At 72.6% G+C, this 56,072-nt stretch carries 52 protein-coding genes (1 of these 52 running past the window's edge); 31 read left to right on the forward strand and 21 right to left on the reverse strand.

Translation table 11 applies throughout. From position 1 onward, the window contains the following. Positions 1-95: 95 nt before the first annotated feature. Entirely contained in the window at positions 96-332 is a 237-nt protein-coding gene (locus tag ACFY2L_RS30660) for a hypothetical protein (RefSeq protein WP_390824008.1), read from the reverse strand. A gap of 153 nt (positions 333-485) precedes the next feature. On the opposite strand from ACFY2L_RS30660, the gene ACFY2L_RS30665 reads away from it, so the two are divergent. Then, positions 486-1,655, forward strand: coding sequence for a helix-turn-helix domain-containing protein (locus tag ACFY2L_RS30665; protein WP_390824009.1), 1,170 nt, complete (start codon positions 486-488; stop codon positions 1,653-1,655). A gap of 258 nt (positions 1,656-1,913) precedes the next feature. On the opposite strand, the gene ACFY2L_RS30670 is transcribed toward ACFY2L_RS30665, so the two are convergent. Continuing rightward, a complete protein-coding gene (locus ACFY2L_RS30670; RefSeq protein WP_390824010.1) occupies positions 1,914-2,975 on the reverse strand; it encodes a C4-dicarboxylate ABC transporter in 1,062 nt (353 codons plus the stop codon). Positions 2,976-3,046: 71 nt separating this feature from the next. Here ACFY2L_RS30670 and ACFY2L_RS30675 point away from each other — a divergent pair, with 71 nt between their 5' ends. Together ACFY2L_RS30675 and ACFY2L_RS30680 are read left to right on the forward strand one after the other, a co-directional pair. Beyond that, complete coding sequence (locus tag ACFY2L_RS30675) at positions 3,047-3,988, forward strand: LysR substrate-binding domain-containing protein (RefSeq protein ID WP_390660808.1); 942 nt, start codon at positions 3,047-3,049, stop codon at positions 3,986-3,988. A gap of 409 nt (positions 3,989-4,397) precedes the next feature. Then, positions 4,398-5,360 (forward strand): aminoglycoside phosphotransferase family protein, encoded by a 963-nt coding sequence (locus ACFY2L_RS30680; protein ID WP_390824011.1) that lies wholly within the window; start codon positions 4,398-4,400, stop codon positions 5,358-5,360. On the opposite strand, the gene ACFY2L_RS30685 is transcribed toward ACFY2L_RS30680, so the two are convergent. Together ACFY2L_RS30685 and ACFY2L_RS30690 are read right to left on the reverse strand one after the other, a co-directional pair. Continuing rightward, positions 5,335-6,054, reverse strand: coding sequence for a gamma-glutamyl-gamma-aminobutyrate hydrolase family protein (locus ACFY2L_RS30685; RefSeq protein WP_390660810.1), 720 nt, complete (start codon positions 6,052-6,054; stop codon positions 5,335-5,337). The genes ACFY2L_RS30680 and ACFY2L_RS30685 overlap by 26 nt on opposite strands. Positions 6,055-6,100: 46 nt before the next feature. Continuing rightward, a complete protein-coding gene (locus ACFY2L_RS30690) occupies positions 6,101-6,835 on the reverse strand; it encodes a FadR/GntR family transcriptional regulator (RefSeq protein ID WP_390660811.1) in 735 nt (244 codons plus the stop codon). A gap of 95 nt (positions 6,836-6,930) precedes the next feature. Between ACFY2L_RS30690 and ACFY2L_RS30695 the strand changes: the two genes are divergently transcribed. From ACFY2L_RS30695 to ACFY2L_RS30705, 3 genes are read left to right on the forward strand one after another with little or no spacing between them, the layout of a single operon-like run. After that, positions 6,931-8,292 (forward strand): glutamine synthetase family protein, encoded by a 1,362-nt coding sequence (locus tag ACFY2L_RS30695; protein WP_390660812.1) that lies wholly within the window; start codon positions 6,931-6,933, stop codon positions 8,290-8,292. 41 nt (positions 8,293-8,333) lie between these two features. Continuing rightward, complete coding sequence (locus tag ACFY2L_RS30700) at positions 8,334-9,713, forward strand: aldehyde dehydrogenase family protein (protein ID WP_390824012.1); 1,380 nt, start codon at positions 8,334-8,336, stop codon at positions 9,711-9,713. Beyond that, positions 9,710-10,492 carry a 3-oxoacyl-ACP reductase gene (locus tag ACFY2L_RS30705; RefSeq protein WP_390660814.1) on the forward strand — a complete coding sequence of 261 codons (783 nt, stop codon included), beginning with the start codon at positions 9,710-9,712 and terminating at the stop codon, positions 10,490-10,492. Before ACFY2L_RS30700 ends, ACFY2L_RS30705 begins: the two co-directional genes overlap by 4 nt. Positions 10,493-10,510: 18 nt before the next feature. Here ACFY2L_RS30705 and ACFY2L_RS30710 read toward each other — a convergent pair whose 3' ends face one another. Next, on the reverse strand, positions 10,511-11,713 hold the full coding sequence (locus ACFY2L_RS30710; RefSeq protein ID WP_390660815.1) for an amino acid deaminase/aldolase: 1,203 nt from the start codon (positions 11,711-11,713) through the stop codon (positions 10,511-10,513). A gap of 2,446 nt (positions 11,714-14,159) precedes the next feature. Between ACFY2L_RS30710 and ACFY2L_RS30715 the strand changes: the two genes are divergently transcribed. Both ACFY2L_RS30715 and mycP read left to right on the forward strand, forming a co-directional pair. After that, a complete protein-coding gene (locus ACFY2L_RS30715; protein WP_390660816.1) occupies positions 14,160-14,894 on the forward strand; it encodes a hypothetical protein in 735 nt (244 codons plus the stop codon). Then, entirely contained in the window at positions 14,891-16,087 is a 1,197-nt protein-coding gene (gene mycP, locus ACFY2L_RS30720) for a type VII secretion-associated serine protease mycosin (RefSeq protein WP_390660817.1), read from the forward strand. Before ACFY2L_RS30715 ends, mycP begins: the two co-directional genes overlap by 4 nt. 7 nt (positions 16,088-16,094) lie before the next feature. Here mycP and ACFY2L_RS30725 read toward each other — a convergent pair whose 3' ends face one another. Further along, positions 16,095-17,144: a serine hydrolase gene (locus tag ACFY2L_RS30725; RefSeq protein ID WP_390824013.1), complete on the reverse strand. Its 1,050-nt coding sequence runs from the start codon at positions 17,142-17,144 to the stop codon at positions 16,095-16,097. Positions 17,145-17,294: 150 nt separating this feature from the next. On the opposite strand from ACFY2L_RS30725, the gene ACFY2L_RS30730 reads away from it, so the two are divergent. Beyond that, the gene (locus tag ACFY2L_RS30730; RefSeq protein WP_390660819.1) at positions 17,295-18,026 is read left to right on the forward strand and encodes an SseB family protein; all 732 of its coding nucleotides are present in this window, start codon (positions 17,295-17,297) and stop codon (positions 18,024-18,026) included. A gap of 73 nt (positions 18,027-18,099) precedes the next feature. On the opposite strand, the gene ACFY2L_RS30735 is transcribed toward ACFY2L_RS30730, so the two are convergent. Beyond that, positions 18,100-18,477, reverse strand: a complete 378-nt coding sequence (locus ACFY2L_RS30735; RefSeq protein ID WP_390660820.1) for a DUF1844 domain-containing protein — start codon at positions 18,475-18,477, stop codon at positions 18,100-18,102. A 407-nt stretch (positions 18,478-18,884) separates the two neighbouring features. Between ACFY2L_RS30735 and infC the strand changes: the two genes are divergently transcribed. The 9 genes from infC (at position 18,885) to ACFY2L_RS30780 (ending at position 28,656) form a co-directional block, all read left to right on the forward strand. Beyond that, positions 18,885-19,550 (forward strand): translation initiation factor IF-3, encoded by a 666-nt coding sequence (infC, locus tag ACFY2L_RS30740; RefSeq protein WP_390660939.1) that lies wholly within the window; start codon positions 18,885-18,887, stop codon positions 19,548-19,550. Positions 19,551-19,659: 109 nt separating this feature from the next. Then, complete coding sequence (gene rpmI, locus ACFY2L_RS30745) at positions 19,660-19,854, forward strand: 50S ribosomal protein L35 (protein WP_004933563.1); 195 nt, start codon at positions 19,660-19,662, stop codon at positions 19,852-19,854. Between the two features lie 98 nt (positions 19,855-19,952). Then, on the forward strand, positions 19,953-20,336 hold the full coding sequence (gene rplT / locus ACFY2L_RS30750; protein WP_006141703.1) for a 50S ribosomal protein L20: 384 nt from the start codon (positions 19,953-19,955) through the stop codon (positions 20,334-20,336). A 251-nt stretch (positions 20,337-20,587) separates the two neighbouring features. After that, positions 20,588-21,439, forward strand: a complete 852-nt coding sequence (locus ACFY2L_RS30755; protein ID WP_390660821.1) for a TrmH family RNA methyltransferase — start codon at positions 20,588-20,590, stop codon at positions 21,437-21,439. Positions 21,440-21,493: 54 nt separating this feature from the next. Then, the gene (locus tag ACFY2L_RS30760) at positions 21,494-22,609 is read left to right on the forward strand and encodes an ATP-binding protein (protein ID WP_390660822.1); all 1,116 of its coding nucleotides are present in this window, start codon (positions 21,494-21,496) and stop codon (positions 22,607-22,609) included. 156 nt (positions 22,610-22,765) lie between these two features. Beyond that, on the forward strand, positions 22,766-23,887 hold the full coding sequence (gene pheS, locus ACFY2L_RS30765; protein ID WP_390660823.1) for a phenylalanine--tRNA ligase subunit alpha: 1,122 nt from the start codon (positions 22,766-22,768) through the stop codon (positions 23,885-23,887). Then, the gene (gene pheT / locus ACFY2L_RS30770; protein ID WP_390824014.1) at positions 23,887-26,400 is read left to right on the forward strand and encodes a phenylalanine--tRNA ligase subunit beta; all 2,514 of its coding nucleotides are present in this window, start codon (positions 23,887-23,889) and stop codon (positions 26,398-26,400) included. Before pheS ends, pheT begins: the two co-directional genes overlap by 1 nt. Positions 26,401-26,677: 277 nt before the next feature. Beyond that, on the forward strand, positions 26,678-28,018 hold the full coding sequence (locus tag ACFY2L_RS30775; RefSeq protein ID WP_390824015.1) for a transcriptional regulator: 1,341 nt from the start codon (positions 26,678-26,680) through the stop codon (positions 28,016-28,018). A gap of 110 nt (positions 28,019-28,128) precedes the next feature. Then, positions 28,129-28,656 (forward strand): NUDIX hydrolase, encoded by a 528-nt coding sequence (locus ACFY2L_RS30780; protein WP_390660826.1) that lies wholly within the window; start codon positions 28,129-28,131, stop codon positions 28,654-28,656. 30 nt (positions 28,657-28,686) lie between these two features. Here the strand turns inward: ACFY2L_RS30780 and ACFY2L_RS30785 are convergent, their stop codons facing one another. Beyond that, positions 28,687-28,944 carry a hypothetical protein gene (locus ACFY2L_RS30785; RefSeq protein WP_390660827.1) on the reverse strand — a complete coding sequence of 86 codons (258 nt, stop codon included), beginning with the start codon at positions 28,942-28,944 and terminating at the stop codon, positions 28,687-28,689. A gap of 192 nt (positions 28,945-29,136) precedes the next feature. Continuing rightward, entirely contained in the window at positions 29,137-29,994 is an 858-nt protein-coding gene (locus tag ACFY2L_RS30790; RefSeq protein WP_390660828.1) for a 3-hydroxybutyryl-CoA dehydrogenase, read from the reverse strand. Positions 29,995-30,179: 185 nt separating this feature from the next. Between ACFY2L_RS30790 and ACFY2L_RS30795 the strand changes: the two genes are divergently transcribed. Beyond that, positions 30,180-31,496 (forward strand): glycoside hydrolase family 10 protein, encoded by a 1,317-nt coding sequence (locus ACFY2L_RS30795; RefSeq protein ID WP_390824016.1) that lies wholly within the window; start codon positions 30,180-30,182, stop codon positions 31,494-31,496. Here ACFY2L_RS30795 and ACFY2L_RS30800 read toward each other — a convergent pair whose 3' ends face one another. Both ACFY2L_RS30800 and ACFY2L_RS30805 read right to left on the reverse strand, forming a co-directional pair. Beyond that, the gene (locus ACFY2L_RS30800) at positions 31,497-31,700 is read right to left on the reverse strand and encodes a DUF1918 domain-containing protein (protein WP_390660830.1); all 204 of its coding nucleotides are present in this window, start codon (positions 31,698-31,700) and stop codon (positions 31,497-31,499) included. Between the two features lie 62 nt (positions 31,701-31,762). Continuing rightward, a complete protein-coding gene (locus ACFY2L_RS30805; RefSeq protein ID WP_390824017.1) occupies positions 31,763-32,677 on the reverse strand; it encodes a DMT family transporter in 915 nt (304 codons plus the stop codon). Between ACFY2L_RS30805 and ACFY2L_RS30810 the strand changes: the two genes are divergently transcribed. The 3 genes from ACFY2L_RS30810 to ACFY2L_RS30820 all read left to right on the forward strand — a co-directional run bounded on the left by ACFY2L_RS30810 (position 32,676) and on the right by ACFY2L_RS30820 (position 35,351). Then, on the forward strand, positions 32,676-34,157 hold the full coding sequence (locus tag ACFY2L_RS30810; protein WP_390824018.1) for a PLP-dependent aminotransferase family protein: 1,482 nt from the start codon (positions 32,676-32,678) through the stop codon (positions 34,155-34,157). The genes ACFY2L_RS30805 and ACFY2L_RS30810 overlap by 2 nt on opposite strands. 28 nt (positions 34,158-34,185) lie before the next feature. Then, positions 34,186-34,638: a GNAT family N-acetyltransferase gene (locus ACFY2L_RS30815; protein ID WP_390824019.1), complete on the forward strand. Its 453-nt coding sequence runs from the start codon at positions 34,186-34,188 to the stop codon at positions 34,636-34,638. Between the two features lie 119 nt (positions 34,639-34,757). Then, on the forward strand, positions 34,758-35,351 hold the full coding sequence (locus ACFY2L_RS30820; protein WP_390660834.1) for a histidine phosphatase family protein: 594 nt from the start codon (positions 34,758-34,760) through the stop codon (positions 35,349-35,351). Here ACFY2L_RS30820 and ACFY2L_RS30825 read toward each other — a convergent pair. Then, positions 35,333-35,779, reverse strand: a complete 447-nt coding sequence (locus tag ACFY2L_RS30825) for a DUF6314 family protein (protein WP_390824088.1) — start codon at positions 35,777-35,779, stop codon at positions 35,333-35,335. The two genes, ACFY2L_RS30820 and ACFY2L_RS30825, sit on opposite strands and share 19 nt — an antisense overlap. A 185-nt stretch (positions 35,780-35,964) precedes the next feature. Here ACFY2L_RS30825 and ACFY2L_RS30830 point away from each other — a divergent pair, with 185 nt between their 5' ends. Beyond that, positions 35,965-38,451 carry an alpha-L-arabinofuranosidase C-terminal domain-containing protein gene (locus ACFY2L_RS30830; RefSeq protein ID WP_390824020.1) on the forward strand — a complete coding sequence of 829 codons (2,487 nt, stop codon included), beginning with the start codon at positions 35,965-35,967 and terminating at the stop codon, positions 38,449-38,451. A 39-nt stretch (positions 38,452-38,490) separates the two neighbouring features. On the opposite strand, the gene ACFY2L_RS30835 is transcribed toward ACFY2L_RS30830, so the two are convergent. After that, the gene (locus tag ACFY2L_RS30835) at positions 38,491-39,156 is read right to left on the reverse strand and encodes a hypothetical protein (protein WP_390824021.1); all 666 of its coding nucleotides are present in this window, start codon (positions 39,154-39,156) and stop codon (positions 38,491-38,493) included. Positions 39,157-39,292: 136 nt separating this feature from the next. Between ACFY2L_RS30835 and argC the strand changes: the two genes are divergently transcribed. From argC to ACFY2L_RS30860, 5 genes are read left to right on the forward strand one after another with little or no spacing between them, the layout of a single operon-like run. Then, complete coding sequence (gene argC / locus ACFY2L_RS30840; protein ID WP_390824022.1) at positions 39,293-40,321, forward strand: N-acetyl-gamma-glutamyl-phosphate reductase; 1,029 nt, start codon at positions 39,293-39,295, stop codon at positions 40,319-40,321. Further along, positions 40,318-41,469: a bifunctional glutamate N-acetyltransferase/amino-acid acetyltransferase ArgJ gene (gene argJ / locus ACFY2L_RS30845; RefSeq protein WP_390660838.1), complete on the forward strand. Its 1,152-nt coding sequence runs from the start codon at positions 40,318-40,320 to the stop codon at positions 41,467-41,469. The genes argC and argJ overlap by 4 nt, the downstream gene beginning before the upstream one ends. Next, the gene (gene argB / locus ACFY2L_RS30850; RefSeq protein WP_390660839.1) at positions 41,466-42,380 is read left to right on the forward strand and encodes an acetylglutamate kinase; all 915 of its coding nucleotides are present in this window, start codon (positions 41,466-41,468) and stop codon (positions 42,378-42,380) included. The genes argJ and argB overlap by 4 nt, the downstream gene beginning before the upstream one ends. Continuing rightward, positions 42,377-43,582, forward strand: a complete 1,206-nt coding sequence (locus tag ACFY2L_RS30855; RefSeq protein WP_390824023.1) for an acetylornithine transaminase — start codon at positions 42,377-42,379, stop codon at positions 43,580-43,582. Before argB ends, ACFY2L_RS30855 begins: the two co-directional genes overlap by 4 nt. 7 nt (positions 43,583-43,589) lie before the next feature. Next, positions 43,590-44,135 carry an arginine repressor gene (locus ACFY2L_RS30860; RefSeq protein ID WP_390660841.1) on the forward strand — a complete coding sequence of 182 codons (546 nt, stop codon included), beginning with the start codon at positions 43,590-43,592 and terminating at the stop codon, positions 44,133-44,135. 643 nt (positions 44,136-44,778) lie between these two features. On the opposite strand, the gene ACFY2L_RS30865 is transcribed toward ACFY2L_RS30860, so the two are convergent. The 5 genes from ACFY2L_RS30865 to ACFY2L_RS30885 all read right to left on the reverse strand — a co-directional run bounded on the left by ACFY2L_RS30865 (position 44,779) and on the right by ACFY2L_RS30885 (position 49,999). After that, positions 44,779-45,519 (reverse strand): FAD:protein FMN transferase, encoded by a 741-nt coding sequence (locus ACFY2L_RS30865; protein ID WP_390824089.1) that lies wholly within the window; start codon positions 45,517-45,519, stop codon positions 44,779-44,781. A gap of 55 nt (positions 45,520-45,574) precedes the next feature. Then, a complete protein-coding gene (locus ACFY2L_RS30870) occupies positions 45,575-46,678 on the reverse strand; it encodes an FMN-binding protein (RefSeq protein ID WP_390824024.1) in 1,104 nt (367 codons plus the stop codon). 58 nt (positions 46,679-46,736) lie between these two features. After that, the gene (locus ACFY2L_RS30875) at positions 46,737-48,119 is read right to left on the reverse strand and encodes a ferric reductase-like transmembrane domain-containing protein (RefSeq protein WP_390660843.1); all 1,383 of its coding nucleotides are present in this window, start codon (positions 48,117-48,119) and stop codon (positions 46,737-46,739) included. Positions 48,120-48,180: 61 nt separating this feature from the next. Then, positions 48,181-48,636 carry an FMN-binding protein gene (locus ACFY2L_RS30880; RefSeq protein ID WP_390660844.1) on the reverse strand — a complete coding sequence of 152 codons (456 nt, stop codon included), beginning with the start codon at positions 48,634-48,636 and terminating at the stop codon, positions 48,181-48,183. Positions 48,637-48,646: 10 nt separating this feature from the next. After that, positions 48,647-49,999, reverse strand: coding sequence for a ferric reductase-like transmembrane domain-containing protein (locus ACFY2L_RS30885; RefSeq protein ID WP_390824025.1), 1,353 nt, complete (start codon positions 49,997-49,999; stop codon positions 48,647-48,649). A gap of 158 nt (positions 50,000-50,157) precedes the next feature. Between ACFY2L_RS30885 and ACFY2L_RS30890 the strand changes: the two genes are divergently transcribed. Together ACFY2L_RS30890 and ACFY2L_RS30895 are read left to right on the forward strand one after the other, a co-directional pair. Then, positions 50,158-50,898 carry a response regulator transcription factor gene (locus ACFY2L_RS30890; RefSeq protein ID WP_390660846.1) on the forward strand — a complete coding sequence of 247 codons (741 nt, stop codon included), beginning with the start codon at positions 50,158-50,160 and terminating at the stop codon, positions 50,896-50,898. Then, complete coding sequence (locus ACFY2L_RS30895; protein WP_390824026.1) at positions 50,895-52,385, forward strand: sensor histidine kinase; 1,491 nt, start codon at positions 50,895-50,897, stop codon at positions 52,383-52,385. The genes ACFY2L_RS30890 and ACFY2L_RS30895 overlap by 4 nt, the downstream gene beginning before the upstream one ends. A 36-nt stretch (positions 52,386-52,421) precedes the next feature. Here the strand turns inward: ACFY2L_RS30895 and ACFY2L_RS30900 are convergent, their stop codons facing one another. Together ACFY2L_RS30900 and ACFY2L_RS30905 are read right to left on the reverse strand one after the other, a co-directional pair. Beyond that, positions 52,422-53,006 (reverse strand): pyridoxamine 5'-phosphate oxidase family protein, encoded by a 585-nt coding sequence (locus tag ACFY2L_RS30900; protein WP_390824027.1) that lies wholly within the window; start codon positions 53,004-53,006, stop codon positions 52,422-52,424. Between the two features lie 139 nt (positions 53,007-53,145). Continuing rightward, on the reverse strand, positions 53,146-54,012 hold the full coding sequence (locus tag ACFY2L_RS30905; RefSeq protein ID WP_390824028.1) for a hypothetical protein: 867 nt from the start codon (positions 54,010-54,012) through the stop codon (positions 53,146-53,148). 199 nt (positions 54,013-54,211) lie between these two features. On the opposite strand from ACFY2L_RS30905, the gene argH reads away from it, so the two are divergent. Further along, on the forward strand, positions 54,212-55,642 hold the full coding sequence (argH, locus tag ACFY2L_RS30910) for an argininosuccinate lyase (protein ID WP_390660850.1): 1,431 nt from the start codon (positions 54,212-54,214) through the stop codon (positions 55,640-55,642). 126 nt (positions 55,643-55,768) lie between these two features. Here argH and ACFY2L_RS30915 read toward each other — a convergent pair whose 3' ends face one another. Continuing rightward, on the reverse strand, positions 55,769-56,072 hold the 3' portion of the coding sequence (locus tag ACFY2L_RS30915) for a PP2C family protein-serine/threonine phosphatase (protein WP_390660851.1). 932 nt of this gene lie beyond the right edge of the window; 304 of the gene's 1,236 nt are visible here — the last part of the coding sequence; the start codon falls outside the window, past its right edge — the gene reads right to left on this strand; the stop codon is at positions 55,769-55,771.

A 56,072-nucleotide genomic window follows, 5' to 3' on the forward strand; every position in this document is an offset into this window, starting at 1 on the left:
TCCAACTCACCCGCCCAGTCAGCGACTTCAGTCATCCCCTCCATGACCGGGACAACGACAACCACCAGCTCAGGACACGAACCGCTGCTGGAGTACTAATCGGTCTCGACGCGCCGGACGTGGTCCAAAGGGGTGTCCCACTCGATGCCACCCCCTTGCGGGCGGATGTACGCGGTCTGGCTGATGACCCGGCCGGAGTCCTTCAGACGTTCCTCGATCACGTCCTGGAGTTCACCCGTGCGTCCCGAGACTCTGTCCTCGACGAGGGTGCCCTGCGGGTACGGCAGGGTGCCGTGATCGAGCATCGTCGCTGGCTTCTCAATCTGTGTCATGCGTCCTCGTCCCACCTGGGCATACGTGTGTCACCCAAGAGAACTGCCGCTGCGCGAAGCCAACTTGCACAGCTCTTGCACAACGGCCGGGTGCGGGAGGGACGGAGTGAGACGATGGGACGCAACGGACGTCGAGCGGGGAAGACGTACAGGATGAGCGCGATCAGGATTCCCGGACCCGGTACGAACGTGGCCGTCTGCCGCAAGGCACGCGGCCTCAGTCAGGTCGCCCTTGCCCGGCGGGCGGGTGTGTCGGTTTCCCTGCTCAGCAAGATCGAGATCGGCGACCGCGCCCTCACGCAGGGCATCGCCGCCTCCCTCGCGCAGGCCATGGGGCTCACGCTCGATGAGCTGCTGGGCACGGAGCCTGTAGCCAAGACGGACGAGGCGAGCCTAGCCGCGCTCAACCACGCCATCCGGCGCTTCGACATCCCGGACGCCCCGCCGCTGCACCCCGAGGACCTGCCACGCGAACTGGCGGCGTTGAACGGGCATCGCTACCGCACCGAGTTGGGGGCGGTCCTTCAGATGCTGCCCGCGGTGCTGGCGAAGTCGACCAACTACGCGCACGCCACGCAGTCGCCGGACGCATGGACGCGTGTCGCGGACACGTACTCGGTGGTGTACTGGCTGGCCGCCAGGTTCCGTTGGATGCACCTGGCCGAACTGGCCGTCATGAAGCAGAGGTTGGCTTCGGAGCGGGCTCATCCGATCGCCGCAACGGTGGCCGCCCGGGACGAGGCCGGGACCTTTCTCAACTCGGGGGACTTCGCGGGCGGGATGGCGATCGTGGACCGCGCGATCGTCGAGGCCGAGTCGACGCTAGAGGGGCGTGACCGCGCGTTCGGCCTGGGCATCCTGCACCTGCGGGGACTCACCCTGGCCGGTCGGCTCAAGGACGAGGCCGCCGCCCGGGAGCACATCCGGGCGGCATGGCGGACGGCCGAGGAGTACGGCGGGGACGCCGACGAGCACGGCATTCACTTCGGGCCGGACCAGACCGCTACTCACGTGATCTCGACGTACTCCGATATGGACCAGCACCGCCGAGCGCTGGACACGGCGGACGACCTCATTCGGGAAGGCACCTCGCTGCCCGCGACCCGCATCGGCCCGCTGCACATGAACCTGGGACGGTCCCATCTGGCCCTGGGCGACCGTGACTCCGCTGTCGAAGCCCTCGAAGAAGCCTGGAACGTCGCACCCGAGATGGCCAGGGTCCACCCGACGAGCCAGGAGCTGATGCGCGTGCTGACCTCACTGCACCGCCGTAGCAATCCGAGGCTGACACGGCTGGCGAAGCGTGCCGGTGTGCCTTTCTGATCTACCAGCGAAGGCGTGCGTTCCGGCTAGGCTCAGGAGACCGCTGTTATTGAGGTCACTACGAGGGGCCATGGCTGTCACGTACTTGATGCTTGCGCGGCTGCCCGAAGGGGGCTTGGGCGCCTTCGACGCTTATGAAAGTGCCGTCCTGCCCCTTCTTGCCGAGCATGGAGGGTGTCTTGAACGCCGACTGCGCACGCCGGACGATCGTGTCGAGGCCCACCTTGTGACCTTTCCGGACAGTGAGGCCTTCGCTGCCTACCGGGCGGACCCCAGACGTTCCACTGCTGCACCACTGCTGGCCTCGTCCGGGGCAGTGATCGAGCTACTCGCGGTGCGCGACGTGGGGTGACTGTACGAACGACCATTGACGAAGGTGAACGCCCACCACGTCATCGAGAACCCCATCCCCTGCCGGCGGGCGCGCACCACATGGGCGGCGGCCAGGCACAACCACAGCAGCGCGAACCCCATGACCGGCACGCCGTACAGCACGGCGAGCACCGCGAGACCCCGGCCGTCCGGCCCCCGCACCACCCCCGGTGCGACGTCCGCGAACGTCCCGACGGCGGTGGTCGACTGACCGAGCGGGCCCAGGACGAGGAAGAGCGCCGGGGTGAGCGCGAGCGGCAGCGGACCGCCGGTCATCAGGCGGCCGAACACGACCGGCAGCATCAGGAGCGTGCCGAGCAGACTCAGCCCGAACAGCGCGAGACAGGCGAACAGCAGGGTCTGCCGGGGCTGACCGGGCGGCAGGTGCGGCACCAGCAGCGGGCCCGACGCGGCCGACACCATGGGCGCGACGAGCGGCAGCAGCCACACCGGCGACGCCTGCCCCGGCCGTACCGCGTGGCGTACGGCCATGAGGTACGGCACTCCCACGGCGGCCGCGAGCGCCACGACCGTACCGGTGGCGAACAATGCGGCGCCGAGGGCGACCGCGGCGTCCGTGCCGATCCAGTCCCGCCCGACGGTGAGGGCGCCGCCGCCGACGGCGAGCAGCGCCATCGCGAGGCAGCCGTAGAAGGGTGCCGTCGCCGGGTCGCGGAGGTGGGCGCGGGCCTGGTCGGGGTGGTGGCGCCAGTGCAGCGCGCGGGCGGCGATGAGGGCCAGCAGGAGGGCCAGGGAGAGCGCCCACAAGGCGGCGCAGGCCGGGCGCAGGCCCGGCGGGCGCACCGGGAGCGCGGCTCCCGCCGTGCCCACCATCGCCGTGCCCATGACGGTGGCGTACCAGTTCGGTCCGAGGTGCCGGACGGCGGTGCGCAGGGGCAGGGCCAGGGGCGGGGGCAGGGGCGGGGACGGCGGGGCGGCGGTGACCATGGACTCCACCGTCGTCCACCGGCACGTCCGCCACCAGGGACGATGTCTCTATGAGGGCATAAACTGGCCTTATGGGTGACGCGGACAGGGCGGACAGGACCGAGGAACAGCCCGGGACCGGCGGGCCCCTGGCACATCGCGTCCCCGATCTCGGGGCGCTGGAGCTGCTGCTGGCCGTGGCCCGGCTGGGGAGTCTCGGCGCGGCCGCGCGCGAGCTGGGCATCACCCAGCCCGCCGCGAGCAGCCGGATCCGGTCCATGGAACGGCAGCTCGGCGTGGCGCTCGTGGACCGTTCGCCGCGCGGATCCCGGCTCACCGACGCCGGGGCGCTGGTGACGGACTGGGCGCGGCGGATCGTGGAGGCGGCCCAGGCCTTCGACGCCGGCGCGCAGGCGCTGCGGGACCGGCGGGACTCGCGGCTGCGGGTGGCGGCGAGCATGACGATCGCGGAGTACCTGCTGCCGGGGTGGCTGGTCGCGCTGCGCGCGGGCCGGCCCGACACGGCGGTGTCGCTGCACGCCGGGAACTCGGCGGCGGTGGCGGAGCGGCTGCTGTCCGGGGAGGCCGATCTGGGGTTCGTGGAGGGGCTGACGGTGCCCACGGGGCTGGACTCCGCGGTCATCGCCCACGACCGGCTGATCGTCGTCGTCGCGCCGGGGCACGCGTGGGCCCGGCGGCGGCGCGCGCTGGCCGCGGCCGAGCTGGCGTCGACGCCGCTGATCCTCCGGGAGAAGGGCTCCGGCACCCGGCAGGTCCTGGACACGGCCCTGGGCGGCCTGGCCAGGCCCCTGATCGAACTGTCCTCCACGACGGCCGTGAAGGCGGCGGCGGTCGGCGGAGCCGGGCCGGCGGTGCTGAGCGAACTGGCGGTGGGGGAGGAGCTGGCACTGCGCCGGCTGGTCGGCATACCGGTGGAGGGCGTGTCCCTCGCACGCGACCTCCGAGCGGTCTGGCCGACGGGACACCGACCGACCGGCCCGGCAAGAGAACTGCTCTCCCTCACCAGAGGATGAACGCCGCGGCCGGCTGACGGAGGGGATCCGGGGGCGCGCCGCCCAGGGGGCGGGACGGGCAGGGGTGGCGGCGTACAGCCCTCGGGTGCGGGACGGCAGCGTCGGCGCGGGCGTGTGCCGCCAGGGACGGGAGGTGCACGAGGGGTGCGGCGCAGGGACGGGAGGTGCAAGGGGGGTGCGGCGCATTCCTGGGTGCGGGACGGCAGGGGCGGCGGGGCGCACCGCCCTCTGGCGCCGGCGCGGCAGGGGGTGACAGGGGCGTGCCCCTGGGGACGGGACGCGCAAGGGTGGCGGGGTGTGCCGCTCTCGGGTGCGGGGCCGCAGGGGCGCGCTGCGCGGGGCGGGAGGTGCAAGGGGGTGGGGGCGAAAATCGTTGGCCGGAGGGTGGGTGCGGCGGCCACGATGCTGCATGAGCACCCCCGCCCCGCCCGCCGAAGGCACCCGTACTCCCTGGGAAGCCCTGCCCGCCCCCGTCCGCACCGCCGTCGCCGACCTTCTGGGCGCGCCGGTCACCCACGCCGCCACCCAGCCCGGCGGCTTCTCCCCGGGCGTCGCCGCAAGGCTCCGCACCGCCGCGGGCCACCGTGCCTTCGTCAAGGCGGTCAGCGCGGACACCAACCCGCACAGCCCCGACCTGCACCGTGCGGAGGCCCGCAACGCCGCCGCCCTCCCAACCGGCGTGCCCGCGCCCCGCCTCCTCGGCACCTACGACGACGGCACCTGGGTCGCCCTCCTCTTCGAGGAGGTCCCCGGCCGCCAGCCCCACGTCCCCTGGCGCCCACAGGAGCTGCGGCGGGTCCTCGACGCGGTCGCCGAACTGAGCCGCGCCCTCACCCCGGCGCCCGTCCCGGCCCCGCCCGCGGCCGAGTCGCTCGGGGAGTCCTTCGCCGGCTGGGAGCGCCTGCCGGCACCGGACGCGCTGCCCCTCCGCTCCCGCCTCGACCCCTGGGCCCTCGCCCGGCTGCCGGCCCTCGCCGACCTCGCCGCGGGCTGGGCGGACGCCACCGCAGGCGACACCCTCGCCCACGGCGATCTGCGCGCCGACAACATGCTGCTCACCGCCGACGACCGGGTCGTCTTCGTCGACTGGCCGCACGCCGTGCGCGCCGCCCCCTGGTTCGACCTGCTGGTCATGCTGCCCTGTGTGCGGGCCCAGGGCGGACCGGACCCGGAGGAGCTGTTCACCGCGCATCCCTGCGGCCGCGACGCGGACCCGCACCGCGTGACCGTCGCCCTGGCCGCGCTGGCGGGCTACTTCGCCGAGAGCTCCCTGCGCCCGTCGCCGCCCGGTCTGCCCACCCTGCGCGCCTTCCAGCGCGCCCAGGGGGAGGCGGCGCTCGCCTGGCTCAGGAAGCGGTGGGAGTGGCCGTAGCGGCCAGGGCGGCCTCGACCAGGGCCCGCATCACCCGTACGTCCTCGCCCATCTCCGGATGCCACTGCACGCCCAGCACCCAGCCACGGGCGGAGGGCAGCTCCACGGCCTCCACCGTCCCGTCCGCCGCGTACGCGCTCGGGACCAGGCCCCTGCCGAGGCGGTCGACGGCCTGGTGGTGGTAGGTGGGGACGGAACTCTCCTCCGGGACGGCGGCGGCGTACCGCGTGCCCGGGACCGGCTTGACCGGATGGCGGCCGAAGACACCCGCCACCTCCGCGTGCCCGTCGAGGTGCTGGACCAGCGTCCCGCCGAGGGCCACGTTCAGCAGCTGCATGCCCCGGCAGATGCCCAGCAGCGGGACGCCCGCCGCCAACGCGGCGTCGATGAGCGCCAGTTCCCACGCGTCCCGCTCCCGCGCCGGCGGGCCGGTGCGGGGGTCGGGCTCGGCGCCGTAGCGGACCGGCTCGACGTCCGGGCCGCCGGCGACGACCAGCCCGTCGAGACGGGCGACCGTGGCCGCCGCGTGTTCCGGCGCGTCCGGCGGGAGCATCGCGGCCAGGCCGCCCGCCCGCTGCACCAGCCGCGGATAGCCGGCCGGCAGCAGCGCCGCCTCCAGCTCCCACACGCCCCAGCGCGCCCCGGCCTCCAGATACGTACTGACGCCGATCAGCGGCCGCCCGCCGTCCGTCATATGGCCTCCCGCCCCCGCAATGGACCGTCTCCAGACCAATAGCATGTCATGCGAGGAAGCCTCTGAGCAGGGCCGCCGTGCCCGCACAGTGCTCGCGCATCATCTCCCGCGCCCCGTCCGCGTCACCGTCCAGCACCGCCTCGACCAGCGCGGTGTGCTGGCGCTGCGAGTGCTCCAGGTTGCGCACCAGCAGCGGGATGCAGTCGAGCAGGTCGTTCACCTTCGCCCGTACGGCGGCGTACTGCGCCGTCAGCGAGGGCGAGCCGCACAGCTCGGCCAGGGTGAGGTGGAGCAGCGTGTCCCGGCGGCGGTAGTCGGCCAGCGGGGCGTCCGCGGTCCGGGCGAGCGCGTCGCGCAGCCGCTCCGCCTGCTCGCCGGTCAGCCCGTGCGCCGCGCACAGCCCCGCCGCGCCGACCTCGAGCACCTCCCGGAACCGCAGGACGTCCTCGATGTCGACCTCGGCGATCCGGCGCCGCAGCTCGTCCTCGCCGCCGGCGTCCGCGCGCGGCAGGACAAACGTTCCGCCGTACCGGCCCCGGCGGGACTCCACCAGACCCTGGTCCTGGAGCACCTTCAGCACCTCGCGCAGGGTCACGCGGCTGATCCCGAGCCGCTCCGCAAGGTCCCGCTCGGCCGGCAGCCGCTCGCCCCCCGGCACCAGACCCAGCCGCACGACCTGCAGGATCTGCTCCAGCGCCTCCTCGAAGCCGTTCCCCGCCCGCACCGGCCGCAGCACCGGCGTCAGCCGGTCGTCCAGTCCGCCGTCAGCGTCCACCGACATCTGGCCGTGCCCCCTTCCCAAGCAATGGTTCTCGGCAATACCTTATGGCTCCCGGCTGCCCGAATCAGCCGGGGAAGCCCGAAGGAGGCCCTCCCGTGGCAGACCGCACACCCCCGCTCGGCGTCGAGGAGCTGCACACCCTCGTCGCGGGCGGTGAGATCGACACTGTCGTCCTGGCCTTCCCCGACATGCAAGGGCGTCTGCAGGGAAAACGCTTCGCCGCCCGGTTCTTCCTCGACGAGGTCCTCCGGCACGGCACCGAGGGCTGCAACTACCTCCTCGCCGTCGACACCGAGATGAACACCGTCGACGGATACGCCATGTCCTCCTGGGACCGGGGCTACGGCGACTTCGCCATGCACCCCGACCTGTCCACCCTGCGCCGCGTGCCCTGGAACGCCGGCACGGCCATGCTGATCGCCGACCTCGCCTGGAACGACGGGTCGCCCGTCGTCGCCGCCCCCCGCCAGATCCTCCGCCGCCAGCTGGAGCGCCTCGCCGAGCACGGCTTCACCGCCCAGGTCGGCACCGAGCTGGAGTTCATCGTCTTCAAGGACAGCTACGAGCAGGCCTGGGACGCGGGCTACCGGGGACTCACGCCCGCCAACCAGTACAACATCGACTACTCGGTCCTCGGCACGGGCCGTATCGAGCCCCTGCTGCGCCGCATCCGCAACGAGATGGCCGGCGCCGGACTCACCGTCGAGTCCGCCAAGGGCGAGTGCAACCCCGGCCAGCACGAGATCGCCTTCCGCTACGACGAGGCCCTGGTCACCTGCGACCAGCACGCGATCTACAAGACCGGCGCCAAGGAGATCGCCGCCCAGGAGGGCGTCTCCCTCACCTTCATGGCCAAGTACAACGAGCGCGAGGGCAACTCCTGCCACATCCACCTCTCGCTGACGGACCCGGACGGCCGGAACGTGTTCGCCGCCGGGGACGGTGGCCTCTCCGACGTCATGCGGCACTTCCTCGCCGGACAGCTCGCCGCCCTGCGCGACTTCTCCCTGCTCTACGCCCCCAACATCAACTCCTACAAGCGGTTCCAGCCGGGCTCCTTCGCCCCGACCGCCGTCGCCTGGGGCCACGACAACCGCACCTGCGCGCTGCGGGTCGTCGGACACGGCCGCTCGACCCGCTTCGAGAACCGGCTGCCCGGCGGCGACGTCAACCCCCACCTCGCCGTCGCCGGCCTCGTCGCGGCCGGGCTGTACGGCATCGAACAGAAGCTGGAGCTGCCCGAGGCCTGCCCCGGCAACGCCTACACCGCCGAGTACGCGCACGTCCCCACCACCCTCCGCGAGGCCGCCGAACTCTGGGAGAACAGCCCGATCGCCCTGGCCGCCTTCGGCGAGGAGGTCGTCGCGCACTACCGCAACATGGCACGCGTCGAGCTGGCGGCCTTCGACGCCGCGGTGACCGACTGGGAGCTGCGCCGCTCCTTCGAACGTCTGTGACCCGTCCGCCCGTGCCGCACCCGCCCGTGAAAGGCCCTTCCGTGTCCGACCCGTACCCGCACGAGCTGACGGTCCTCAACCCCGCCACCGAGGAGGTCGTCGCCACCGTCCCCGCCGCCGACGCGGCCGACGTGGACCGCGCGGTCGCCCGCGCGAGCGCCGCCCATACCGCCTGGGCGGCCGCCGCCCCCGCCGACCGGGCCCGGCTGCTGCGCCGCTTCGCCGACGTCGTCGACGCCCACCTCGAAGAGCTCGCGCAGCTGGAGGTCCGCGAGGCCGGCCACCTCCTCGGCAACGCCCGCTGGGAAGCCGGCAACGCCCGTGACCTGCTGCTCTACGCGGCCGGTGGCGTCGAAAGGCTCCTCGGCAGGCAGATCCCCGTCCCCGGCGGCTGGGACGTCACCTTCCACGAGCCGCTCGGCGTGGTCGGCGTGATCGCCCCCTGGAACTTCCCCATGCCGATCGCCGCCTGGGGCTCCTTCCCGGCCCTCGCGGCGGGCAACGCGGTCGTCCTCAAGCCCGCCGAGACCACCCCGCTCACCGCCCTCGAACTGGCCCGGCTCGCGCTGGAGGCCGGCCTTCCCGAAGGGCTGTTCCAGGTCCTCCCCGGCCACGGCGCCGTCACCGGACGCGCCCTGGTCGACCACCCCGGCGTGGCGAAGATCGTGTTCACCGGCTCCACCCGCACCGGCCGCGAGGTCATGGAGCGCTGCGCCCGGCAGGTCAAGCCCGTCACCCTGGAACTCGGCGGCAAGAGCCCGAACCTCGTCTTCGCCGACGCCGACCTCAAGGCCGCCGTCGATCCCTTCTCCTTCCTCGACAACTCCGGCCAGGACTGCTGCGCCCGCACCCGGATCCTCGTCCAGGAGTCCGTGTACGACGAGGTCGCCGACCTGCTCGCGGCCGCCCTGTCCGCCGTCGTGGTCGGCGATCCGGCCGACGAGGCGACGCAGATGGGCCCGCTGATCTCCCGTCAGCAGGTGGACCGGGTGCGCTCGTTCGTGCCGGACGACGCCCGGGCACTGCGCGGGACCGCTCCCCGAGGGCCCGGCTTCTGGTTCCCGCCGACCGTCCTCACCGGTGCCGCGCCCGACTCCGACGCGGCCCGCGAGGAGATCTTCGGCCCCGTCGCCGTCCTGCTGCCCTTCACCGACGAGGCGGACGCCGTCCGGCTCGCCAACGACACCCCCTACGGCCTCTCCGGCTCCGTCTGGACCCGGGACCTCGGCCGCGCCCTGCGCGTCTCGCAGGCCGTGCGCGCGGGCAACCTGTCCGTGAACTCCCACTCCAGCGTCCGCTACTGGACCCCGTTCGGCGGCTTCAAGCAGTCCGGCGTCGGCCGTGAACTGGGCCCGGACGCCCTGACCGCCTTCACCGAAACCAAGAACGTCTTCATCAGCACGGAGGGCTCCGCACAGTGACCGAAGACATCGTTTGCCGCCGTCTCGTCGGCCGTACGGCCGTCATCACCGGAGCCGGCAGCGGCATCGGCCTCGCCACCGCGCGCCGGCTCGCCTCCGAGGGCGCGCACGTCGTCTGCGGCGACGTCGACGAGGCCCGCGGCAAGGCGGTCGCCGAGGAGATCGGCGGCATCTTCGTGAAGGTCGACGTCACCGACCCCGAGCAGGTCGAGGCGCTGTTCAGGACGGCCTACGACACCTACGGAAGCGTCGACGTCGCCTTCAACAACGCGGGCATCTCCCCGCCCGACGACGACTCAATCCTGGAGACCGGCCTGGAGGCCTGGAAGCGCGTCCAGGAGGTCAACCTGACCTCCGTCTACCTGTGCTGCAAGGCCGCCATCCCGTACATGCGGCGGCAGGGCAGGGGCTCCATCATCAACACGGCGTCGTTCGTGGCGAGGATGGGCGCGGCCACGTCCCAGATCTCGTACACGGCCTCCAAGGGCGGTGTGCTGGCCATGTCCCGTGAACTGGGCGTGCAGTTCGCGCGGGAGGGCATCCGTGTGAACGCCCTGTGCCCGGGGCCGGTCAACACCCCGCTGCTGCAGGAGCTGTTCGCGAAGGACCCGGAGCGGGCGGCCCGCCGTCTGGTGCACATCCCGGTCGGCCGGTTCGCCGAGGCCGAGGAGATCGCCGCCGCCGTCGCCTTCCTGGCCAGCGACGACTCCTCGTTCGTCAACGCCACCGACTTCCTGGTCGACGGCGGGATCGCCGGGGCGTACGTCACTCCGTTGTAGGACTCCGCCTTCCTCCGCCTAGAGGAACGTGTGGCCCTCGCCGCGATAGGTGGGCACGGTCGCCGTGACCGTGTCCCCCTCGACGAGGTGCAGCACGTCGAACCGCTCGCACAGCTCACCGGCCTTCGCGTGCCGGAACCACACCTTGTCCCCGATCAGCAGGTCGTCGGCGGGGGAGCCGAGGAGCGGGGTCTGCACCTCGCCGGGGCCCTCCTGCGGGTCGTAGCGCAGGCCCTCCGGGAGGTACGGCACCGGCAGCCGGTCGGGCCCGGCCGCACCGGAGGCCGGGTAGCCGCCGCCGAGCACCGTGACGACCCCGACACCGGGCCTGCGCACCACGGGCTGGGCGAACAGGGCGGCCGGACGCCCGCTGAACGACGTGTAGTTGTCGAAGAGACGCGGCACGTAGAGCCCCGACCCGGCGGCGATCTCCGTCACGGCGTCCTCGGCGGCGGTGTGCTGCACACTGCCCGTGCCGCCGCCGTTGACGTACTCCAGATCCGGTGCGACGGCCCGCACCGCGCGGACCACGGCGGCGCGCCGCTCGGCGAGTTCCCGGCGGGCCGCGGCCTGCATCAGCCGGATCGCCCGGGACCTGAAGGGCCGGCCGGCGACCGCGTCGCCCACCCCGGCGATGTGTCCCTCGTACGCCATGATCCCCACGAGCCTGAACCCCGGCCGGCGGACCACCGCGCGTGCCACCTCGGCGACCTGGGCGGGGGAGTGCAGGGGGGAACGCAGCGCGCCGACCCGCACCCGGCCGCCGAGAAGCTTCAGCGCGGTGTCCAACTCCAGGCAGACACGGACGACTTCGGTGCCGCCGCCGCGTGCGGCGTCGATCACGTCGAGCTGGGCGACGTCGTCGATCATCACGGTGACGGCGGCGGCGAGCTTGGGGTCGGAGGCGAGCTCGGCGAAGGCGGCGCGGTCCGCGGAGGGGTAGGCGAGCAGGATGTCGTCGAAGCCGGAGCGGGCGAGCCAGAGGGACTCGGCGAGGGTGAAGGACATGATGCCCGCGAAGCCGTCCTTCGCGAGGACGCGTTCCAGCAGGGTCCGGCAGCGCACGGACTTGCTCGCCACGCGGATCGGCTTGCCGCCGGCCCGCCGGACGAGGTCCTCGGCGTTGGCGTCGAACGCTTCCAGGTCGACGATCGCGAGAGGGGCGTCGAGATGCTCGGTGGCCCGGTCGTACCGGGCCCGGTCGGCGGCGCGCGCAGTCATGAACGAAGCCTGCCAGACTGGATTACCGCAGGGTAGGGGGACGTTCCGGGCAGATGCCCCGCAGGTCGCGGACTGGTTCCCGCTCGCCCGGCAACAAGCCGTAGAGTGACGCGCACGCACGGAGGACGGCTCCGGCCGGAGATCCGCGCCGGGATGCCGGCCCGTCCGCGCGGGTATGCGTGCCTGGACGGATCACCGCGTCCGCACCGGGCCGCCCGGGCACACGCACGACGGCCCGAGTACGAGAACGACGGCCCGGGCACGAGGAAACGGGGGGTGCATGAGCACGGAAGCACGCCGCGCCCAGATTCCCCCACGCCCGAACGTCCCGCCCCAGCCCACCACCCCCCCACCTCCGCCCCAGCCCCCGTCCGCCCCCGCGGAGCCGGGCACGCAGGCCTCCTCGGAGCCCGGTACGCCGGGCTCTTTCGGACGGGGTACGTCCGAGTCCTCCGAGCCGGGCATACCGAGCTCTTCCGGGGCGCACACCGACAGGGCCGTCACGGACGGCGCCTCCACCCCGGCGGGCAGCGACGCCTCGCCCTGGGTCCGGCCCTACGCACCGGTGCCCGGGACGCGGGCCCCCGACACCGCTCCGCCCCGGCGGACCTCGTCCTCCCCCCACCCCACGGACCCCATGAACCCGCCCCCGCCGCCCGCGTCGGCGCGCTTCCCGGACACCCCGCCCCAGGCGGGCCGCCCGACCGCACGACGCGACGAGGCGCCCTCGCGGGAAGCCACCCGCCCCCCGGCCCCCGGCGCCCCCCGACCGGCAGGCCCCCACGGCAACGCCCCGACCACGCCCCGTTCGGGCGAGGTGCCCGCCCCCCGGGGTAATGGCCCGGTGGTGTCCCGTACGGACGACGTGCCGGCGTCCCGTACGGACGACGTTGCTGCGTCTCGCACCAACGGCCCGGGTGGGTCCCGTCCTGACGACGTGCACCCGTCTCGCACCGACGGATCGGTCGCGCCCCGCGCCGCGGGCCCGACCGGCTCGACCCCGCCGCACCCGCCCGGCTACCGTCCCGCCCGCCCGGACCACCCCGGCGACGGAACCCCGACCACCCGGCGCCCCTCGGTCCCGGCCCCCTCCACCGGCTCCACCGGCTCCGCGAACCAGGCGGTGTTCCGCCCCTTCGCCCCGGCTCCCTCCGGTTCCACCGGCCCGGCGGTGTCCCGTCCTTCCGGTCCGCCGGCACCTGCTTCCGCGCCCCCCGCGGCGCCTCGACCCTCAGACCCGCCGCCCGCCTCCTCGAGGCAGGCGCAGTCCCGGCCCTCCGGCCCGGAAGCGTCTCGTGCGGCAGGCCCGGCGGCGCCTCGGCCGTCCGGCCCGACCACGGCCGGTCCTTCCGGTCCGGCGGCGTCTCCTTCCGCGGAGCCGGATGCGGCTCGGCCCTCCGGGCCCGTGGCACCTCGTTCGTCCGAGGCAGGGGCGTCTCGGCTTGCCGGCCCGGCGGCGCCCCCTTCCTCTCCCTCCGGTCCGGCGGCGCCTCGGTCCTCCGGCTCGGGTACACGTGCTCCTTCCGGTCCGGGGGCGTCTCCTTCCCCGGGGCCTGGGGCGGATCGGCCGTTCGGTGCGGCAGCGCCTCGTTCGTCCGGTCCGGCGGCGCCGCGTTCCTCGGATTTCGCGGCAGGTCCGGCCGCAGAGCCGGACTCGGGTCCCCGTGGCGCGCGTCGGGACGGTTCCGGCGGCTCGCGCCCCGGTGCGCCGGGGGCGTCGCGTCCCGGAGGGGCGGCGGCTGCACAGGCCGGGGACTCCGGCGGCAGTACGCGTTCCGCTGCCGAGAGTGCTCACGACAGTGCCTGGAGCCCGTTGCCCCGCAGCTGGGTGCCTGCCCCGAGCCGGGCCGTCCAGGCGGATGCGGGTCAGGGCGCCGCCTCCGTATCTCGTCCCGGCACCCCGCCGCCCGCCGCGGACGCGGAGCCGGCCTGGACTCCGGCCTCGCCGGTCCGGCATCCCGACTTCGACGTGCCGTCGGCGAGCCAGGACACATCCGCCCGGCCCGCTCCCCCCATGCCCCCGACCCGTCCCGGACGTCCCGGAGCCCCCTCCGGCGCCCGCCCTCCGCGCCCTGAGACGGCCCCCGGCACCCACCCTTCCCGCCCTGGAGCCGCCCCCGGCGACCACACCTCGCGCCCCGCGGACGCTCCCGGCGACCACCCCCCGCGCCCCGCAACCGCCCCCGGCGTGCGCCCTTCCCGGCCGGGCGCCGTGCCCCGTACCGGCCCGCACCGTTCCGGATTCGCCTCCGGGGCGATTCCGCCGCGTCCTGTCGGGGCGCCCGAGGGCGGTGCCGGCGGGGTCTCGCCCGACCCCGCTCTGTCCTGGAGCGCTCCGATGGTCCCGGGCGGGGCGCCCGGTGCCACCCGCCCGGTCGTCACGTTCGCGCAGCCGGAAGGGTTCGGGGGCGCGCCCCGAGGGGTCGGCCGGCGGACTCGTACCGTCATGGCCGCCGCCTGTGTGGTGCTCGGACTCGGGCTCATCGGCGGTGCCGTCACCGGGAGTTGGCTCATCGGGGACGCGGAGGGCGGCGTCGGGCGGGACAGGTACGCCGTCGCGGGCGGCCTCTGGCACAACGTTCCCGTCGACGAGCTGTTCCCGCCGACCGTCGAGGGACAGGGCGCGGGCCCGGGCGGCGCCGACCGGACCTGGACGCGGATCGCCGTCGCCCCGGACAGCGGCTGCGCCGACGCCTTCGACCCGCTGCTGCGCCAGGCCCTCACCCCCGTCGGCTGCCGGCGGCTCCTGCGCGCCACGTACACCGACGCCACCCAGAGCTACGTCACCACCGTCGGCCTGCTGTTCACCACCGCCGACGCGACCGCGATGCGTTCCCTCGGCACCCGGTTCGAGAGGGAGGGGCTGACCAGGCGGACCGACCTGATGCCCCGGGCGTACGCCGCCAAGGGCACCGTCGCCGCCGGCTTCGGCGACCGGCAGCGTGCCTCGTGGACGATCTCCGTCCTCACCGACGCGCCCGTCGTCGTGTACGCCGTCTCCGGCTGGGCCGACGGCCGTACCGTCGACAGCCCGCAGCCCGCCCGGCAGGCAACGGCCTCCGGCGCCACCACGGCCCCCGCCCAGGCCGGCCTCGGCAACGAGGCCCAGGGCCTCGCCGACCGCATCGAGCGAAGCCTGCGCAAGACCGCCGTCACGCCGCCCTCGGAGCAGCCCTCATGAGCCGTCGTAGCCGTCGTAGGACCACCCGCGGGGCCGGGCTCCTGTGCTGCCTCCTCGCCGGTTCCGTCGCCCTGCTGCCCGCCGCCCCCGCGTACGCCGACAGCATCCGCGCCCAGCAGTGGGCCCTGGACGCCCTGCACACCCAGGAGGTCTGGCAGACCACCAAGGGCAAGGGCGTCACCGTCGCCGTGCTGGACACCGGGGTCGAGGCCGACCACCCGGACCTCGACGGGAACGTGCTCGAAGGCAAGGACATGGTCGGCTTCGGGGCGAAGGAGGGCGACCGGGCCTGGGCCCGGCACGGCACCGCCATGGCCGGCATCATCGCGGGCCACGGGCACGGCTACGACGACGGCGACGGCGTCATGGGCATCGCACCGGAAGCCAGGATCCTCCCCGTCCGGGTGATCCTGGAGGACGGCGACCCGCAGCGCACCAAGGCCCGCAACACCCGCGGCAACGCCCTCGCCGAGGGCATCCGCTGGGCCGCCGACCAGGGCGCCGACGTCATCAACCTCTCCCTGGGCGACGACTCCGCCTCCGCCCACCCCGAGCCCGCCGAGGACGAGGCCGTCCAGTACGCGCTGAAGAAGGGCGCCGTCGTCGTCGCCTCGGCCGGCAACGGCGGCGACAAGGGCGACCACATCTCCTACCCGGCCGCCTACCCGGGCGTCATCGCCGCCACCGCCGTCGACCGCTACGGCACCCGGGCGTCGTTCTCCACCCGCCGCTGGTACGCCACGGTCAGCGCGCCCGGCGTCGACGTCGTCATCGCCGACCCCGACCACAAGTACTACCAGGGGTGGGGGACCAGCGCGGCGTCGGCGTTCGTCTCGGGAGCGGTGGCGCTCGTCAAGGCCGCCCACCCCGGACTCACCCCGGCGCAGATCAAGAAGCTCCTGGAGGACACCGCCCGCAACGCCCCCTCCGGCGGCCGCGACGACTCCCGGGGCTTCGGCTTCATCGACCCCGCCGCCGCGATCAAGGCCGCCGCCGGTCTCAAGCCGGAGGGACTGAAGTCCGCCTCCTACGGCGAGCAGTACTTCGGCTCGGGCCCCGACGCCGCCCGCTCCGACGACGACACCTCCAGCTGGGCCGCCCCGGTCGCGGGCGGCGCCGGAGTGGTGCTCCTGATCGGCGCCGTCGTCCTGTGGCGCGGCCGCCGCGAGCCGGACGAGTTCGAGACCTACTGACGCCCGGCTATTCGGTGTTCGAAGCCGAAGCCGAAGCCGAAGCCGAAGCCGAAGCCGAAGCCGAAGCCGAAGCCGAAGCCGAAGCCGAAGCCGAAGCCGACGTGCCGTCGTCCGCGAACGCCGCCACCGCCGCTCGCGCCGCCGCCTCCACCAGTGAAATGCCCTTCGCCTGGGTCGCGTTGCCGTTCGACAGCACCGCCACCAGGTACGCGCGCCCGCCGGCGGTCACCCGCCCGATGCTGTTGATGTCCCACAGACCGGTGGTGCTCCGCGCCAGCCAGCCGTTCTTCAGGGCCCACGACGAGCCGTCGGCAGCCGCCGAGACACCCCAGTGCTGGCCGGCGGCGATCTGCCCCATCAGCCCCTGGATGTAGGACCGGGAGGCCTCGCTCAGCTCGGAGTCGTCCCCGAAGACCTGCCGCAGCAGCGTGAGCTGGTCGGCGGCCGTGGTCTGGGTCAGTCCCCACAGCATGTCGTCGCCGCCCTCGGTGCCGGTGAGCCCGAACCGCTCGTTCGCCGCGTCCAGCCCCTGCGCCTTCCCGATGGACCGCCACAGCGCCGACGCCGAGGCGTTGTCGCTGTTCTCGATCATCGCGGTGGCGTACGTCTTCTCGGCGGCGGTGAGATGCCGGTCCGCGTCCTGCGCCTGGAGCAGCAGCGCCGCCAGGATGTCCACCTTCACGATGCTCGCCGTGTCGAACGCGGCGTCGCCGTACGTGGCACCGTCCCCGGAGTCCAGGTCGAGCACGGCCACCGACACGGAGGCGTCGTCCGGCACGGTCACCGACGTCATCGCCTCGGCCAGCAGCGCGTCGTAGTCCACCTCCGGTGCCGCGACCGATTCCACCGACACTCCTCCGTCCGCCGACTCCGACGCGGACGGCGCCGGGGAGGACGACGATACGGCTCCCGTACCGGAGTGTGCCTGGGCCTTCACATAGACGGTTCCGCCCGCGGTGGCGCCGAGGACGGCCACGGCGGCGAGCGCGGTGTAGAGGAGCGGACGGCGCCGGGACGGGCGAGCGCGGCGGCTGCGGCGGGCTCTGCGAGACTCCATGCCCGTGATCGTGGTGGCGGCGGCTGTGCGGGCCGTTAGACGGACGTAAGAGGTACGTCAGCGGAGACTGAGAATCCTGTGAAAGTCGTCACCGTCACGTTTCCGCCCCCGCACAAGCCCAGCAGCATCCCCCCGATAAGGTCGGTGACCGTGGCGAACAAGAACATTCCCGACCCCGGCTACTCCGACGACGACGGCTCCGCCGATCCCCGGCTGGCCGCGGCGCTCGCCGCCTGGGCCGAGGACCGCAGCGCCGTGGGACCCGTCCTGGAGGCGCTCAAGGGCACCCGGCTGCTCGTGCCCGTGGTGGCCGTCCTCGGCGAGGTCGAGGAGGACGAGAACGGGCTGCGCCGCGAGAAGACCAGCGACATGGCCGTCCCCACCCTGAAGGCCGGCGCCCGCACCGCCCTGCCCGCCTTCACGTCCACCGACTCGCTGGCCCGCTGGGACCCCGCGGCGCGCCCCGTCGCCGTACCGCTGCACCAGGCGCTGCAGGCCGCCGCGCACGAGAAGGCGGACACCGTCGTGCTCGACATGGCGGGGCCGGTGGCGTTCGAACTGACGGGACCGGCGCTGCTGGCGCTCGCCGAGGGCCGTACGACGGCCGATCCGCTCGCCGACCCGGCGGTGCGGGAGGCGGTGCGCGACGCGGTGGCCGCCGAGCCGGCCGTGGTCAGCGCCCACCTCGGGCCGGGGCAGGCGGACGGCACTCTCGCGCTCGTCCTGGACCCGGCCGCCGCTCCCGCCGAGGCCGCCCGGGCCGTCGCCGCGCGTCTGGCCGCCGACGACACACTGAGGGCCCGCCTGGTGCGCGGCCTCGACCTGGCACTGCTGCCGGCCGGGACGACACCTCCGGGCGAGCCCCTGTACGTGCGGCCTTAGCCGTCGGCCGTGGCGGTGAGTCACGGCCGTGGGCCATGGCCGACGGCCGTAGCCGCCCCCGCTCCGGGACCGGCTAGCCGTAGACGGGTCCGGTGTACTTCTCGCCCGGGCCCTGACCCGGTTCGTCCGGGACGATCGACGCCTCGCGGAACGCCAGCTGGAGCGACTTCAGGCCGTCGCGCAGCGGGGCCGCGTGGAAGGAGCTGATCTCGGTCGCGCTCGCGTCCAGCAGCCCGGCGAGGGCCGTGACCAGCTTGCGGGCCTCGTCCAGGTCCTTGTACTTGTCGCCCTCCTCGGTCAGCCCGAGCTTCACGGCCGCCGCGCTCATCAGGTTGACGGCGACCGTCACGATCACCTCGACGGCCGGGACCTCGGCGATGTCGCGGGTCATCTCGTCGAAGTCGGGGGAACCGGGGCCGTCTGCGGAGCCGGCGGGGGAGGTCTCACTCATGCAGGACACGATAGGGCCCGTCGCCCGCCCCCTTGACAGCAGGAGGCATGAGACACCGGATTAGCGCACGCGTGCGCGACCTGGTAATCTCGTGTAACGACCGGTCGGACACGCGTGCCCCTCAGCAGGCGGGCCCGGCCCACAAGTGGAGACTCCGAGCTCCCACCCGACCGCCCTCCGGGACGGCGGGTCACCCCGGTCAGGCGGCCACCATCGTTCCGTACGGACGATGGAGTCGCCCGGTAGTGCGCCCCGCGTTCCCCGCGAAGGTGCTCCGGTAGTGCTTGGAGCCCCGCGTGTGATCGTTCGGGGCATTTTTTGTGCTTCGGCGTGGTTACAGGCCTAACGAACACAGACGTTACGCGGCCGTCCGCCAGACCGCCGCGTGGTGCTACCGAGGAGGATCCATCAGCGCCGAGCCCCGCATCAACGACCGGATTCGCGTTCCCGAGGTGCGACTTGTCGGTCCCAGTGGCGAGCAGGTGGGCATCGTCCCCCTGGCGAAGGCACTGGAGCTTGCGCAGGAGTACGACCTGGACCTGGTCGAGGTCGCGGCGAACGCCCGCCCGCCGGTCTGCAAGCTCATGGACTACGGGAAGTTCAAGTACGAGTCGGCCATGAAGGCCCGTGAAGCGCGCAAGAACCAGGCGCACACGGTCATCAAGGAGATGAAGCTCCGGCCGAAGATCGACCCGCACGACTACGACACCAAGAAGGGTCACGTCGTCCGGTTCCTCAAGCAGGGCGACAAGGTCAAGATCACGATCATGTTCCGTGGTCGCGAGCAGTCCCGGCCCGAGCTGGGCTACCGACTGCTGCAGCGCCTCGCGGAGGACGTCCAGGAGCTCGGGTTCGTCGAGTCGAACCCCAAGCAGGACGGCCGCAACATGATCATGGTCCTCGGTCCGCACAAGAAGAAGACCGAGGCGATGGCCGAGGCCCGTCAGGCGCAGGAGGCCCGCAAGGCCGAGGCGAAGGCCAACCCCGGCCGCTCGCAGAACGCCGCGGACGCCGACGCCGTGAACGCCGAGGTAGACGCCGAGGCCCCGGCCGAGGCTTCCGCCGAGGCGTGATCCGAGGGACGCGAGTCCCCTGGATGCAACCCAAACAGCAGCGACGCTCCACCGTGCCCGGTTTCACGACCGGGCACCGGAGCGCCACCGACGAGGAGAGAACGGCGCTATGCCGAAGAACAAGTCGCACAGCGGTGCCAGCAAGCGCTTCAAGGTCACCGGCTCCGGCAAGGTGCTCCGTGAGCGCGCCGGCAAGCGCCACCTGCTCGAGCACAAGTCGTCCCGAGTGACGCGTCGCCTCACCGGCAACGCCGAGATGGCCCCGGGCGACGCCGCGAAGATCAAGAAGCTTCTCGGCAAGTGAGGCCGGGCGCCCAGCGCCTGACCCTCCCAAGACACCGGGACCCAATCGATTCCGGGCCGTGTGACGACACCCACGGCCCCGCTACAAGGAGTTAACAAGTGGCACGCGTCAAGCGGGCAGTCAACGCCCACAAGAAGCGCCGGGCGATCCTCGAGCAGGCCTCCGGCTACCGCGGTCAGCGTTCGCGCCTGTACCGCAAGGCCAAGGAGCAGGTCACCCACTCGCTGGTCTACAACTACAACGACCGCAAGAAGCGCAAGGGCGACTTCCGTCAGCTGTGGATCCAGCGCATCAACGCCGCTGCCCGCGCCAACGGCATCACCTACAACCGCTTCATCCAGGGTCTGAAGGCCGCGAACGTCGAGGTCGACCGCAAGATCCTGGCCGAGCTCGCCGTGAACGACGCCAACGCGTTCGCCGCGCTCGTCGAGGTCGCGCAGAAGGCGCTGCCGTCGGACGTCAACGCGCCGAAGGCCGCGTGACGCTGCGCCGGCTTCAGCCGACGTGACCGAAGGACCCGCAGGTTTCCTGGCCTGCGGGTCCTTCGCTGCTGACCCCACGGGCGGCCGTTCGGGTGCGGGCCGTCGGGGGCTGCGCAGTTCCCCGCGCCCCCGGGGGGTCGCAGGCATCGCCTGCCGCGATGTCCCCGGGGCGGCACGGGTGGGCGCGGTGGCACCCCGCCAGCGCCGGTGAGCGTCCTCCGGCAGTCCAGATCCTGAAGGTGAACCAGAAGATGTCCTCCGCCAGTCCCGAGCTCGTCTCCCCCCGTTCCCCCCGGGTCTCCGCCGCCCGGCGGCTCGCCCGGCGGAACTTCCGGGGGAAGGAGCGGCTGTTCCTCGCGGAGGGACCGCAGGCCGTGCGCGAGGCGGCGGCGTACGGCAAGGGGACGCTGGTCGAGCTGTTCGCCACCGTCGAGGCCGCGGAGCGGTACGCGGACATCATCGGGGAGGCCAGGACCAGCCGCGCCCGGATCCATCTCGCCGACGAGCAGGTCATCGCGGACATCTCGACGACCGTCACCCCGCAGGGCCTGGTCGGGATCTGCCGGTTCGTCGACACCCCCTTCGAGGAGATCCTCGCCGCCCGGCCGAAGCTGGTCGCCGTCCTGGCGCACGTACGCGACCCCGGGAACGCCGGCACCGTGCTGCGCTGCGCCGACGCCGCCGGAGCGGAAGCCGTCGTGCTCACCGACGCCTCCGTCGACCTCTACAACCCCAAGGCCGTCCGCGCCTCCGTCGGTTCGCTGTTCCACCTGCCGGTCGCCGTCGGCGTGCCCGTCGAGCAGGCCGTGGCCGGGCTCAAGGGCGCCGGGGTACGGATCCTCGCCGCCGACGGCGCGGGGGAGGACGACCTGGACGACGAGCTCGACCACGGGACCATGGGCGGGCCCACCGCCTGGGTGTTCGGCAACGAGGCCTGGGGGCTGCCCGAGGAGACCCGCGCCCTCGCCGACGCCGTCGTGCGCGTCCCGATCCACGGGAAGGCCGAGAGCCTGAACCTGGCGACCGCCGCGGCCGTATGTCTCTACGCGTCGGCCCGTGCACAGCGCGCCTCCGGAGGGTGCCGCTCCGTCACCGAGAGCTAGTAGGGTGACCAGCTCGGGGGCCTCTTCCAGAGGGACGGGAGTTGAGGTACGGGGATGAGTGTCGGCACGAGCAGCGCACCGGGAGCGGCCCGCCCTGCCGGTGACCTCGCCGAACTCGGCATCGACCCCGACGACCTGCCCGACGGGCTCGTCGTCGCCGACGAGCACGGGCACGTCATCTGCTTCAACGCGGCCGCCGCGCGCATCACCGCCGTCCCCGCCGCCGAGGCGCTCGGCCAGAAGCTCGAAAAGGCCCTCCCCTTAGAGGACCTCGAAGGCCGCCGCTGGTGGCAGCTGACCGACCCCTACGGCGGCCTCGCCATCCGCGTCGGCCAGCCCGAGCGCAACCTGCTGCTGCCCGGCGGCCGGGAGGTGCTCGTGTCCGTGCGGTACGTCCGCACCCGCCCCACCGGACCCGTCCGCCGCGTCGTCGTCTCCCTCCGCGACACCGAGGCCCGCCGCCGCACCGAACGCAGCCACGCCGAGCTGATCGCCACCGTCGCCCACGAGCTGCGCTCGCCGCTCACCTCGGTCAAGGGCTTCACCGCCACCCTGCTCGCCAAGTGGGCCCGCTTCACCGACGACCAGAAGCGGCTGATGCTGGAGACCGTCGACGCCGACGCCGACCGCGTCACCCGGCTCATCGCCGAGCTCCTGGACATATCGCGGATCGACTCCGGACGGCTGGAGGTGCGCCGGCAGCCGGTCGACATGGGCGCCGCCGTCGGACGCCACATCCAGGCCTACGTCGCCGCCGGGCAGCCCGCCGACCGGTTCCTGCTCCGCATCGAGCAGCCGCTGCCCGCCCTGTGGGCCGACCCCGACAAGATCGACCAGGTGCTCAGCAACCTCATCGAAAATGCGGTGCGTCACGGCGAGGGAACCGTCACGATTGACGTCACGCCCGCCGCGTCCCCCCGGGAAGGGGAGGACACCGGCACGTCGGTCACCGTGAGCGACGAGGGTGCCGGCATCCCGGAGGAGTCCATGAACCGCGTCTTCACCCGCTTCTGGCGGGGCAGCAAGCGCGGTGGCACGGGCCTCGGGCTGTACATCGTCAAGGGCATCGTCGAGGCCCACGGCGGCACCATCACGGTCGGCCGCGCCCCCGGCGGCGGCGCGGAGTTCCGATTTACGTTGCCCGTGGCGGCCCCGGCCTATCTCGCCTGAGAGCGTGAGATCCGCCGGAGCGGCCCGCGGGCGCGTTCGTACACCCACACCCCGTTAGACTCGGCCTTTGGCACCTTTGTGTCCCAAAAACCGTGACGATCTGTCCACGAGTCGGTGACGGGGACGTCAGCCAGCCAATCGGAAGCACGGGAAGAGATGTCGGCACCCAATAAGTCGTACGACCCTGTCGAGGTCGAGGCGTTGAAACCGGATGAGATCGAGCGCATGCGGGACGAGGCGCTCGCCGCCTTCGCCGCCGCGGACTCCCTCGACGCGCTCCAGGAGGCCAAGGTCGCCCACACCGGCGGCACCTCCCCGCTGGCGCTCGCCAACCGCGAGATCGGCGCCCTGCCCCCGCACGCGAAGGCCGAGGCCGGCAAGCGCGTCGGCCAGGCCCGCGGCGCCGTGAACAAGGCGCTCGCGGCCCGCCAGACGGAGCTGGAGGCCGAGCGGGACGCCCGGGTGCTGGTCGAGGAGGCGGTGGACGTCACTCTGCCGTACGACCGCGTCCCGGCCGGCGCCCGCCACCCGCTCACCACGCTCTCGGAGCGCATCGAGGACGTCTTCGTGGCCATGGGCTACGAGGTCGCCGAGGGCCCCCAGGTCGAGGCCGAGTGGTTCAACTTCGACGCCCTCAACATCGGCCCGGACCACCCGGCCCGCGGCGAGGCCGACACCTTCTTCGTGCAGGGCCCCGAGGGCGGCACCGAGTCCGGTGTCGTGCTGCGCACCCACACCTCGCCCGTGCAGATCCGCTCCCTGCTCGACCGCGAGCTGCCGGTCTACGTGATCTGCCCCGGTGTCGTCTACCGCACCGACGAGCTGGACGCCACGCACACCCCGGTCTTCCGCCAGGTCGAGCTGCTGGCCGTCGACGAGGGCCTCACCATGGCCGACCTCAAGGGCACGATGGACCACATGGTCCAGGCCCTGTTCGGCGAGGGCATGAAGACCCGGCTGCGGCCGAACTTCTTCCCCTTCACCGAGCCGTCCGCCGAGATGGACATGGTGTGCTACGTCTGCCGCGGCGAGTCCGTCGGCAACCCCGACCGCCCCTGCCGCACCTGCTCCAGCGAGGGCTGGATCGAGCTGGGCGGCTGCGGCATGGTCAACCCCAAGGTGCTGACCGCCTGCGGCGTCGACCCGGAGAAGTACAGCGGGTTCGCCTTCGGGTTCGGCATCGAGCGGATGCTGATGTTCCGCCACAACGTCGAAGACATGCGAGACATGGTCGAGGGTGACGTCCGGTTCACTCGGCCCTTCGGGATGGAGATCTGATGCGGGTCCCGCTTTCCTGGCTGCGGGAGTACGTCGACCTGCCGGCGACCGAAACCGGCCGTGACGTCCAGGCCAAGCTCGTCTCGGCCGGCCTCGAGGTCGAGACCGTCGAGCACCTCGGAGCCGACCTCAAGGGCCCCCTCGTCGTGGGTCAGGTGCTGACCATCGAGGAGCTGGAGGGCTTCAAGAAGCCGATCCGCTTCTGCACCGTCGACGTCGGCACCGCCAACGGCACCGGCGAGCCGCAGGAGATCGTCTGCGGCGCCCGCAACTTCGCCGTCGGCGACAAGGTCGTCGTCGTGCTCCCGGGCGCCGTCCTCCCCGGCGGTTTCGCGATCGCCGCGCGCAAGACGTACGGCAAGACCTCCCACGGCATGATCTGCTCCAGCGACGAGCTGGGCATGGGCGACGACGGCACCAAGGGCATCATCGTGCTGCCGCCGGAGACCGAGGTCGGCAAGGACGCCATCGAGCTCCTGGAGCTGGTCGACGAGGTCCTGGACATCGCCGTCACCGCCAACCGCGGCGACTGCCTGTCCATCCGCGGCGTCGCCCGTGAGGCCGCCATCGCCTACGGTCTGCCGCTGCGCGACCCCGCCCTGATCGACGTACCGGCGCCGAACGCCTTCGGTTACCCGGTGCAGGTCTCCGACCCGTTCGGCTGCGACCGCTTCACCGCCCGCACCGTCACCGGTCTGAGCCCCGAGGCGCGCTCCCCGATCTGGCTGAAGCGCCGGCTGCAGAAGGTCGGCATGCGCCCGATCTCGCTCGCCGTCGACATCACCAACTACGTGATGATGGAGCTCGGCCAGCCGCTGCACGCCTACGACCGCGGGCTGGTCCAGGGCACCATCGGCGTCCGCCGGGCCGGCGAGGGCGAGCAGATCGTCACCCTCGACGGTGTCACCCGGAAGCTGCACGCCGAGGACCTCGTCATCACCGACGACCGCGGCCCGATCGGCCTCGCCGGAGTCATGGGCGGCGCCGACACCGAGATCGCCGACCACGACGACGTGGACAACTCCACGGTGGACGTCGTCATCGAGGCCGCCCACTTCGACGCGGTGTCGATCGCGCGGACGGCCCGCCGGCACAAGCTGTCCTCCGAGGCCTCCCGCCGCTTCGAGCGCGGCGTCGACCCGGCCGCCGCCGCGGCCGCCGCCCAGCGCACGGTCGACCTGCTGGTCCTCCTCGCGGGCGGTACCGCCGACGCGGGCGTCACGGAGATCACCGCCCCGTCCGCCCCGCACACCGTCACCGTCCCGGCCGACCACCCCGACAAGGTCGCGGGTGTCGTCTACGGCCGGGAGACCGTGGTGCGCCGCCTCCAGGAGATCGGCTGCGACGTGTACGGGCAGGACGAGCTGATCGTCACCGTCCCGTCCTGGCGGCCCGACCTCACCGAGATCAACGACCTGGCGGAGGAGGTCATCCGCCTGGAGGGCTACGAGAACCTGCCCTCCACGCTGCCCAAGCCCCCGTCGGGCCGCGGTCTCACCCACCGCCAGCGCCTCCACCGCCGCGTCGGCCGTGCCCTGGCCGGGGCCGGCTACGTCGAGGCGCCGAACTACCCGTTCGTCAGCGAGCAGGTCTTCGACCAGCTCGGCCTGGAGGCCGACGACCCGGCGCGCCGTGTCGTCAAGCTCACCAACCCGCTCAACGACGAGGAGCCCGCGCTCCGCACGTCGCTGCTGCCGGGGCTGCTGGGCGCGCTGCGGCGCAACGACGGGCGGGGCTCGCACGACCTCGCGCTGTTCGAGACCGGGCTGGTCTTCCACCCCCGCGAGGAGCAGGGCGTCGCCGGTCACCTCCCGGTCGACCGCCGTCCGACCGACGAGGAGCTCGCGGCGCTCGACGCCGTGCTCCCCGAGCAGCCGCGCCATGTCGCCGCCGTCCTCGCGGGCGCCCGCGAGCAGGCCGGCTGGTGGGGCAAGGGCCGCCCGGCCGACTGGGCCGACGCGGTCGAGGCGGCCCGGGCCGTGGCCCGTGAGGCCGGTGCGGAGCTGGTCGTCCGCCAGGGCCAGTACGGCCCGTGGCACCCGGGCCGGTGCGCCGAGCTCGTAGTCGTCGCGGACGGTGCCGAGCGGGTCGTCGGCCATGCCGGCGAGCTGCACCCGCGGGTGGTGAAGGCGCTCGGTCTGCCGGCCCGCACCTCCGCGATGGAGCTGAACCTCGACGTGCTGGAGGCGGTCGGCGACGACACCCCGCAGGCGCCGGGCATCTCCACGTTCCCCGTCGCCACGCAGGACGTCGCCCTCGTCGTCGACAAGTTCGTCCCGCACGCCGAGGTCGAGGCCGCGCTGCGGGAGGGGGCCGGGGAACTGCTGGAGGGCATCCGGCTGTTCGACGTGTACGTCAACGACGACCAGCTCGGCGACGGGAAGAAGTCGCTGGCGTACGCCCTGCGCTTCCGCGCCGGGGACCGGACGCTGACCGTCGACGAGGCGTCGGCGGCCCGGGACGCCGCGGTCGCCCTCGCGGGCGAGCGGACGGGAGCGGTCCTCAGGGGCTGACGAACCACTCCGGCGGCGACCGCCGGACCGGCGTCGGACCGGCCCTTCGGGGCCGGTCCGACGCGCGTCGCGGTGCCTGGGAGGGAGTCAAACGCCGGACCGTCGCTTTATGAGGGGGAGCCGACGGCCCGGCGAACCTCTTGCGAGGCATTTCAGTCAAGCGGGCGGAAACCGTCAGCGACAGCGCGCGCACAGGGCGGATACGCGCACTCCGTTCACACCCCGTGTGAAGACGGACCCACTACGCTTGCGGCACCGAGGCACCGGGGGGCACCCAATGCAGCCCAACACTCTGCTCGACGCGATCCTGGACGAGGCGGGCATCTCGCACGCGGGCCTCGCCGCCCATGTGAACCAGGCCGGGCGGGCGCGCGGACTCGCGTTGCGGTACGAGCACACGGCGGTCGCCCGGTGGCTGAAGGGACAGCGCCCGCGCGGCCAGGTGCCCGACCTGATCTGCGAGGTCCTCGCCGGGCGCCTGCACCGGCCGGTCACCCTCGACGACATCGGCCTCGGCGTCCCGGGGGAGCCGTCCAGCCCGCACGGCGGCTCGCTCTCCGGCTTCGTCGAGCGGGCCACCGCCCTGTGGCGCTCCGACGAACAGCAGCGTCCGCACATCCTCGGCGCGCCCGCGGTGACCGGCACCCCGGCCGTGATGCCCGTATGGGAGTGGGAGAACCCGCCCGAGGACGTCGACGTCTCCCGGGGCGGCCGGCATCGCGTCACGTCCGCCGACATCGCCATGCTGCGTGCCGCCCGCACCCACTACGAGCAGATGTACCGCAAGGCGGGCGGCATCGCGACCCGCAGCCGTATCGTCGGCTTCCTCAACACCGAGGCGGCGCCCCTGCTGCGGGGCAGCTACACCGATGAGACGGGACGTCAACTGCACCGCTCCACAGGGGGGTTGGTGGCGGTCGCGGGCATCTGCGCATACGACTCCGACGCGCACGGACTCGCCCAGCGCTACTTCCACCAGGCACTCAGACTCGCGAAGGCCAGCGGGGACCGGGGACTTGGCGCGTACGTCATCGCGCTCCTCGTCAACCAGTCGCTGTTCATGCGGGAGTACCGGCAGGCCGTGGCCTTCGCGGAGGCCGCGCTGCGCGCCGCGGGCAAGCACATCACCCCCGCCCTCGCCTCCGACCTGTACGCGATGCAGGCCAAGGCGTACGCCCACCTCGGCGACGGCACGAGCGCCCTGTCGTGCATCCGGCGGGCGGAGACGGCAGCCGAACACATCCGGCGGGGGCACGAGCCGGACGAGACCGGCTATGTACAGCCGGGTCTGGTCAACGTCCAGGTGGCGGAGGCGCTGCTCAGCCTCGGGGAGATCGCCGCGGCCGCCGAACACGCCCATGCCGCCGTCGGCACTCCGGCGCACGACCGGGGCCGGGTGCACCGGCTCGCCATGCTCAGCACGATCGAACTGCGCCAGGGCCACGCCGACAAGGCGGTGGTCACCGCCGTGCAGATGGCCGAGCAGGCCAGGGGAATGGAGTCCCAGCGGCTGCGCGACAGACTCCGGGCGGTGCGCGAACACCTGGTGCGCAGCGGCTGCGCGGGCACCGCCGAGGCCGCCGAACTCATCGACGGAGCACTGCGCGTACCGCTGTAGACAGGTCGTGCGGACCGCCTTCCGAGGGCTCCGCGAGGGGAACACGAACACCGGCGTCCCACCGTCCCTGCTGCGATATTGCCACTCACCCGACGGAAGGTGGCAGAACCGTGCAGTGGACGAAACAGAACGAACAAACTGTGTATGAAAATCGCTGGTTCAGCGTCAACCTGGCCGATGTGGAACTGCCGGACGGCCGGCACCTGGACCACTTCCTGATACGGCTGCGCCCGGTCGCCGTGGCCACGGTGGTCAACGAGGCGAACGAGGTCCTGCTCCTGTGGCGCCACCGCTTCATCACCGACAGCTGGGGCTGGGAGCTCGCGGCGGGCGTCGTCGAGGACGGTGAGGACATCGCCCACGCGGCCGCCCGCGAACTCGAGGAGGAGACCGGCTGGCGACCGGGGCCCCTGCACCACCTGATGAGCGTGGAACCGTCCAACGGCCTCACCGACGCCGTCCACCACATCTACTGGTCGGACCGCGGCGAGTACGTGGGACACCCGGTGGACGACTTCGAGTCGGACCGCCGGGAGTGGGTCCCCCTCAAGCTCGTACCCGACATGGTCGCCCGGGGGGAGGTCCCGGCCGCCAACATGGCGGCCGCGTTACTGCTGTTGCATCACCTCAGGCCTTAGGTCCTGTCGTCACGATGTGACGACAGGCCCCTAGCGGGCCAGCGCCTGCCAGACCGTCACGACCAGCGCTCCCAGGGCCGTGAGTGCCGCGAGCGAGGGCAGCGGCCAGCGCGCGTGCTCCAGCGAGATCATGCGGGTGTTGAGCTCGTCCAGTTCCTTCGCGGTCTCCTCGGTGCGATGACTGAGCAGGGCCAGTCCTCCCTCGACGCGGGCGTACGCCACATCGAGGCGACGGCGTAACTCAGCGAGTTCACCATGGACCACGGGATGCTCCGGATCGGCGGTCACGGGTCCACTCCTTTCCGTAGTCGAACGTGGTGGTACCGCATCCCTTGCATGCGCATGATGAGTCAACCCGCCGGGTGGACCGGAGGGGAGCGTGTGCGTGCGGCATATGCGGGCCCGGTGCGCACACGGTGTGTGAAACGGCCGGGCCCGGCACTCCGCGGAGTGCCGGGCCCGGCCGATCACGGCGGGTGCTCAGTACGTGTAGAACCCCGAGCCGGTCTTACGGCCCAGCCGGCCCGCGTCCACCATGCGCTGGAGCAGCGGGGGAGCGGCGTACAGCGGCTCCTTGTACTCGTCGTACATGCTCTGCGCCACCGAGGCGACCGTGTCCAGGCCGATCAGGTCGGACAGCTTCAGCGGGCCCATCGGGTGGGCGCAGCCCATCTCCATGCCGTTGTCGATGTCCTCGCGGCTGGCGATGCCCGTCTCGAACATCCGGATCGCGGAGAGCAGGTACGGGATCAGCAGCGCGTTGACGACGAAGCCGGAGCGGTCCTGGGCCCGGATCGCGTGCTTGCCCAGCACCTTCTCGGCGAACAGCTGCGCACGGCTCAGCGTGCCCTCGGAGGTGGTCAGCGCCGGGATCAGCTCGACCAGCTTCTGCACGGGGGCCGGGTTGAAGAAGTGGATGCCGACCACCTGGTCGGGCCGTGCGGTGGCGACCGCCAGCTTCACCAGCGGGATGGAGGAGGTGTTGGAGGCCAGGATCGCGTCCGGGCGGGTCACCACCTGGTCGAGAACCTGGAAGATCTCGGTCTTGACCTGCTCGTTCTCGACGACGGCCTCGACGACGAGGTCGCGGTCGGCGAACTCGCCGAGGTCCGTGGTGAAGCTGAGGCGCGCCTGCGTCTCGTCCCGCTCCGCCTCGCTGATCTTGCCGCGCTCGGCGGCCTTGGCCAGGGAGTTGAACAGCCGGGTCCGGCCGATCTCCAGGGCCTCGCCGGTGGTCTCGGCGACCTTGACGTCAAGTCCGGCGCGGGCGCAGACCTCGGCGATGCCCGCCCCCATCTGGCCGCAGCCCACCACTCCCACGCGTTCGATGTCGGTCACATCGTCCCTTTCGCTGCGCTGACACTGACGACGACTGTGACAGGTCTGCCGGGTCCCGGTCGGCCTGCTCCGATCGTGCACGTTACTAGCAAGTATCGATGATCGATCACCGGGGTGGGTGCATGCTGTGCGCGGAGACGATCCGTGACCGAGCGGATCCGCAGAGTGATGTGGGGATGGGTGCGATGGGGCGACTGACCCGGCGGGCGTTCGCGCTGGCGGCGCTGTCTGCGTTCACCACGACGGGCGCGGCGGCCGCTCTGGCTCCGCCGAGAGCGGGAGCTGGAGCAGGAGAGGCCGGAGAGGCCGGAAAGGCAGGAGGGACCCGAGAGGCGGAGGAGGCGGGAGGGGCAGGCGGAGCGGGAGAAGGCCGCGCGAAGAGCGAGATGCGCGGCATGTGGCTGGCGACGGTCGCCAACCGCGACTGGCCGTCCAAGCCGGGGCTGACGGCCGCTCAGCAGCGCAAGGAGCTGATCGCCTGGCTCGACGTGGCGGTCCGCGACCGGCTGAACGCGGTGTTCTTCCAGGTGCGGCCCACCGCCGACGCGCTGTGGCCGTCCGCGTACGAGCCCTGGTCGCAGGTCCTCACCGGCACCCAGGGGAAGTCGCCGGGCTGGGACCCGCTCGGCACGGCCGTCGCCGAGGCGCACGCCCGCGGCCTTCAGCTGCACGCCTGGTTCAACCCCTACCGCGTCGCCACGCACGCCGACCGCTCCCGGCTGGTCGCCTCGCACCCCGCCCGCCGGCACCCGGACTGGGTGGTGGAGCACGGCGGGCGGCTGTACTACAACCCGGGGCTGCCGAAGGTCCGTGCCTTCGTCCAGGACGCGATGATGGACGCGGTGAAGAAGTACCCGGTCGACGCCGTGCACTTCGACGACTACTTCTATCCCTATCCGGTCGCGGGCCAGCGGTTCGACGACGACGCCGCGTACAAGGCGCACGGCGGCGGTTTCGCCACCCGGGCCGCCTGGCGCCGCGCCAACGTCGACAAGCTGGTGCAGGAGACGGCCGCCCGCATCAAGGCCGTACGGCCGGGCACCCAGTTCGGGATCAGCCCGTTCGGCGTGTGGCGCAACGCCTCCACCGACTCGCGCGGATCGGACACCCGGGCGTTCCAGTCGTACGACGAGATCCACGCGGACAGCCGCAAGTGGGTGCGCGAGGGCTGGATCGACTACGTCGTCCCGCAGCTGTACTGGGAGATCGGCAACTCCGCCGCCGACTACGCCAAGCTCGTGGCCTGGTGGGCGGCCGTGGCCAAGGGCAGCCGTACACGGCTCTACCTGGGCGAGGGCCTCTACAAGGCGGGCGCCCCGGGGCAGCCGAGGGCCTGGGCCGACAAGGCCGAGCTGACCAGGCACCTCACCCTCGCCAAGAAGCGCCCGGAGGTACGCGGCCACGTCTTCTTCGCCGCCGGGGACGTGCGCAAGGACCGGATCGGGGCGATGGCACGGGTGGTCGCCGACCACTACGGGCAGCCGGCGAAGCCCCCGCGCTGACTAACGCTGTTCCTCGGTCCTGGTCCTGTGACGGATCTCGGTGTCGGGGCCGGGGGAGCACAGCCCCTCGTGGCCGTCCTGGAAGCGGACCCGGAACGGCGGGTTGCCGTCCTGGCCCAGTACTTCGACGATCTCGCCGATCTTGTCGTGTTGGCCGACCACCCTGCCGTGCTGGACAAACTGGTCGCCCGCGGTTGCACGCATCTGCGGGGCCTCCTCGCCTGTTGGGAGAGAGCAGTGGTCCGTCTTGTCGATCTCAGCCGTGTTCAGCCGCGCGCCCGCTGCGTGACGGCGATGCAGACCAGCACGGCCGTGGCCGTCAGCGGAGCGGCGGGCGTGAGGTGCTCGCCCAGCAGCAGCACCGACCACACCAGTGTGAGCAGGGGCTGGGCCAACTGCAACTGGCTGGCCTTGGGGATGCCGATGGCGGCCATCCCCCGGTACCAGACGACCAGGCCGAGGAACTGCGAGCCCGCCGCGACCCACAGCAGCCCGGCCACGCTGTGCGCGGTCAGGTGGACGGGTTCGTAGGTGACGGCGAGGGCGGCGGCGGGCACGCCGATCGGCAGGCAGAGCACCAGCGCCCAGCCGATCACCTGCCAGCCCGGCATGACCCGGGCCAGCCGGCCGCCCTCGGTGTAGCCGGCCGCGCACACCAGCAGCGCCGCGAACAGGTAGAGATCGGCGGTGGTCAGGGCCCCGCCGCTCTGCTGCACGGTGAACGCCACCACCGCCGCGGCCCCCGCCAGCGCCGCCGTCCAGAAGGTGCGCGAGGGGCGGGTGCCGACGCGCAGGGCGGACAGCAGCGCGGTGGTCAGCGGCAGCAGACCCACCACGACGGCGGCGTGCGCGGTGGTCGACGTCCGCAGCGCCAGGGTCGTCAGGAGGGGGAAGCCCACCACCACCCCGGCGGCCACGACCGCGAGGCCCGCCCAGTGCCGCCGGACGGGCACCGGAACCCGCAGGGCGAGCAGCGCCCCGCCCGCGATCAGCGCGGCCAGCACGCTGCGCACGGCGACCAGCGACCAGGGGCCGAAGCCCTCCAGACCCCAGGCGGTGGCGGGGAAGGTGAGCGAGAAGGCGACGACCCCGAGGGCGGCCTGGAGGGTGCCGAGGCCCTGGGGTGGCGGGGTGCTGACTGCTATCGGCGCCGGGGCGATAGCGCTACTCTGTGTCCTCATGCACGAGCGTAGCAGTGTGGCTGAACTGACGGATCAACTGCGACGGGAGCTGGACCGCTACTCTCCCGGTGGAAAGCTCCCGTCGAGCCGGGCGCTGGTCGAACGGTTCCGGGTGAGCCCGGTGACCGTCTCGCGGGCGCTGGCCCACCTGGCCGCCGAGGGGCTGGTGGTCACCCGGCCCGGCGCGGGCGCGTTCCGGGCCCGGCCGCGCCCCGCGGTCCCGGCGGCGGGGGACACCTCCTGGCAGGAGGTCGCCCTCAGTGCGGACGGCGCCGCCGACCTCGTCCCGCGTTCGGTGGACGCCTCCGGCGTCACGGTCTCGCTGGCCGCCCCGCCGCCCGGCGTGATCGAGTTCAACGGCGGCTATCTGCACCCCTCGCTGCAACCCGAGCGCGCGATGTCCGCGGCCCTGGCCCGGGCGGGGCGGCGGCCCGGAGCATGGGGCCGGCCGCCGATGGAGGGACTGCCGGAACTGCGCGAGTGGTTCGCGCGCACCATCGGCGGCGCCGTGACCGCGGCCGAGGTGCTGATCAGCGCGGGCGGCCAGGCGGCGCTGACCACCGCCCTGCGCGCCCTCGCCCCGCCCGGCGCGCCGGTGCTGGTCGAGTCACCGACGTACCCCGGCATGCTCGCGATCGCCCGCTCGGCCGGTCTGCGCCCGGTACCGGTCCCGGTCGACCCCGACGGCGTGAAGCCGGAACTGCTCGCCGACGCCTTCCGGGCCACCGGCGCCCGTGTGTTCGTCTGCCAGCCGCTGTTCCAGAACCCGACCGGCGCCGTCCTCGCCCCCGGCCGGCGCGGTGAGGTGCTGCGCATCGCGCGGGAGGCGGGCGCCTTCGTCGTGGAGGACGACTTCGTCCGGCGGCTCGCGCACGAGGACTCCGGGCCGCTGCCGCGTCCCCTCGTCGCCGACGACCCCGACGGGGTCGTCGTCCACGTCGGCTCGCTCACCAAGGCGACCTCGCCCAGCTTCCGGGTCAGTGCCCTGGCCGCCCGCGGGCCCGTGCTGGAACGGCTGCGCGCCATCCAGGTCGTCGACACCTTCTTCGTGCCCCGCCCGCTGCAGGAGGCGGCCCTGGAACTCGTCGGCTCGCCCGCCTGGCCGCGCCATCTGCGGTCCGTGGCGGCCGAGCTGAGGGCCCGGAGGGACGCGATGACCTCCGCGCTGCGGCTGCGCCTGCCCGAACTCGCCCTCCCGCACGTCCCGTCCGGCGGCTACCACCTGTGGGTGCGGCTGCCCGACGGCATCGAGGGCACCTCCCGGGCCTTCGGCTCCGGGGGAGAGGCCGCCTTCACGGCCGCCGCCCTGCGGGCCGGCGTCGCGCTCACCCCCGGCCGCCCCTACTTCAGCGCCGAACCCCCGGCCGCCCATGTCCGGCTGAGCTTCGCCGCCGTGGCGGGGACCGAGGAGATCGCGGAAGGGCTGCGCCGGCTGCGGGTGGCCTGCGACGAGGTGCTGCCGGGAAATCGTTCGACATGATCCGCGCCCTGCTGTGAGGATCCGGGCCATGAGCGACAGCACGATCCTCGCCGAGGGCTACGAGATCTCCACCGACGCCGGCCGCCTCGACATCGAGCGCGTGCACCGCTGGCTGTCCACCGACGCGTACTGGGCGATCGGGCGCGCACGGGACAAGCAGGAGCAGGCCGTCGCCGGGTCGCTCAACTTCGGGGTGTACGACTCCGCCTCGGGGGAGCAGGTCGCCTACGCGCGCGTGGTGACGGACCTCGCGACCTTCGCCTGGCTGTGCGACGTGTACGTGGACCCCGCGGTGCGCGGGAAGGGCCTCGGGACGGCGCTGGTCGTGGCCGTACGCGAGCATCTGCTGCCCCACGGGCTGCGCAGGATCCTGCTCGCCACGCACGACGCGCACGGCGTGTACGCGAAGGCCGGCTTCGAGGCACTGGAGAAGCCGGACCGGTGGATGGCCCTGATCTTCGAGAAGCTCGGCGCGACGTGAGCGGCACGCTCGTTTTGGAGTGAGTTGTCCTGGCCGGTCCTGACCCGTCGGTAAGTTTTCTTCCGGTCGGCCGCCCACCGCCTCTTGACCTGCGCACTTGTGCGGCTCACCATCACCGCATGCCACTTCGGGTCACGTTCGTCGCCGCCGCGCGCAGCTCACCGCTGCTCGCGGAGCGCTTCGAGGACGACCGGCCGCTGGACCAGGCCGGCTGGGACGAGGTGCAGCGCGTGGCCGCGGACCTCGTGCCGCTCGCGGCCGCCGAGCTGCGCTACTGCTCGCCCACCCCGCGCAGCCGTGCCACCGGGGACGCGCTCGGATACGCCCCGCTCGTGCAGCTCGCCCTGCGGGACTGCGACATGGGCCGCTGGCGCGGCTTCACCCTCGGTGAGGCGATGGCGCGGGAGCCGGAGGCCGTGGACGCCTGGCTGGCCGACCCGCGGGCCACTCCGCACGGCGGCGAGTCGCTGCTGGAGTTCATCTCCCGGGTGGGCGGCTGGCTCGACACCCGGCCGATCGCGGACGGCGACCGGATCGTCGCCGTGGCCGAGCCCAGCGTGATCCGCGCGGCCCTCGTGTACGCGCTGAAGGCGCCGCCGTCGACGTACTGGAACATCGATGTCCGGCCGCTGTCGACGACCACCGTCACCGGCCGCGGCGGGCGCTGGAACCTCCGGCTCGAGGGAGCGCCGACTCAGCCCACGCGCGTGTAGTCGGTGGTCAGCAGCAGGTCCTTGGCGGGGCCGCCCACGCGCCACACCGTGCGCCAGTGGTCCGCGTCCCGGACGGTGAACTCGCCTCGGTAGAGGTCGGCGGAGCAGGGGTGGCCGGCCGTGTGCCGGCCCTCGGTGAGGTCCAGGTCGTGGAAGGGGCGGCCGTCGGCGAAGCGGACGTCCGCCGTCCCGGGCGCCCGGCCCGGCAGGAAACGCAGGGTGCGCTCGGCGGGGCGGGAGACGCCCTGCCAGGTGAAGGTCCCGGACTCCTGATGCAGCAGACCCCCGCCGTCCAGCGGGCTGAACAGCGTGGTGCCGCGGAAGTGTCCCTCGCCCCCTCCGGCCAGGTCCCGCACCGTGCGCTCCACGCGCCAGCGCCCGGCGAGATGGGTGAGCACGTCCTCCACCGGCCACCACCCGCCCGGCATGGCCGGTCCTTCCGTCGGCGAGGGCACCAGAGCATCCACGCCCCCGACGATACGCGCCCGCCCCATTGACGCGCTCATGCCCCGTCCCTATCTTGCCGTTCGACGTGTTGACCACTGTTCCGTATTTCGAACACGTCGCACGAGCTGTGACAACTGCACACGACCCCAAGAGCCGCGGAGTGTCCATGCCACGCACCACCCGCAACCGTCTGAGACTCGGCCTCGGAGCAAGCGCTTTCCTGCTGGCCGCCGGTCTCGTCCCCGCCCCCGCCGGGGCCGCCGAGGCCACCGACTACGCCATCACCGTCGACCCCGCCGCCAAGGGCCCGAGGATCGACGACACGATGTACGGCGTCTTCTTCGAGGACATCAACCGGGCAGCCGACGGCGGTCTGTACGCCGAGCTCGTGCAGAACCGGTCCTTCGAGTACTCCACCGTCGACAACAAGGCGTACACCCCGCTGACCTCCTGGACGGTGTCCGGCACGGCGAACGTCGTGGACGACGAGGGCCGTCTGAACGACCGCAACCGCGCCTACCTCTCGCTGGGCGCCGGCTCGTCCGTCACCAACACCGGCTACAACACCGGTGTCCGGGTCGAGGAGGGCCGGATGTACGACTTCTCGGTGTGGGCCCGCGCCGGGAGCGGCACCACCCTGACGGTCTCCCTCCGGGACGCCGACGGCGCGCTCGCCACCGCCCGCCAGGTGGCCGTGGCCGCCGGCGGCTGGGCGAAGTACCAGACCTCCTTCACCGCCACCCGCACCAGCAGCGCGGGCCGGCTGGCCGTCGCCTCGTCCGCCGCGACCGCCCTCGACATGGTGTCCCTGTTCCCCCGGGACACCTACAAGCACGAGCCCAACGGCCTGCGCAAGGACCTCGCCGAGAAGATCGCCGCCCTGCACCCGGGCTTCGTGCGCTTCCCCGGCGGCTGCCTGGTCAACACCGGCTCCATGCAGGACTACAGCGAGGCCTCCGGCTGGCAGCGGGCCCGCTCCTACCAGTGGAAGGACACCGTCGGCCCGGTCGAGGAGCGCGCCACCAACTCCAACTTCTGGGGCTACAACCAGAGTTACGGGCTCGGCTACTACGAGTACTTCCGTTTCGCCGAGGACATCGGCGCGATGCCGCTGCCCGTCGTCCCGGCCCTGGTGACCGGCTGCGGCCAGAACAGGGCCGTCGTCGACGACGCGCTGCTCCAGCGGCACATCCAGGACACCCTCGACCTCATCGAGTTCGCCAACGGCCCGGTCACCTCCACCTGGGGCAGGAAGCGCGCGCAGATGGGCCACCCCGAGCCCTTCCACCTCACCCACGTCGAGGTCGGCAACGAGGAGAACCTCCCCGAGGAGTTCTTCGCCCGCTTCCAGCGGTTCCGCGCCGCGATCGAGGCGAAGTACCCGTACATGACGGTGATCTCCAACTCGGGCCCGGACGACTCGGGTTCCACCTTCGACACGGCCTGGCGGCTCAACCGGGACGCCGGCGTCGACATGGTCGACGAGCACTACTACAACAGCCCCCAGTGGTTCCTGCAGAACAACGACCGCTACGACTCCTACGACCGCGGCGGCCCGAAGGTCTTCCTCGGCGAGTACGCCTCCTGGGGCAACGCCTTCAAGAACGGCCTCGCCGAGGCCGCCTTCATGACCGGCCTGGAACGCAACGCGGACGTCGTCAAGCTCGCCTCCTACGCCCCGCTGTTCGCCAACGAGGACTACGTCCAGTGGAGCCCGGACCTGGTGTGGTTCAACAACCACGCCTCCTGGAACTCGGCCAACTACGAGGTCCAGAAACTGTTCATGACCAACGTCGGCGACCGCGTGGTGCCCTCGACGGCCACCGGGACCCCGTCCCTCCAGGGCCCCGTCACCGGCGCCGTGGGCCTGTCGACCTGGGCGACGACGGCGGCGTACGACGACGTGAAGGTGACGGACGCGGACGGCGTGACGCTCCTGACGGACGACTTCTCGGGCGACGCCTCGCAGTGGACGCACACCGGGGGCGGCAGCTGGTCCCTCCAGGACGGGCAGTACGTGCAGACCGACGTCGCCGCCGAGAACACCATGATCTCGGCCGGTGACGTGCGCTGGCACGACTACGACCTGCACGTGAAGGCCACCAAGAAGTCCGGCAAGGAGGGCTTCCTGGTCGCCTTCGGCGTCAAGGACACCGGCAACTACTACTGGTGGAACCTGGGCGGCTGGAACAACACCACCACCGCCGTCGAGCAGGCCGTGGACGGCGGCAAGTCCACACTGATCTCCAAGGCCGGGACCATCGAGACGGGCCGGGCCTACGACGTCGACATCAAGGTGCGGGGCCGCCAGGTCACGCTCTATCTGGACGGCCAGGAGTGGGGCGGCTTCACCGACGACAGGCCGGCCGAGCCGTTCCGCCAGGTCGTCACCAAGGACAGGAAGACCGGCGACCTGATCGTCAAGGTCGTCAACGCCCAGTCCGCCGACGCCCGCACGGCGATCGATCTGGGCGGCGCCAAGGTCGCGTCCAAGGCCCGCGTCACCACGCTGGCCGCCGCGCCGGACGCGGTCAACAAGGAGACGGAGACCGCGGTCGCCCCGGTGACGTCCACCTTCACCGGGGTCGCCGACAGGTTCACGTACACCTTCCCGGCGAACTCGATCACCTTCCTGAGGATCAGGCAGAGGTAGCGGGTGCCGACGGGCGTGGGCGGCCGACGCCCACGCCCGTCAGGCGTCCTTGCGCCGGAACCAGCCCCGCCTGGCCGGCGGCGCCGGGGGCGGCGGAGGCGGCGACTGCGGGGCCGGCCCGCCGAACGGGGGCAGCGCCTTGAAGCGTTCGTCGAAGGTCACCGTCGGCGTGATCCGCCCCAGCGCCGCGCGGACGAGCGTGAGCGGATGGCCGGGGAACCGCGCGTCCCACCGCTCCTCGTCACCCACGTGGTACGGCAGACCGCCGATCTGGTCCCCCACGTACGGGTGCGGCCGGAAATAGTCGGCCGGCCCCACCTGGGCCATGATCATCGCCTCCCGCATCCCGGTCGTCGCGCCTTCGGCGGCCTGCACCTTCACCACGGTGCTGCACCCTTCCCTCGGCACCGTCCAGGTGCCGAGGAACGCCTGCCCGGGCCGGCTGCCCAGCGGCATCTTCACCAGCTGGCGGACGGCCGGGACGCCGTCCACGGCACCGGGCACCGCCTCGATCAGCCCACCGCCCGCTCCGGCCGTGCCGTGGGCGAGCCCGGCCCGCAGCCGCTCCGGCTCGTCCAGCGGGGCCGGCAGGTCCGGCACCAGCGGGAAGAAGTGGACCGACAGGACGAGCCCCGCCTCATCGGTCCACACCCCCGGCTCACGTTCGGTGAAGCCGGTGAGGTCGAGGCCGGTTATCGGCGTCATGGCGATCACGGTGTTCCCCCTCTTGTCGTAGGCATGATCATCGGCCCGCCGATTCTGGCACCCGTGGAGCGGTGCATGGATGGATTGCATAAACGTGCAGCGAAACGTATAGTCATGCCGTCTAGAGGAGGAGTCCATGGCGGTACGTGCGGCAGTGGCCGGAGCGAGCGGGTACGCGGGCGGCGAGTTGCTGCGCCTGCTCCTCGCGCACCCCGAGGTCGAGATCGGCGCCCTGACCGGCAATTCCAACGCGGGTCAGAAGCTGGGCGCGCTCCAGCCGCACCTGCTGCCGCTGGCCGACCGCGTCCTCGACCACACCACCGCCGAGGTCCTGTCGGGACACGACATCGTCTTCCTGGCCCTCCCGCACGGACAGTCCGCCGCCGTCGCCGAGCAGCTCGGCCCGGATGTCCTCGTCGTCGACATGGGCGCCGACTTCCGCTTGAAGGACGCGGCCGACTGGGAGCGGTTCTACGGCTCCGCGCACGCCGGGACCTGGCCCTACGGCCTCCCCGAACTGCCGGGCGGCCGCGCCGCGCTGGAGGGGTCCAAGCGCATCGCGGTCCCCGGCTGCTACCCCACGGCCGCCTCACTGGCGCTGTTCCCCGCGTACGCCGCCGGGCTCGCCGAGAACGAGGCCGTGATCGTCGCCGCCTCCGGCACCTCCGGCGCGGGCAAGGCGCCCAAGGCGCACCTGCTGGGCTCCGAGGTCATGGGCTCGATGTCGCCGTACGGCGTCGGCGGCGGCCACCGGCACACGCCCGAGATGATCCAGAACCTCAGCGCCGCGGCGGGGGAGCGGGTCTCCGTCTCCTTCACGCCCACCCTCGCGCCGATGTCCCGCGGGATCCTCGCCACGTGCAGCGCGAAGGCCCGGGCGGGCGTCACCGCCGAGTCCGTCCGCGCCGCCTACGAGAAGGCCCTCGCCGACGAGCCCTTCGTCCACCTCCTCCCCGAGGGCCAGTGGCCCGCAACGGCGTCCGTGTACGGTTCCAACGCCGTTCAGGTGCAGGTCGCGTACGACGCGGCCGCGGGCCGGATCATCGCGATCAGCGCCATCGACAACCTGGCCAAGGGCACCGCGGGCGGTGCCGTCCAGAGCATGAACATCGCCCTCGGTTTCCCCGAGGGGCTGGGACTTTCCACGATCGGAGTCGCACCGTGAGTGTCACGGCAGCCAAGGGATTCACGGCGGCGGGCATCGCCGCCGGGATCAAGGAGAACGGCAACCCGGACCTGGCCCTCGTGGTCAACAACGGGCCCCGTCTGTCCGCCGCGGGCGTCTTCACCTCCAACCGCGTCAAGGCCGCGCCGGTCCTGTGGTCCGAGCAGGTCCTCAAGAGCGGCGCGCTGACCGCGGTCGTCCTCAACTCCGGTGGCGCCAACGCCTGCACCGGCCCGAAGGGCTTCCAGGACACGCACGCGACCGCCGAGAAGGTCGCCGATGTGCTCGGCGTGGGCGCCGGCGACGTCGCCGTCTGCTCCACCGGCCTCATCGGGGTGCTGCTCCCGATGGACAAGCTCCTCCCCGGGGTCGAGGCCGCGGCCGCCCAGCTCTCCGAGCACGGCGGCGAGAAGGCCGCCATCGCCATCAAGACGACCGACACCGTCCACAAGACGTCCGTCGTGACCAGGGACGGCTGGACCGTCGGCGGGATGGCCAAGGGCGCGGGCATGCTCGCCCCCGGCCTGGCCACCATGCTGGTCGTCCTCACCACCGACGCCGACCTCGACAGCACGACCCTGGACAGGGCGCTGCGCGCCGCCACCAAGGTCACCTTCGACCGGGTCGACTCCGACGGCTGCATGTCCACCAACGACACGGTGCTGCTGCTCGCCTCCGGCGCCTCCGGCGTCACCCCGGAGTACGAGGAGTTCGCGGCGGCCGTACGGACCGTCTGCGACGACCTCGGCCAGCAGCTCATCCGCGACGCCGAGGGCGCCAGCAAGGACATCAAGGTCGAGGTGGTCAACGCCGCGACCGAGGAGGACGCCGTCGAGGTGGGCCGCTCCATCGCCCGCAACAACCTCCTCAAGTGCGCGATCCACGGCGAGGACCCCAACTGGGGCCGTGTCCTCTCCGCGATCGGCACCACCGGGGCCGCCTTCGAGCCCGACCGGCTCAACGTCGCCATCAACGGCGTCTGGGTGTGCAAGAACGGCGGCGTCGGCGAGGACCGCGACCAGGTCGACATGCGCTACCGCGAGGTGCACATCGTCGCCGACCTGGCCGCGGGCTCGCAGACGGCCACCATCTGGACCAACGACCTGACCGCGGACTACGTCCACGAGAACAGCGCCTACTCCTCATGAGCAACGCACCCACGCGGAAGCACACCGCGCTCCCCAAGGCCCAGATCCTCATCGAGGCCCTGCCCTGGCTGACCCGGCACAACGGCAAGACCGTCGTCATCAAGTTCGGCGGCAACGCCATGGTGAACGAGGAGCTGAAGGCGGCCTTCGCCCAGGACGTCGTCTTCCTGCGGCACGCCGGCCTCAACGTCGTCGTCGTGCACGGCGGCGGCCCGCAGATCAGCGCCGCCCTCGACCGGCACGGCATCGTCAGCGAGTTCAAGGCGGGCCTGCGCGTCACCACCGAGGACGCCATGGACGTCGTACGGATGGTGCTCGCCGGGCAGGTCCAGCGTGAGCTGGTCGGGCTCCTCAACCAGCACGGCCCGCTCGCCGTCGGCCTCACCGGCGAGGACGCGCACACCATCACCGCCACCAAGCACCAGCCCGAGATCGACGGGGAGTTGGTCGACATCGGGCGGGTGGGCGAGATCACCGCGATCGACACGGGCGCGATCGAGGCCCTGCTCGCCGACGGCCGCATCCCGGTCGTCTCCTCGATCGCCCGCTCCCAGGACGACGGACATGTCTACAACGTCAATGCTGATACGGCGGCTGCGGCACTCGCTGCGGCACTGGACGCCGAAACCCTCATGGTCCTCACGGACGTCGAGGGCCTCTACGAGGACTGGCCCCACTCCGACGAGGTGATCAGCCGGCTCACCGCTTCCCAACTGGAGAAGCTGCTGCCGGAGTTGAGCTCCGGCATGGTCCCGAAGATGGAGGGCTGTCTGCACGCCGTGCGCAACGGCGTCACCACGGCCCGGGTCATCGACGGGCGGGTCCAGCACTCGATCCTGCTGGAGATCTTCACCGACGAGGGCATCGGCACGATGGTCGTGGCCGACGAGCAGCAGGGGGATGCCGAATGACCGCGAACTCCGCCAACGAGCAGCTGACCCGGCGGTGGCAGGGCGCGCTCATGAACAACTACGGCACCCCGAGGATCCCGCTGGTGCGCGGCGAGGGCGCCCGGCTGTGGGACGCCGACGGCAAGGAGTACCTCGACTTCGTCGGCGGCATCGCGGTCAACGCCCTCGGCCACGCCCACCCGGCGGTCGTCGAGGCGGTCAGCCGGCAGATCGCCTCCCTCGGCCATGTCTCCAACCTCTTCGTCGCCGAGCCGCCCGTCGCCCTCGCCGAACGGCTCCTGCGCCACTTCGGCCGGGACGGCAAGGTCTTCTTCTGCAACTCCGGCGCCGAGGCCAACGAGGGCGCCTTCAAGATCGGCCGGCTCACCGGGCGGCCGCACATGGTCGCCACCCACGGCGGCTTCCACGGCCGGACGATGGGCGCCCTCGCGCTCACCGGCCAGCCCGGCAAGCAGGCCCCGTTCCTGCCGCTGCCCGGCGACGTCACGCACGTCCCGTACGGCGACGCGCAGGCGCTGGCCGCCGCGGTGACCGAGGACACCGCCCTGGTGATCATCGAGCCGATCCAGGGCGAGAACGGCGTGGTCGTGCCCCCGGCCGGCTATCTGAAGGCGGCTCGGGCGATCACGGCCGCCACGGGATCGCTGCTGGTGCTCGACGAGGTGCAGACCGGCATCGGGCGGACCGGGCAGTGGTTCGAGTACCAGGCCCACGAGGGCGTCCTGCCGGACGTCGTGACGCTGGCCAAGGGGCTCGGCGGCGGGCTGCCGCTCGGCGCGACCGTCGCCTTCGGGCGGGCCGCGGACCTGCTCCAGCCCGGCCAGCACGGCACGACCTTCGGCGGCAACCCGGTCGCCTGCGCGGCCGGCCTCGCCGTCCTCGACACCATCGAGAACGAGGGATTGCTGGAGAACGTCAAGCAGCAGAGCGAGAGGTTGCGCGGCGGAATCGAGGGTCTGGGCCACCCGTTGATCGATTATGTCCGGGGCGCGGGCCTGCTCCTGGGTATCGTGCTCTCCGAGCCGCTCGCGCCCCAGGTGCAGCAGGCGGCTCAGGAGGCCGGATTCCTCGTGAACGCGCCCGCCCCCGACGTCGTCCGGCTGATGCCGCCGCTGAACCTCGGTGACGACGCGGTGGAGGCGTTCCTCGGGGCGCTGCCCGGCCTCCTCGACACAGCGAACGGGGACGGATCCGGAGAATGAGACGACGATGAGCCAGGCGCAGGACCACGAGCAGCCGGGGGCCAACGGGCCCGCCGTGCCGCAGACCCGCACCGCCCGCCACCGCCGGATCGTGGACATCCTCAACCGGCAACCCGTGCGCTCGCAGAGCCAGTTGGCGAAGCTGCTCGCCGACGACGGGCTGAGCGTGACGCAGGCGACGCTGTCGCGGGACCTGGACGAGCTGAACGCGGTGAAGATCCGCAACAACGAGGGCGACCTGATCTACGCGGTGCCGAGCGAGGGGGGTTTCCGCACCCCTCGCGCGCCGCTGGGGGAGTCGGCCAAGGAGGAGCGGATGCGGCGGCTGTCGCAGGAGCTGCTGATCTCCGCGGAGGCCTCTGCCAACCTCGTGGTGCTGCGCACCCCGCCGGGGGCGGCGCAGTTCCTCGCCTCGGCGATCGACCAGGCGGAACTGCACGACATCCTCGGGACGATCGCCGGTGACGACACGCTGCTGCTGATCAGCCGCGAGCCGACGGGGGGTCAGGCCCTGGCCGACCACTTGCTGAGGCTGGCTCAGAACGGCCACTGAGGGGGTGGTCGCGGGGCCGGCCGACTGCGGGCGGTGCGTGGCTGGTCGCGCAGTTCCCCGCGCCCCTGGGGAGCCGCAGTCCCCCACGCCGCCCCGCCACCGCCCGCGAGCCGCGCCCACACGCCCGGCTACGGTCCGTGACCCGCGGGCATACGCGCCGCACCACGCGCGCTGCCCCGCCACCGTTCGCGAGGTACGGGCATACGCGCCCCGCCACCGCCGACCAGCCGCGGGCATGCGTGCCGCGTCACGCGCGCCGCCCCGCCACCGCTCGCGCCCCGCAACGGTTCGTGAGCCGCGGGCACACGCGCCCGGCCACCGCTCGCGACCTGCGGGCATACGTCCCCGCACCGCTCGCGACCTGCGGGCATGCGCCCCGCCACGGTTCGTGAGCCGCGGGCACACGCGCCCGGCCACCGTTCGCGACCTGCGGGCATACGTCCCCGCACCGCTCGCGACCTGCGGGCATGCGCCCCGCTACGGTTCGTGAGCTGCGGGCATACGCGCCCGGCCATCGGTCGTGAGCCGCGGGCATACGTCCCCCGCCACCGTTCGCGACCTGCGGGCATGCGTGCCGCCTGGGGCGGCACGGGTGGGCGCAGGCGGCGCCCCGTCGGCGCCGGGCCGCGCGACCCACCCCCGGTCAGCCCAGACGCCGGGCCAGTCCCCCCGTGCACCGCACCTCGTCGCCCGCCGTGATCAGCAGCGCCTCCACGTCCGGCAGCGCCTCCAGCCACGCCAGCGCCTCCCGCGACCCCATCGCGAAGGCGGCCGTGGCCCAGCAGTCCGCCCACGTCAGCCGGGGCGCCACCACCGTCACGGCGACGAGGTCGGTCACCGCGGACCGGCCCGTGCGCGGGTCGACGATGTGCGCGCCCCGCTCCGCCGTACCGGACGTCGCCACCGCCAGCTCGTCCGCCCCCGCCGCCGACACCACCGCCGCAAGCCCGCCGGGGCGCAGCGGGTCGGACACCCCCACCCGCCACGGCCGCTCCGGCCCGGGAACGCCCAGCAACTGCACGTCCCCGCCGCCGTTGACGCTGACGCCGTTCACCCCGGCCACCGCGGCGACCAGCCGAGCCGCCCGCTCGGCGGCCCAGCCCTTGACGATCCCGGTCGGGTCGAGCCGGCCCTCGTAGCGCATGCTGAACCAGCCGTCGCTCACCCGCTCCGCCTCGGCGCCCAGCTCCAGCACCTCGGCCACCTCGGGGTCGCAGTCCGCGAGGGCCAGCTCACCGCGGGCCAGCCGGGAGACCTGGCTCTCCTCGCGGTAGGTGCTGAACACCTCGTTCACCCGGTGCAGCGAGGCCACCGCCTCGTCGAGCGCCGAGCGCACCGCGCCGGGATCCCCGCCGCGGACGTCGAAGGAGAAGACGGTCCCCATGACCTCCTCCGCCAGACGTACCGCGGCGGGAGCTGCTGCCGACTCGGCCACCGTGTCAGTCACCGGCCTGGTCCAGCGCGGACTGCAGGGACTTCTTGTAGCCCTCGCTGGTGTAGGTGGCTCCGGAGACGGTGTCGATGTCGGCGCTGCCGGCGGCCACCGCCGCCTGGTTGAGCTTGGGGACGGAGAGTTCGGTCTTCTGCGAGCTGGTTCCGCCGGACGGCGCCTGGACGGCCTCCGCCTTGGTGATCTTGCCGCCGGCGACGGTGATACGGACCTGCACCGGCCCGTACTGCGTCTGCGCCACGCTGCCGGTGAAGGTGCCGGAGGCCTGGGCGGCGCCCGAGGAGGCCCCCGAGCCGGACCCGGCGTCGGACCCGGCGCCGGACGACGACCCGGCCTTCTCCTTCGCCTGGTCCAGCGCGGACTGCAGGGACTTCTTGTAGCCCTCGCTGGTGTAGGTGGCTCCGGAGACGGTGTCGATGTCGGCGCTGCCGGCGGCCACCGCCGCCTGGTTGAGCTTGGGGACGGAGAGTTCGGTCTTCTGCGAGCTGGTTCCGCCGGACGGCGCCTGGACGGCCTCCGCCTTGGTGATCTTGCCGCCGGCGACGGTGATACGGACCTGGACGTTGCCGTACTGCGTCTTGACCGCGTCACCGGTGAAGGTGCCGGAGACCTGCGCGCTGCCCGAGCCGGACCCCTGGGAGGACCCCGCGCTCGCGTTCGCCTTGTCGATGGCCGACTGCAGGGACTTCTTGTAGCCCTCGCTCGTGTAGGTCGCCCCGGAGACGGTGTCGATCTCCGAGGTCTGCTGGGCGAGCACCGCGGCGTTCAGCTTGGGGATGGCCAGCTCGGTCTTCTGGGTGCTGGTTCCGCCGGACGGCGCCTGGACGGCCTCCGCCTTGGTGATCTTGTTGTTGACGACGGTGATGCGCACCTGGACGTTGCCGTACTGCGTCTTGACCGCGTCACCGGTCATGGTGCCGGAGACGACCGCGCCGGATCCGCCCTGCGCCGCTTCCTGCGCCGCCGCGCCCGCGCCCGCCGCCTGGGTGGACGTCGGGTCGGTCGACGGCTTCAGCGACAGCAGCAGCACGATCCCGGACACGGTGGCGGCACTGGCCAGCACGACCCGCCGAAGAGGGTGGCTCTTCCTCATCTCTTCCTGAGCTCCTGATTCACGTCGAATGCCGAGGGTCCTGCGGAGGGTTGGTCGCTCACATCTCGAACGACTCGTGATGAATACGGCGGGCCGGGACCCCGGCGCCGCGCAGTGCCTCGTACACCCCCTGGGCGAAGCCGTTGGGCCCGCACATGAAGACGTCGTGGTCGTCGATGTCGGGGATCTTGCGCTGCAGGGACTCCGCCGAGATGTCGGGCCGCGCCCCGTCGGGGCTGTTGACCGCGTACATCAGCCGGGCCCCGCGCTCGTCGGCGATCTTCGCCAGTTCGTCCCACAGCGCCAGGTCCTGGGTGCTGTTGGCCCGGTAGAGGAGCGTGATGTCACCGGGCGCGCCCGGCAGCGTCTCGAACAGCGTCCGCATCGGCGTGATGCCCACACCGCCGGCCACCAGCAGCACCTTGCCGCGGCTGCGGCGGGACGCGGTCATCGCACCGTAGGGGCCCTCGGCCCACACCTTCGTGCCGGGCCGCAGCTCGCGCAGCGCCGCGCTGTGGTCACCGATCGCCTTGACCGTGATCCGCAGCAGCTCGGGGCGAGGGTTCGCCGAGAGCGAGTACGGGTGGGAGCTGAACCGCATCCCCGGGGCCAGGAACCGCCACCGGAAGAACTGCCCGGCCTCCGCGCCGATCCGGTGCAGCTTGCGCCCGCCGATCAGCACCGACACGATGCCGGGCGTCTCCTCGATGACCGCCTCGACGTACATCCGGTGACGGAGGTTCAGCCGGATCGGGGTGAGGATCCGGTACCAGACGACCAGCGCGGTGACCGAGCCGTACAGCCCGTACCAGACGGTCTTGGCGGCGGGCTCGATCGCGAAGTCGTTGCCGGTGGTGATCTGGTGCCAGAAGGTCAGGAACACCGCGGCGTACGTCATCAGGTGGATGTGGTACCAGGTGTCGTACGGCATCCGCTTGCGCACCCCGCCGATCGACACCAGCCCGATGATCAGCAGCAGACCGGTGCCGATCGCCGCCTTGCCCATGTCGGGCAGCTGGTTGATGGAGTCGATCGTCTGCTGGACGATGTCGCCGAGCGACTTGCCGGCCTGCAGCGCGTACCCCCACATGATGAGGAACACGTGCGCGAAGGTCAGGCTGAGGGTGTAGCGGCCGCTCATCGCGTGCCAGCGTGCCACCCGGTCCGAGCCCACCCGCCGCTCCAGAGCCGGCACCCGCGCCATCTGGAGCACGACGAGCGCCATCATGTAGCCGGCGAGCAGACCGGTGATCCGTCCCGCGTTGAGGATCTTGCTGTTGTTGTCCGCGATGTTCGGCGTGTTGGCCCACCACAGCCACAGCACGCCCGCCGCGCCCGCCCATACGGCGAGCAGCAACGGGACGGCCGGGGATCGGCGCGGGCGGATGCGGCGCATCGTCTGGCGGCGGGCGGCACGTCCGCCTGCGATCGTGGTGGTCACGGTTCCTCCGTGGGGACTTGACCCTTGGCGCCCACAGATACGTGCCTCGACCGCTTTGTGTTCAGAGCCCCGCGGAGTCCAGCGCGGACTGGAGTGACTGCCGGTAACCGTCGCTCGTGTACGTCGCTCCCGAAACGGTGTCGATCTCCGCGCTCTGCGCGGCCAGCGCCTCGCTCCGCAGCCGGGGGATGGCGTACGCGTTGATCTGCTGGTCGCGCGGGTTCTCCTGGGGGTACGTCACCGCGGTGACGTCCGTGATCTTGCCGTCGACGACGGTGATCCGCACCTGGACCGGGCCCCAGCGGGTCTGCACGGACTCACCGGTGACGGTCTTGCTGCCCTTGACCGTGCCCGAGCCGGACGTGCTCGAACTGCTGGACGGCGCCGGTGCCGTGACCGACACCGACTCGGGCGCCGTGTGCGGTTTCAGCGTCAGCAGCATCACCACACCGGACACGGTGGCGGCACTGGCCAGCATGATCCTGCGGAAGGGCCGGTTCTTCTTCAGCGCGTGCACGGGGATGACCTCACAGCTCGAACGACTCGTGGTGGATACGCCGGTCCGGGACCCCGGCCGCGTGCAGCGCCTCGTACACGCCGCGGGCGAAGCCGTGCGGACCGCAGATGTAGACGTCGTGGCCGGCCAGGTCAGGCACCGCCGCGCGCAGCGACGCGGCGCTCAGGTCGGGCCGCTGCCCCTGGGGCCCGTTGAGCGCGTACAGCACCCGCGCGCCCCGCCACTGCGCGATCGCCTCCAGCTCCGCGCCGAGCGCGAGATCCTCGGCCGAGTGCGCCCGGTACAGCAGGGTCACCTCGCCGGGCAGCGTCTCGAACAGCGCCCGCAGCGGCGTGATGCCGACACCCGCCCCGATCAGCAGCGACTTGGGCGCGGTGCGCCGGTCCGCGGTCATCGCGCCGTACGGCCCCTCCGCCCACACGCGCGTGCCGGGCCGCAGCAGGGCGACGCGCGCACTGTGCTCACCGAGCGCCTTGACGGTGATCCGCATCAGGTCCGGGCGGGGCGGCGCCGACAGCGAGTACGGCGTCGAGGTCCGGGACAGACCCGCCCCGAGGAACCGCCAGCGGAAGAACTGCCCGGCCCGCGCCCCGAGTTCGTCCAGCCGCCGGCCGCGTACGACGACGGAGTACACCCCCGGCGCCTCCCGTTGCACGGACTCCACCCGCAGCCGGTGCCTCAGGTTCAGCCGTACGGGAACCAGGACCCGGAACCAGAGCACCAGCCCCGCGACCCCGAGGTACAGGGCGTACCAGGCGGCCGTGGCCACCGGATGACCGTTGAAGTCGTCGCCCAGGGCCAGCTGGTGGCCGAAGGCGAGGAACACGGCGGCGTAGGTGAGGAGGTGGACGTAGTACCAGAACTCGTAGCCGGTACGGCGGCGCACGGCCCGCGCGGAGGTGACGCCGACCGCGAGGAGGATCACCGTGCCGGCGGTGGCCTTCAGCATCTCGGGGTAGTCGAGGACCACGGACAGGGTCTCGTCGACGAGCGACCGGCGGTCCTGGGCGGCGTACCCGGCGAGGATCAGCACGACGTGCGCGAGCAGCAGACAGATCGTGTAGCGGCCGGCCATCGCGTGCCAGCGGGCCACCCGGTCGGATCCGATCCCCCGTTCGAAAACCGGCACGCGCGCCATCAGGCCGACGAGCACCGCGCAGGCGTAACCGCTCAGCAGCCCGGCGATCCGCCCGGCCCCGGTCAGCCAGCCCGCCGCACCGACCACGGACCCCGTGTCGGACCACCACAGGGCGAGCACGGCCGCGGCCCCCGCCCAGAGCACGGCGAGCACGGGGCCCGCGGGGGAGCGCCGGCGAGCCGGCACCAGGGCGGGCGCGGTCCGTCGCTCGTACAGGGTGGTCATGTCGCGGGTCCTTCCGAAGCGGTGCCGGGACGACGCCACTGTGCGCGGAGAACCTCTGAGATCGCTCTGAGCGGCCGCCCCGCACGGCGGACTCAGAGGAAACTCAGAGCGTGCGCAGACCCCGGTCGGGCCGGCCAGGGGCGATCCTGGATACAGCCATGAACACCACCCGCTCCGGGCGCCCCGCCCTCACCCGCCCCGATGGCACCCCGCTGCGCGTCCTGGTCGTCGACGACGACCCCGACCTCGCGGAGGTGCTCTCGGGCGCGCTGCGCTACGAGGGCTGGCAGATCCGCACCGCCGGCGACGGCGCGTCCGCGGTGGCGGCGGCCCGGGAGCTGATGCCGGACGCGGTCGTGCTGGACGTGATGCTCCCCGACACCGACGGCTTCGCCGTCCTGCGCTCCCTGCACACGGTGAAACCGGACGTCTGCGTGCTCTTCCTCACCGCGCGGGACGCGGTGGAGGACCGGATCGCCGGCATCACGGCGGGCGGCGACGACTACGTCACCAAGCCCTTCAGCCTGGAGGAGGTCGTCGCCCGGCTGCGCGGACTGCTGCGCCGCGCGGGCATGGCCCGCCAGCAGGAGGAGGGCCCGCGGATGGTCGTCGGCGACCTGGTGATGGACGAGGAGGCCCGCGAGGTGACCCGTGCGGGCGAGCTGATCGAACTCTCCCCGACCGAGTTCGAACTCCTCCGCTTCCTCATGCGCAACCCGCGCAGGGTGCTGAGCAAGACACAGATCCTCGACCGGGTGTGGTCGTACGACTTCGGCGGCCGCGCCCATGTCGTCGAGCTGTACATCTCCTACCTGCGCAAGAAGGTGGACGCGGGCCGGGAGCCGATGATCCACACCGTGCGCGGGGCCGGGTACGTGCTGAAGCCGGCGGTCTCATGAGGATCCCGCTGCCCCGCGTCCCGCTGCCGCGCACCCTGTGGCCCCGCACCCTGCGGGCCCGTCTGACCGCCGGCCTGCTGGTGCTGCTCGCGGTCAGCTGCGCGGCGGTGGGCGTGGCCGCGGTGGTGGGGCTGAACGGCTTCCTCACCAGCCGCCTCGACGAGCAGCTGAGCGAGGTCGGCGTCCGCTTCCCGGCCAGCCTGGAGCACGGCGGCCTGCCGCCGGACGACCACGACGGGGACGAGCGCGGCGACACCCGGCGGCAGGCGGTGGGCACCTTCGGCGCGCGGCTGGTGAACGGCACCGTGACCAACGCCGCCGTGGTCCCCTCGGCGGGCGCCGAGACGACGGACCTGACGGTCGACCTGAGCGAGGCCGACCAGCACGCGCTCGCCGCGCTGCCGGCCGACGGCCGGGCCCACACCGTGCACCTCTCCGCCCTGGACGAGTACCGGGTCCGGGCGACCGCGGGACTGGACGGAGACGTACTGGTCACCGGTCTGCCGCTGGAGCCGGTGGAGGCGACGGTCCACCGCCTCGAACTCGTCGCCGCGATCGTCTTCGGCGTGGCCCTGGCGGTCGCGGGCGTGCTCGGAGCCCTCTGGGTGCGCTGGTCCCTGCGCCCGCTGAGCCGGGTGGCGGCGACGGCCACGCGGGTGAGCGAACTGCCCTTGGCGAGCGGGGAGGTGGCCCTGCCGCCACGGGCCCCCGCGGCGGACCCGCACAGCGAGGTGGGCCGGATGGCGGGGGCCTTCGACCGTATGCTGGGCCACGTCGAGGACGCCCTCACCAAACGGCACGCCAGCGAGGAACGCCTGCGCAGCTTCGCCGCCGACGCCAGCCACGAACTGCGCACCCCGGTCGCCTCGGTGCGCGGCCACGCCGAGCTGGCCCTGCTCCACCCGGGCCCGGTCCCCCCGGAGGTGACCCGGGCCCTGGAACGCATCGCGGCGGAGTCCTCCCGGATGGGCGAGATGGTCGACGAACTGCTGCTGCTGGCCCGCCTGGACGCCGGCCGCCCCCTGGAGAGACGCCCCGTGGACCTCACCCACCTGGTCCTCGACGCGGTGACCGACGCCAGGGCCGCGGGCCCGGACCACCGCTGGACCCTCGACCTCCCGGAGGAACCGGTCACCGTCACCGGCGACGAACACCGCCTCCACCAGGTGCTCGCCAACCTCCTGGCCAACGCCCGTCAGCACACACCCGCGGGCACGCAGGTCACGGTGACCCTGGAGACGGACGGTGACACGGCCGTGCTCAGGGTCCACGACGACGGCCCCGGTGTCCCCGCCGACATCCAGCCCGGCGTCTTCGAACGCTTCACCCGGGCCGACCGCCGCCGCTCCACGGATCCCGGCGGCGCCGGAGCGGGCCTGGGCCTGTCGATCGTGGCGGCGGTGGTGGAGGCACACGGCGGAAGCGTCGGTCTGCGGAGCCGCCCGGCCTCGACGACGTTCACGGTCGAACTGCCGGCGAGGACCTGACACGGCGGGTGCGGGATCGTAGCGGCGGGCGCCCGTTCAGGGGGTCGGCGGGAGAGGGAGCGGAAGCCCCGGGAGGCCGTCGATGCTCGTGGCGATGTGCTCCTTCTTCCCGAAGTACGCGTCCAGGGACTCGTCGTCCTCCCGCGCGAACCGCTTCGCGTGCAGGTCCCGGTCCGCGTCGTACGACATGAAGGGGACCGCGTATCCGCAGGTGTCCCGCACGAGGTCGGCGTGCACGACGACGATCGCGCGCAGCCCGTGCGGAACCGGGTCTATGCCGGGGAAGCGGCTCAGGAGGTCCTTGAAGCGGGGGTCGTCCCGGAAGACCGGCTCCCCCCGACCGTGCACCCGCACGATGTTCGGCGGGCCCTGGAACGCGCACCACATCAGGGTGATCCGCCCGTTCTCCCGCAGATGCGCGACGGTCTCCGCGTTGGATCCGGCGAAGTCGAGGTAGGCCACGGTGCGTTCGTCGAGAACCGCGAACGAACCCTTCAGGCCCTTGGGGGAGAGATTGATCGTGCCGTCCGCGGCCAGCGGGGCGGTGGCGGTGAAGAAGAGGGGCTGCTCCTCGATGAACGTACGGAGCCTGCCGTCGATGCGCTCATAGGTCTTTCCCATGTCCAAGGATTATCGGGGAAAGCCGCTCACGCGTCCGAGGGAGCAGGAGATTCCCTCGCTGGGTGCGCCTGGTGTGCGGACCTGTCGCAGCGGCCGCCCCGGCCGGCGCTTCCTCGGGGCGGCCACCGCGCCTGTCACGTCACTTGTTCAACGTGCAGGCGGCCAGGGAGTCCAGGCCGGTCGGCTTGGCGGCGGTGCGGCCGATGGAGATCGCGATGCGGTCGATCGTGGAGGCGCGCTTGCCCTGCAGGGGGCCGAGGATGGCGTTCTGCACGAAGTTGGGGCCGCCCTGGCCGACGGTTTTCTGGAGGCGGGTGTTGGCCTCCTGGATCTGGGTCTGGAGCAGGGCGAGGTTGCGGTCGACCTCGGCCTTGGCGGAGGCGGGGACGGCGGGGAGCTTCGAGGCGACGTCCGGGCAGGTGATGGTGCCGGCCGCGCCGGCGTTGCCGGTGTTCCCGTTGCCCGCGTTGCCGTTGCCCGTGTTCCCGGCGTTGCCGGCGGCCTGGGTCGCCGACGCGCTCGGGGTGGCGGCCGCCGCGCCGCCGGTGTTCGCCGCGCCGCCCGCGTTGAGCGCGCAGGGCGCGAGCGCGTCCAGACCGGTCGGCTTGGCGGCGGTGCGGCCGATCGCCGTGGCGATGCGGTTGACGGTCGCCACCCGCTTGTCCTTCAGGGGGCCGAGGATGGCGTTCTGCACGAAGTTGGGGCCGCCCTGGCCGACGGTGTTCTGGAGGCGGGTGTTGGCCTCCTGGATCTGGGTCTGGAGCAGGGCGAGGTTGCGGTCGACCTCGGCCTTGGCGGAGGCGGGGACGGCGGGGAGCTTCGAGGCGACGTCCGGGCACACGATCGTGCCGGGACCGGCCGCGAGCGTCTGGGCGTTGGTCGAGCCGCTCTTGGACTCCCCCGCGAGGGCGGAGTTCACGACCACGGCGCCGGTCAGGGCCAGAGCGGCGGCGCCGCCGATGATCGCCACACGACGCTTGTTGTACTTCGGAAGAGCCCTGGACATGCGGATGCCTCACTTGGGTCAGGAGTGGGTTGACGAACGCGGCGCCGGCGTTCGGGTGTGAGTACGGGTAAGCGGTTGCCGTTGTTCAAGGTGACTTCAAAATCTCTGAAGATCTCCGCGGAACCCGTAGAATTGACGAATCATGCAGGGGGCTGCATAATCATGCATGACCTTGACTGTGGCGTGAGGAGCAACGCAAGTGAGCAGCAACAGCGGTGACGTCCGGCTCTGGGGCGGCCGTTTCGCCGACGGCCCCGCCGAGGCCCTGGCCAAGCTGTCCGCGTCCGTCCACTTCGACTGGCGGCTCGCGCCCTACGACATCGCCGGTTCGCGCGCCCACGCACGCGTGCTGCACAAGGCGGGCCTGCTCACCGAGGACGAACTCACCCGGATGATCGCCGGACTCGACCGGCTCGAGGCGGACGTCGCCGACGGCTCCTTCGTCGGCACGATCGCCGACGAGGACGTGCACACCGCCCTGGAGCGCGGGCTCCTGGAGCGCCTCGGCCCCGACCTGGGCGGCAAGCTGCGCGCGGGCCGCTCCCGCAACGACCAGGTCGCCACCCTGTTCCGGATGTACCTGCGCGACCACGCCCGGATCGTCGGCGGCCTGATCGCCGAGCTCCAGGACGCACTGATCGGCCTGGCGGAGGCGCACCCGGACGTCGCGATGCCCGGCCGCACCCACCTCCAGCACGCCCAGCCCGTGCTCTTCGCCCACCACGTCCTCGCCCATGTGCAGTCCCTGTCCCGGGACGCCGAGCGGCTGCGCCAGTGGGACGAGCGCACCGCCGTCTCGCCCTACGGCTCCGGCGCCCTGGCCGGCTCCTCCCTCGGCCTGGACCCGGAGGCGGTCGCCGCGGACCTCGGCTTCGAGCACGGCAGCGTCGGCAACTCCATCGACGGCACGGCCTCGCGCGACTTCGTCGCCGAGTTCGCCTTCATCACCGCGATGATCGGGGTCAACCTCTCCCGGATCGCCGAGGAGATCATCATCTGGAACACGAAGGAGTTCTCCTTCGTGACGCTGCACGACGCGTTCTCCACGGGCTCGTCGATCATGCCGCAGAAGAAGAACCCGGACATCGCGGAGCTGGCGCGCGGCAAGAGCGGCCGCCTCATCGGCAACCTCACCGGCCTGATGGCGACCCTCAAGGCCCTGCCCCTCGCCTACAACCGCGACCTGCAGGAGGACAAGGAGCCGGTCTTCGACTCCTGCGACCAGCTCGAGGTGCTCCTCCCGGCCTTCACCGGCATGATCGCCACGCTCACGGTCAACCGCGAGCGCATGGAGGAACTGGCCCCGGCCGGCTTCTCCCTCGCCACCGACATCGCCGAGTGGCTGGTCAAGCAGGGCGTGCCCTTCCGGGTCGCGCACGAGGTCGCGGGGGAGTGCGTCAAGGTCGCCGAGGCCGAGGGCAGGGAACTGGACGAGCTGACGGACGAACAGTTCGCGAAGATCTCCGCCCACCTCACCCCCGAGGTCCGCACCGTCCTCAACGTCCCCGGCGCCCTGGCCTCCCGTGACGGCCGCGGCGGCACCGCCCCGAGCGCGGTGGCCGTCCAGCTGGCCGAGGTGAAGGCCGACGTGGCGGCCCAGCACGCGTGGGCCGACGCCAAGAAGCGGTAGCCCGGACGTCGCGGTCGGGCCGGCGGGCGACGACATCGCCCGCCGGCCACGGGAAGCTCCCCGGACCGTGCGAGGCGAGTGACCTGGAGCGCCCCGGTCATGCGTCCGTGGCCGGGAGCGTCCCGGTCACGGCTGCCGCCTGGGGCGGGCGGCCGAGGCCTGCCGGGCGTCCGCGCCGGAGCTGACGTGCCGCTGGGTCTCCTGGGGGCCGTGCCAGTCCAGGCACATGAGGGTGGCGTCGTCCGCGAGCCGGCCGTCGGCGGCGTCCCGGACCGCCGACGTCATCGCCAGCGCGGTCTCCCGCGGGTGCAGGTCCCGGGTGTGCTTCAGCAGGGCGGGCAGGTCGACCGTCTCCCCGTGACGTTCGAGCATGCCGTCGGTGAACATGAGCAGGCGGTCACCGGGGCGCAGATCGAGGTCCTGAACGCGG

It is taken from the genome of Streptomyces sp. NPDC001381, from assembly GCF_042895685.1.
Classification (GTDB): domain Bacteria; phylum Actinomycetota; class Actinomycetes; order Streptomycetales; family Streptomycetaceae; genus Streptomyces.

Coding starts and splice junctions, on each gene's coding strand:
- ACFY2L_RS30685 (WP_390660810.1), bottom strand. CDS start 6,054: ATGACGGACGGCGGGCGGCCGCTGATCGGCGTCAGTACGTATCTGGAG.
- ACFY2L_RS30675 (WP_390660808.1), top strand. CDS start 3,047: ATGGGTGACGCGGACAGGGCGGACAGGACCGAGGAACAGCCCGGGACC.
- ACFY2L_RS30890 (WP_390660846.1), top strand. CDS start 50,158: ATGAACACCACCCGCTCCGGGCGCCCCGCCCTCACCCGCCCCGATGGC.
- ACFY2L_RS30825 (WP_390824088.1), bottom strand. CDS start 35,779: ATGCCGGGCGGGTGGTGGCCGGTGGAGGACGTGCTCACCCATCTCGCC.
- ACFY2L_RS30810 (WP_390824018.1), top strand. CDS start 32,676: ATGCACGAGCGTAGCAGTGTGGCTGAACTGACGGATCAACTGCGACGG.
- ACFY2L_RS30905 (WP_390824028.1), bottom strand. CDS start 54,012: ATGTCCAGGGCTCTTCCGAAGTACAACAAGCGTCGTGTGGCGATCATC.
- ACFY2L_RS30690 (WP_390660811.1), bottom strand. CDS start 6,835: ATGTCGGTGGACGCTGACGGCGGACTGGACGACCGGCTGACGCCGGTG.
- ACFY2L_RS30835 (WP_390824021.1), bottom strand. CDS start 39,156: ATGACGCCGATAACCGGCCTCGACCTCACCGGCTTCACCGAACGTGAG.
- ACFY2L_RS30760 (WP_390660822.1), top strand. CDS start 21,494: ATGAGTGTCGGCACGAGCAGCGCACCGGGAGCGGCCCGCCCTGCCGGT.
- pheS (WP_390660823.1), top strand. CDS start 22,766: ATGTCGGCACCCAATAAGTCGTACGACCCTGTCGAGGTCGAGGCGTTG.
- ACFY2L_RS30855 (WP_390824023.1), top strand. CDS start 42,377: ATGACCGCGAACTCCGCCAACGAGCAGCTGACCCGGCGGTGGCAGGGC.
- ACFY2L_RS30795 (WP_390824016.1), top strand. CDS start 30,180: ATGGGGCGACTGACCCGGCGGGCGTTCGCGCTGGCGGCGCTGTCTGCG.
- ACFY2L_RS30815 (WP_390824019.1), top strand. CDS start 34,186: ATGAGCGACAGCACGATCCTCGCCGAGGGCTACGAGATCTCCACCGAC.
- ACFY2L_RS30805 (WP_390824017.1), bottom strand. CDS start 32,677: ATGAGGACACAGAGTAGCGCTATCGCCCCGGCGCCGATAGCAGTCAGC.
- ACFY2L_RS30895 (WP_390824026.1), top strand. CDS start 50,895: ATGAGGATCCCGCTGCCCCGCGTCCCGCTGCCGCGCACCCTGTGGCCC.
- ACFY2L_RS30870 (WP_390824024.1), bottom strand. CDS start 46,678: ATGAGGAAGAGCCACCCTCTTCGGCGGGTCGTGCTGGCCAGTGCCGCC.
- ACFY2L_RS30860 (WP_390660841.1), top strand. CDS start 43,590: ATGAGCCAGGCGCAGGACCACGAGCAGCCGGGGGCCAACGGGCCCGCC.
- pheT (WP_390824014.1), top strand. CDS start 23,887: ATGCGGGTCCCGCTTTCCTGGCTGCGGGAGTACGTCGACCTGCCGGCG.
- ACFY2L_RS30670 (WP_390824010.1), bottom strand. CDS start 2,975: ATGGTCACCGCCGCCCCGCCGTCCCCGCCCCTGCCCCCGCCCCTGGCC.
- argB (WP_390660839.1), top strand. CDS start 41,466: ATGAGCAACGCACCCACGCGGAAGCACACCGCGCTCCCCAAGGCCCAG.
- argC (WP_390824022.1), top strand. CDS start 39,293: ATGGCGGTACGTGCGGCAGTGGCCGGAGCGAGCGGGTACGCGGGCGGC.
- ACFY2L_RS30715 (WP_390660816.1), top strand. CDS start 14,160: ATGGCCGCCGCCTGTGTGGTGCTCGGACTCGGGCTCATCGGCGGTGCC.
- rpmI (WP_004933563.1), top strand. CDS start 19,660: ATGCCGAAGAACAAGTCGCACAGCGGTGCCAGCAAGCGCTTCAAGGTC.
- ACFY2L_RS30865 (WP_390824089.1), bottom strand. CDS start 45,519: ATGGGGACCGTCTTCTCCTTCGACGTCCGCGGCGGGGATCCCGGCGCG.
- mycP (WP_390660817.1), top strand. CDS start 14,891: ATGAGCCGTCGTAGCCGTCGTAGGACCACCCGCGGGGCCGGGCTCCTG.
- ACFY2L_RS30820 (WP_390660834.1), top strand. CDS start 34,758: ATGCCACTTCGGGTCACGTTCGTCGCCGCCGCGCGCAGCTCACCGCTG.
- ACFY2L_RS30775 (WP_390824015.1), top strand. CDS start 26,678: ATGCAGCCCAACACTCTGCTCGACGCGATCCTGGACGAGGCGGGCATC.
- ACFY2L_RS30710 (WP_390660815.1), bottom strand. CDS start 11,713: ATGACTGCGCGCGCCGCCGACCGGGCCCGGTACGACCGGGCCACCGAG.
- ACFY2L_RS30680 (WP_390824011.1), top strand. CDS start 4,398: ATGAGCACCCCCGCCCCGCCCGCCGAAGGCACCCGTACTCCCTGGGAA.
- ACFY2L_RS30830 (WP_390824020.1), top strand. CDS start 35,965: ATGCCACGCACCACCCGCAACCGTCTGAGACTCGGCCTCGGAGCAAGC.
- ACFY2L_RS30885 (WP_390824025.1), bottom strand. CDS start 49,999: ATGACCACCCTGTACGAGCGACGGACCGCGCCCGCCCTGGTGCCGGCT.
- ACFY2L_RS30900 (WP_390824027.1), bottom strand. CDS start 53,006: ATGGGAAAGACCTATGAGCGCATCGACGGCAGGCTCCGTACGTTCATC.
- ACFY2L_RS30660 (WP_390824008.1), bottom strand. CDS start 332: ATGACACAGATTGAGAAGCCAGCGACGATGCTCGATCACGGCACCCTG.
- ACFY2L_RS30755 (WP_390660821.1), top strand. CDS start 20,588: ATGTCCTCCGCCAGTCCCGAGCTCGTCTCCCCCCGTTCCCCCCGGGTC.
- ACFY2L_RS30665 (WP_390824009.1), top strand. CDS start 486: ATGAGCGCGATCAGGATTCCCGGACCCGGTACGAACGTGGCCGTCTGC.
- ACFY2L_RS30725 (WP_390824013.1), bottom strand. CDS start 17,144: ATGGAGTCTCGCAGAGCCCGCCGCAGCCGCCGCGCTCGCCCGTCCCGG.
- ACFY2L_RS30800 (WP_390660830.1), bottom strand. CDS start 31,700: ATGCGTGCAACCGCGGGCGACCAGTTTGTCCAGCACGGCAGGGTGGTC.
- ACFY2L_RS30735 (WP_390660820.1), bottom strand. CDS start 18,477: ATGAGTGAGACCTCCCCCGCCGGCTCCGCAGACGGCCCCGGTTCCCCC.